The 55,032-nt window shown below is 70.5% G+C and carries 54 protein-coding genes and 1 tRNA gene (2 of these 55 running past the window's edge); 30 read left to right on the top strand and 25 right to left on the bottom strand.

Annotation, left to right across the window (positions count from 1 at the left end; genetic code table 11):
* On the top strand, positions 1-1,004 hold the 3' portion of the coding sequence (locus tag ABDZ89_RS09450; protein ID WP_343778542.1) for a CobW family GTP-binding protein. Its footprint begins 286 nt before the window's first position; the window shows 1,004 of its 1,290 coding nt (coding positions 287-1,290); its start codon lies beyond the left edge, outside the window; the stop codon is at positions 1,002-1,004.
* Positions 1,005-1,009: 5 nt separating this feature from the next.
* On the opposite strand, the gene ABDZ89_RS09445 is transcribed toward ABDZ89_RS09450, so the two are convergent.
* Together ABDZ89_RS09445 and ABDZ89_RS09440 are read right to left on the bottom strand one after the other, a co-directional pair.
* Positions 1,010-1,249 carry a hypothetical protein gene (locus ABDZ89_RS09445; protein WP_343778540.1) on the bottom strand — a complete coding sequence of 80 codons (240 nt, stop codon included), beginning with the start codon at positions 1,247-1,249 and terminating at the stop codon, positions 1,010-1,012.
* A 91-nt stretch (positions 1,250-1,340) separates the two neighbouring features.
* The gene (locus ABDZ89_RS09440; RefSeq protein ID WP_343778538.1) at positions 1,341-1,667 is read right to left on the bottom strand and encodes a hypothetical protein; all 327 of its coding nucleotides are present in this window, start codon (positions 1,665-1,667) and stop codon (positions 1,341-1,343) included.
* Positions 1,668-1,726: 59 nt separating this feature from the next.
* Here ABDZ89_RS09440 and ABDZ89_RS09435 point away from each other — a divergent pair, with 59 nt between their 5' ends.
* The 4 genes from ABDZ89_RS09435 (at position 1,727) to thrC (ending at position 4,386) form a co-directional block, all read left to right on the top strand.
* Positions 1,727-1,960: a DUF8107 family protein gene (locus tag ABDZ89_RS09435; protein WP_343778536.1), complete on the top strand. Its 234-nt coding sequence runs from the start codon at positions 1,727-1,729 to the stop codon at positions 1,958-1,960.
* A gap of 74 nt (positions 1,961-2,034) precedes the next feature.
* Positions 2,035-2,712: a uracil phosphoribosyltransferase gene (gene upp / locus ABDZ89_RS09430; protein WP_343778534.1), complete on the top strand. Its 678-nt coding sequence runs from the start codon at positions 2,035-2,037 to the stop codon at positions 2,710-2,712.
* 86 nt (positions 2,713-2,798) lie between these two features.
* Positions 2,799-3,014 (top strand): DUF7569 family protein, encoded by a 216-nt coding sequence (locus ABDZ89_RS09425; RefSeq protein ID WP_343778532.1) that lies wholly within the window; start codon positions 2,799-2,801, stop codon positions 3,012-3,014.
* Between the two features lie 88 nt (positions 3,015-3,102).
* A complete protein-coding gene (gene thrC / locus ABDZ89_RS09420; RefSeq protein ID WP_343778530.1) occupies positions 3,103-4,386 on the top strand; it encodes a threonine synthase in 1,284 nt (427 codons plus the stop codon).
* A 71-nt stretch (positions 4,387-4,457) separates the two neighbouring features.
* On the opposite strand, the gene serA is transcribed toward thrC, so the two are convergent.
* The gene (gene serA / locus ABDZ89_RS09415; protein WP_343778528.1) at positions 4,458-6,062 is read right to left on the bottom strand and encodes a phosphoglycerate dehydrogenase; all 1,605 of its coding nucleotides are present in this window, start codon (positions 6,060-6,062) and stop codon (positions 4,458-4,460) included.
* Positions 6,063-6,233: 171 nt separating this feature from the next.
* On the opposite strand from serA, the gene ABDZ89_RS09410 reads away from it, so the two are divergent.
* On the top strand, positions 6,234-7,502 hold the full coding sequence (locus ABDZ89_RS09410) for a hemolysin family protein (protein ID WP_343778526.1): 1,269 nt from the start codon (positions 6,234-6,236) through the stop codon (positions 7,500-7,502).
* Positions 7,503-7,663: 161 nt separating this feature from the next.
* A complete protein-coding gene (locus tag ABDZ89_RS09405) occupies positions 7,664-8,494 on the top strand; it encodes a DUF7504 family protein (RefSeq protein WP_343778524.1) in 831 nt (276 codons plus the stop codon).
* Between the two features lie 66 nt (positions 8,495-8,560).
* Here the strand turns inward: ABDZ89_RS09405 and ABDZ89_RS09400 are convergent, their stop codons facing one another.
* Entirely contained in the window at positions 8,561-9,970 is a 1,410-nt protein-coding gene (locus ABDZ89_RS09400; RefSeq protein WP_343778522.1) for a HEAT repeat domain-containing protein, read from the bottom strand.
* A 103-nt stretch (positions 9,971-10,073) separates the two neighbouring features.
* The gene (gene thpR / locus ABDZ89_RS09395; protein WP_343778520.1) at positions 10,074-10,706 is read right to left on the bottom strand and encodes an RNA 2',3'-cyclic phosphodiesterase; all 633 of its coding nucleotides are present in this window, start codon (positions 10,704-10,706) and stop codon (positions 10,074-10,076) included.
* Between the two features lie 125 nt (positions 10,707-10,831).
* On the opposite strand from thpR, the gene ABDZ89_RS09390 reads away from it, so the two are divergent.
* On the top strand, positions 10,832-11,743 hold the full coding sequence (locus ABDZ89_RS09390) for an alpha/beta fold hydrolase (protein ID WP_343778518.1): 912 nt from the start codon (positions 10,832-10,834) through the stop codon (positions 11,741-11,743).
* A gap of 156 nt (positions 11,744-11,899) precedes the next feature.
* Positions 11,900-12,544, top strand: coding sequence for a helix-turn-helix domain-containing protein (locus ABDZ89_RS09385; protein WP_343778517.1), 645 nt, complete (start codon positions 11,900-11,902; stop codon positions 12,542-12,544).
* Positions 12,545-12,575: 31 nt separating this feature from the next.
* Here the strand turns inward: ABDZ89_RS09385 and ABDZ89_RS09380 are convergent, their stop codons facing one another.
* Positions 12,576-14,375: an excinuclease ABC subunit C gene (locus ABDZ89_RS09380; RefSeq protein WP_343778515.1), complete on the bottom strand. Its 1,800-nt coding sequence runs from the start codon at positions 14,373-14,375 to the stop codon at positions 12,576-12,578.
* Between the two features lie 145 nt (positions 14,376-14,520).
* Here ABDZ89_RS09380 and ABDZ89_RS09375 point away from each other — a divergent pair, with 145 nt between their 5' ends.
* From ABDZ89_RS09375 to ABDZ89_RS09365, 3 genes are all read left to right on the top strand, one after another.
* Positions 14,521-16,137 carry a methyl-accepting chemotaxis protein gene (locus ABDZ89_RS09375; protein WP_343778514.1) on the top strand — a complete coding sequence of 539 codons (1,617 nt, stop codon included), beginning with the start codon at positions 14,521-14,523 and terminating at the stop codon, positions 16,135-16,137.
* A 126-nt stretch (positions 16,138-16,263) separates the two neighbouring features.
* A complete protein-coding gene (locus ABDZ89_RS09370; protein WP_343778512.1) occupies positions 16,264-17,658 on the top strand; it encodes a cytochrome P450 in 1,395 nt (464 codons plus the stop codon).
* A gap of 1 nt (position 17,659) precedes the next feature.
* A complete protein-coding gene (locus tag ABDZ89_RS09365; RefSeq protein WP_343778511.1) occupies positions 17,660-17,851 on the top strand; it encodes a hypothetical protein in 192 nt (63 codons plus the stop codon).
* A 19-nt stretch (positions 17,852-17,870) separates the two neighbouring features.
* Here ABDZ89_RS09365 and ABDZ89_RS09360 read toward each other — a convergent pair whose 3' ends face one another.
* The 3 genes from ABDZ89_RS09360 to mdh form a co-directional block, all read right to left on the bottom strand.
* Positions 17,871-18,431, bottom strand: coding sequence for a 2'-5' RNA ligase family protein (locus ABDZ89_RS09360; RefSeq protein WP_343778509.1), 561 nt, complete (start codon positions 18,429-18,431; stop codon positions 17,871-17,873).
* Positions 18,432-18,443: 12 nt separating this feature from the next.
* Positions 18,444-18,632: a DUF7554 family protein gene (locus tag ABDZ89_RS09355; protein ID WP_343778507.1), complete on the bottom strand. Its 189-nt coding sequence runs from the start codon at positions 18,630-18,632 to the stop codon at positions 18,444-18,446.
* An 84-nt stretch (positions 18,633-18,716) separates the two neighbouring features.
* Positions 18,717-19,631 carry a malate dehydrogenase gene (gene mdh, locus ABDZ89_RS09350; RefSeq protein ID WP_343778505.1) on the bottom strand — a complete coding sequence of 305 codons (915 nt, stop codon included), beginning with the start codon at positions 19,629-19,631 and terminating at the stop codon, positions 18,717-18,719.
* A 108-nt stretch (positions 19,632-19,739) separates the two neighbouring features.
* Between mdh and ABDZ89_RS09345 the strand changes: the two genes are divergently transcribed.
* The 3 genes from ABDZ89_RS09345 (at position 19,740) to ABDZ89_RS09335 (ending at position 23,715) form a co-directional block, all read left to right on the top strand.
* Positions 19,740-20,333, top strand: a complete 594-nt coding sequence (locus tag ABDZ89_RS09345) for a DUF7474 family protein (RefSeq protein ID WP_343778628.1) — start codon at positions 19,740-19,742, stop codon at positions 20,331-20,333.
* A gap of 77 nt (positions 20,334-20,410) precedes the next feature.
* Positions 20,411-21,811 carry an MFS transporter gene (locus tag ABDZ89_RS09340; RefSeq protein ID WP_343778503.1) on the top strand — a complete coding sequence of 467 codons (1,401 nt, stop codon included), beginning with the start codon at positions 20,411-20,413 and terminating at the stop codon, positions 21,809-21,811.
* A gap of 56 nt (positions 21,812-21,867) precedes the next feature.
* Complete coding sequence (locus ABDZ89_RS09335) at positions 21,868-23,715, top strand: histidine kinase N-terminal 7TM domain-containing protein (RefSeq protein ID WP_343778501.1); 1,848 nt, start codon at positions 21,868-21,870, stop codon at positions 23,713-23,715.
* A 76-nt stretch (positions 23,716-23,791) separates the two neighbouring features.
* On the opposite strand, the gene ABDZ89_RS09330 is transcribed toward ABDZ89_RS09335, so the two are convergent.
* The 3 genes from ABDZ89_RS09330 to ABDZ89_RS09320 all read right to left on the bottom strand — a co-directional run bounded on the left by ABDZ89_RS09330 (position 23,792) and on the right by ABDZ89_RS09320 (position 26,548).
* Entirely contained in the window at positions 23,792-24,535 is a 744-nt protein-coding gene (locus ABDZ89_RS09330) for a DNA polymerase sliding clamp (RefSeq protein WP_343778499.1), read from the bottom strand.
* A 61-nt stretch (positions 24,536-24,596) separates the two neighbouring features.
* Positions 24,597-24,956, bottom strand: coding sequence for a hypothetical protein (locus ABDZ89_RS09325; RefSeq protein ID WP_343778498.1), 360 nt, complete (start codon positions 24,954-24,956; stop codon positions 24,597-24,599).
* Positions 24,957-25,141: 185 nt separating this feature from the next.
* Positions 25,142-26,548, bottom strand: coding sequence for a phosphohexomutase domain-containing protein (locus tag ABDZ89_RS09320; RefSeq protein ID WP_343778496.1), 1,407 nt, complete (start codon positions 26,546-26,548; stop codon positions 25,142-25,144).
* 96 nt (positions 26,549-26,644) lie between these two features.
* Here ABDZ89_RS09320 and ABDZ89_RS09315 point away from each other — a divergent pair, with 96 nt between their 5' ends.
* The 4 genes from ABDZ89_RS09315 (at position 26,645) to rio1 (ending at position 29,397) form a co-directional block, all read left to right on the top strand.
* The gene (locus tag ABDZ89_RS09315; protein ID WP_343778494.1) at positions 26,645-27,199 is read left to right on the top strand and encodes an NADPH-dependent FMN reductase; all 555 of its coding nucleotides are present in this window, start codon (positions 26,645-26,647) and stop codon (positions 27,197-27,199) included.
* Between the two features lie 70 nt (positions 27,200-27,269).
* On the top strand, positions 27,270-27,641 hold the full coding sequence (locus ABDZ89_RS09310; protein ID WP_343778492.1) for a rhodanese-like domain-containing protein: 372 nt from the start codon (positions 27,270-27,272) through the stop codon (positions 27,639-27,641).
* A gap of 126 nt (positions 27,642-27,767) precedes the next feature.
* Positions 27,768-28,316, top strand: a complete 549-nt coding sequence (gene hjc / locus ABDZ89_RS09305; RefSeq protein ID WP_343778491.1) for a Holliday junction resolvase Hjc — start codon at positions 27,768-27,770, stop codon at positions 28,314-28,316.
* A 94-nt stretch (positions 28,317-28,410) separates the two neighbouring features.
* Positions 28,411-29,397 (top strand): serine/threonine-protein kinase Rio1, encoded by a 987-nt coding sequence (rio1, locus tag ABDZ89_RS09300; RefSeq protein ID WP_343778489.1) that lies wholly within the window; start codon positions 28,411-28,413, stop codon positions 29,395-29,397.
* Between the two features lie 120 nt (positions 29,398-29,517).
* Here the strand turns inward: rio1 and ABDZ89_RS09295 are convergent, their stop codons facing one another.
* Positions 29,518-29,949 carry a GNAT family N-acetyltransferase gene (locus tag ABDZ89_RS09295; protein WP_343778488.1) on the bottom strand — a complete coding sequence of 144 codons (432 nt, stop codon included), beginning with the start codon at positions 29,947-29,949 and terminating at the stop codon, positions 29,518-29,520.
* Positions 29,950-30,110: 161 nt separating this feature from the next.
* Here ABDZ89_RS09295 and ABDZ89_RS09290 point away from each other — a divergent pair, with 161 nt between their 5' ends.
* From ABDZ89_RS09290 to ABDZ89_RS09280, 3 genes are all read left to right on the top strand, one after another.
* Positions 30,111-30,653 carry a KH domain-containing protein gene (locus tag ABDZ89_RS09290; RefSeq protein ID WP_017343573.1) on the top strand — a complete coding sequence of 181 codons (543 nt, stop codon included), beginning with the start codon at positions 30,111-30,113 and terminating at the stop codon, positions 30,651-30,653.
* Between the two features lie 574 nt (positions 30,654-31,227).
* On the top strand, positions 31,228-32,880 hold the full coding sequence (gene thsA, locus ABDZ89_RS09285) for a thermosome subunit alpha (RefSeq protein ID WP_343778626.1): 1,653 nt from the start codon (positions 31,228-31,230) through the stop codon (positions 32,878-32,880).
* Between the two features lie 315 nt (positions 32,881-33,195).
* Positions 33,196-33,852: a lactate utilization protein gene (locus tag ABDZ89_RS09280; RefSeq protein ID WP_343778486.1), complete on the top strand. Its 657-nt coding sequence runs from the start codon at positions 33,196-33,198 to the stop codon at positions 33,850-33,852.
* 621 nt (positions 33,853-34,473) lie between these two features.
* Here ABDZ89_RS09280 and ABDZ89_RS09275 read toward each other — a convergent pair.
* Positions 34,474-34,547 (bottom strand) — tRNA-Lys (locus ABDZ89_RS09275).
* Positions 34,548-34,649: 102 nt separating this feature from the next.
* On the opposite strand from ABDZ89_RS09275, the gene ABDZ89_RS09270 reads away from it, so the two are divergent.
* On the top strand, positions 34,650-35,969 hold the full coding sequence (locus ABDZ89_RS09270; protein WP_343778484.1) for a M20/M25/M40 family metallo-hydrolase: 1,320 nt from the start codon (positions 34,650-34,652) through the stop codon (positions 35,967-35,969).
* Between the two features lie 11 nt (positions 35,970-35,980).
* Here ABDZ89_RS09270 and ABDZ89_RS09265 read toward each other — a convergent pair whose 3' ends face one another.
* Entirely contained in the window at positions 35,981-36,637 is a 657-nt protein-coding gene (locus ABDZ89_RS09265) for a DUF7119 family protein (protein WP_343778482.1), read from the bottom strand.
* Positions 36,638-36,731: 94 nt separating this feature from the next.
* A complete protein-coding gene (locus tag ABDZ89_RS09260; RefSeq protein WP_343778480.1) occupies positions 36,732-37,427 on the bottom strand; it encodes an SdpI family protein in 696 nt (231 codons plus the stop codon).
* Positions 37,428-37,799: 372 nt separating this feature from the next.
* Here ABDZ89_RS09260 and ABDZ89_RS09255 point away from each other — a divergent pair, with 372 nt between their 5' ends.
* The 4 genes from ABDZ89_RS09255 (at position 37,800) to ABDZ89_RS09240 (ending at position 40,131) form a co-directional block, all read left to right on the top strand.
* Positions 37,800-38,408 (top strand): DUF4397 domain-containing protein, encoded by a 609-nt coding sequence (locus tag ABDZ89_RS09255; RefSeq protein ID WP_343778478.1) that lies wholly within the window; start codon positions 37,800-37,802, stop codon positions 38,406-38,408.
* A gap of 195 nt (positions 38,409-38,603) precedes the next feature.
* Positions 38,604-39,485, top strand: a complete 882-nt coding sequence (locus tag ABDZ89_RS09250) for a tetratricopeptide repeat protein (protein WP_343778477.1) — start codon at positions 38,604-38,606, stop codon at positions 39,483-39,485.
* Entirely contained in the window at positions 39,486-39,785 is a 300-nt protein-coding gene (locus tag ABDZ89_RS09245) for a DUF424 domain-containing protein (protein ID WP_343778475.1), read from the top strand.
* 67 nt (positions 39,786-39,852) lie between these two features.
* A complete protein-coding gene (locus ABDZ89_RS09240; RefSeq protein ID WP_343778473.1) occupies positions 39,853-40,131 on the top strand; it encodes a hypothetical protein in 279 nt (92 codons plus the stop codon).
* 17 nt (positions 40,132-40,148) lie between these two features.
* On the opposite strand, the gene ABDZ89_RS09235 is transcribed toward ABDZ89_RS09240, so the two are convergent.
* Positions 40,149-41,258 (bottom strand): pyridoxal-phosphate-dependent aminotransferase family protein, encoded by a 1,110-nt coding sequence (locus ABDZ89_RS09235; RefSeq protein ID WP_343778471.1) that lies wholly within the window; start codon positions 41,256-41,258, stop codon positions 40,149-40,151.
* Between the two features lie 193 nt (positions 41,259-41,451).
* Here ABDZ89_RS09235 and ABDZ89_RS09230 point away from each other — a divergent pair, with 193 nt between their 5' ends.
* On the top strand, positions 41,452-43,833 hold the full coding sequence (locus ABDZ89_RS09230; protein WP_343778469.1) for an amino acid permease: 2,382 nt from the start codon (positions 41,452-41,454) through the stop codon (positions 43,831-43,833).
* A gap of 45 nt (positions 43,834-43,878) precedes the next feature.
* Here ABDZ89_RS09230 and ABDZ89_RS09225 read toward each other — a convergent pair whose 3' ends face one another.
* The 3 genes from ABDZ89_RS09225 to ABDZ89_RS09215 all read right to left on the bottom strand — a co-directional run bounded on the left by ABDZ89_RS09225 (position 43,879) and on the right by ABDZ89_RS09215 (position 46,681).
* Complete coding sequence (locus ABDZ89_RS09225) at positions 43,879-45,432, bottom strand: TrkH family potassium uptake protein (RefSeq protein WP_343778467.1); 1,554 nt, start codon at positions 45,430-45,432, stop codon at positions 43,879-43,881.
* Between the two features lie 46 nt (positions 45,433-45,478).
* Positions 45,479-46,186, bottom strand: coding sequence for a potassium channel family protein (locus ABDZ89_RS09220; protein ID WP_343778624.1), 708 nt, complete (start codon positions 46,184-46,186; stop codon positions 45,479-45,481).
* 135 nt (positions 46,187-46,321) lie between these two features.
* A complete protein-coding gene (locus tag ABDZ89_RS09215) occupies positions 46,322-46,681 on the bottom strand; it encodes a hypothetical protein (RefSeq protein ID WP_343778466.1) in 360 nt (119 codons plus the stop codon).
* A 235-nt stretch (positions 46,682-46,916) separates the two neighbouring features.
* Here ABDZ89_RS09215 and ABDZ89_RS09210 point away from each other — a divergent pair, with 235 nt between their 5' ends.
* Positions 46,917-47,666, top strand: coding sequence for an Lrp/AsnC family transcriptional regulator (locus ABDZ89_RS09210; RefSeq protein WP_343778464.1), 750 nt, complete (start codon positions 46,917-46,919; stop codon positions 47,664-47,666).
* Between the two features lie 28 nt (positions 47,667-47,694).
* Here the strand turns inward: ABDZ89_RS09210 and ABDZ89_RS09205 are convergent, their stop codons facing one another.
* From ABDZ89_RS09205 to ABDZ89_RS09185, 5 genes are all read right to left on the bottom strand, one after another.
* Positions 47,695-47,952, bottom strand: coding sequence for a DUF7561 family protein (locus ABDZ89_RS09205; protein ID WP_343778462.1), 258 nt, complete (start codon positions 47,950-47,952; stop codon positions 47,695-47,697).
* 459 nt (positions 47,953-48,411) lie between these two features.
* A complete protein-coding gene (locus ABDZ89_RS09200) occupies positions 48,412-49,581 on the bottom strand; it encodes an ABC transporter ATP-binding protein (RefSeq protein ID WP_343778461.1) in 1,170 nt (389 codons plus the stop codon).
* Positions 49,571-51,388 (bottom strand): ABC transporter permease, encoded by a 1,818-nt coding sequence (locus ABDZ89_RS09195; protein ID WP_343778459.1) that lies wholly within the window; start codon positions 51,386-51,388, stop codon positions 49,571-49,573. The genes ABDZ89_RS09200 and ABDZ89_RS09195 overlap by 11 nt, the downstream gene beginning before the upstream one ends.
* A 27-nt stretch (positions 51,389-51,415) precedes the next feature.
* A complete protein-coding gene (locus ABDZ89_RS09190) occupies positions 51,416-52,648 on the bottom strand; it encodes a thiamine ABC transporter substrate-binding protein (protein ID WP_343778457.1) in 1,233 nt (410 codons plus the stop codon).
* A 105-nt stretch (positions 52,649-52,753) separates the two neighbouring features.
* Positions 52,754-54,469: a pentapeptide repeat-containing protein gene (locus ABDZ89_RS09185; RefSeq protein WP_343778456.1), complete on the bottom strand. Its 1,716-nt coding sequence runs from the start codon at positions 54,467-54,469 to the stop codon at positions 52,754-52,756.
* 147 nt (positions 54,470-54,616) lie between these two features.
* Here ABDZ89_RS09185 and ABDZ89_RS09180 point away from each other — a divergent pair, with 147 nt between their 5' ends.
* Positions 54,617-55,032: the 5' portion of a DUF6517 family protein gene (locus ABDZ89_RS09180; RefSeq protein WP_343778455.1), read on the top strand. It continues 403 nt past the right edge of the window; the window shows 416 of its 819 coding nt (coding positions 1-416); it begins with the start codon at positions 54,617-54,619; the stop codon falls past the right edge of the window.

Below are 55,032 nucleotides of genomic sequence, written 5' to 3'. Positions count from 1 at the left end.
TCGAGTCCTCGGGGATCTCCGAGCCGGCGCCGGTCGCGCGCCTGTTCACCACCGAGTCGCGCGCCGCGGCCCGGTACCGCGTCGACGCGCTGGTGACCGTCGTCGACACGCGGCAGTTCCTCGACGCCTTCGGCGGCGACGACGCCCCCGAACGCCGGGTCGACCCGGCCGCGGGCGACGCCGACGGCGACGGCGAGCGCCCGCTCTCGGACCTCCTCGTCGAGCAGATCGAGGTGTCGAACCTCGTCGTCTGTAACAAGGCGGACCTGTGTACCGACGCCGAGATCGACGAGGCGATCGACCTCGTCGGGGCGCTTCAGCCCGGCGCGGAGACGATCGTCGCGGAGTTCTCCGCGGTCGACCCCGACCGCCTCCTCGACGTCGGGCTGTTCGACGAGCGCGAACTCGGCGACCTTCCCGGCTGGAAGCGCGCGCTGACCGATGACGAAGGAGACGGGGACGACGACCACGAAACGGCCCGCGACGGTCACGCTGACCACGACCACGACGACCACGACCACCGCCACCCGGACGAGGTGTACGGGGTCACCTCCTTCACCTACCGCCGGCGACGGCCGTTCCACCCCGACCGGATCGCCGCCGTCCTCCGCGATCTGCCCGAGGGCGTGGTCCGGTCGAAGGGAACGCTCTGGGTCGCGGGCACCGAGCAGCGCCAGCAGGTCGGACAGGCGGGGCGATCGGTCCGCGTCACCGCGCCGGGCCCGTGGATCGCGAGCCTCCCGTCGGTCGAGCGCGACATGCTCCGATCGAACCGGCCGAACCTCGACTGGGACGACGAGCGCGGCGACCGGCTGACCGAGTTCGTCGTCATCGGGACCGACGTCGACGCGGACTCGCTCGTCGCGCGGCTCGACGACGCCCTCCTCTCCGACGCGGAGCTATCGGAGTTCGGCGACGCCGGGATCGGCGACGACCCGGCCGCCGTCGACCCCGCGCCGTTCCCGGACGAGCAGGGCGCCGAGGCCGCGCTCCGCGAGCCCTAAACGGCTCAGCAGGCGCAGCCGCTGCCGGTCGCGCGCTCGAAGCGCATCGACTCGCCGCAGTCGGAACACACCGGGACGCCGTCCGCGTCGCGGTCGAACCCCTCCTCGTCGACCGCCACGTCGCGGACGCGGACGCCGCAGTCGTCACACCAGTACGCCCCCTCCGAGCCGTCGTCGCCCGCGGTTCCGGGCGCGCGCTGGGTCGAGCCCTCCAGCACGCTGGTCACGGTGTCGAAGATTCCCATACCAGAATTATCACCATCGATCGCCTTAGTCTCACGGTGTCGTGCGATTCATTCGCACAGTCGAATTCCGGTCCGCTCCCCCTCCGCGGACTCAAAGCAGCGGCACCGTGAGCCCGACGAAGAGCGCGCCGAGCCCGAGACCGACGTACAGCAGCCGCTCGAATCGCGGCCCGGCCGGCAGCGGTCCGGCGTCCTCGAACGGCGCCAGCCGGACGAGTTGGTGGTACGCGAGCACCGCCGCACCGGCGAACCCGACCGCGGAGAGACCGAGCGACGCGGCCAGCGACAGCCCGTACGCGAGCCCGTATATCGGGCCGAACGAGAAGACGAGCGTGAACGCCAGCCCCGTCGTCACGAGGAAGGGAACGGCGTCGACCCGCTCGCCGTGGCGGTTGCGGGCGCGCGGCACGTCGACCATGCGTCCCGCTACGAGCCGCACGGACAAGAGATAAGTGCCGCTCTCTCGCGGATAGGCGTATGAGCGACGAGAGCGGCGAACGCAGTGAGAGCCGTGGGATCGGCGACGCCGTCGAGCGGTCCTCCGGGGACCCGCGGGTGTTGCTCGCGATGAACGCCGTCCTCTCGACGTGGTTCGCTTGGATCGTCGTCTGGGGGCTCGACTTCGTCGGCAGCGCCGAGTTCGCGCTGCGCAGCGTCGCGACGCTCGCGCTGCTCATCTTCGCGCTGACGTACGTACTCGTTCTGCGGTGAGCGACGTACCGGTTCCGCGGGAGCGACGCGCGCTTCGCCACGTTTTAAGACGTTTCCGGGCCCGATTCCGGACAATGACGATCGAAGACCGCGACGACGCGTACCTCATCACGCACGCGCTGGCGACGGACACCCTCTCGCGGCTGCGCGACGTCGAGACCGAGCAGGTCGCGTTCCGGAAGGGGCTCGTGAAGCTCGGCCGCATCTGCGGCTACGAGATCATCGACGGCGCGATGGAGACCGAGTACGTCCCGGTCGAGACCCCCTTAGCGGAGACGACCGGCGAGCGCGTCAAGGGGCTCGACGACGTGGTGATAATCAACGTCCTCCGGGCCGCGACCCCGTTCGTCGAGGGACTCCTGAAGGCGTTCCCCCGGGCGAAACAGGGCGTCATCTCCGCCGGCCGCGACGAGGCGGCCGGGATGAACGAGGACGGGGAGTTCCCGATCACTATCGACTACGTGAAGCTCCCCGAGATCCGATCCGCCGACACCGTGATCGTCGCCGATCCGATGCTCGCGACCGGGTCGACGATGGCGGCCGTCCTCGACCACGTCCTCGACGAGGCCGACGACTTCGAGGACCTGTTCGTCCTCTCGGCCGTCTCCGCGCCCGCCGGTCTCCTCCGCGTGAGCGAGGCGGTCCCGGAGGCCGACCTCCTGACGGTCGCCATCGACGACCGCCTCGACGACGACGGGTTCATCGTTCCCGGACTCGGCGACGCCGGCGACCGCGCGTTCCGGACGGTCTAAGCCCCGCGTCGTTCCCCGCGCCCCCGATTCGAGGATACCGCGGCCGCCGACGTACATTTAAGAGCCGCGGCCGCGACCGACACGATATGAGCGACGCGCCGACGACTGCGCCCTGCGACGCCTGCGGCGAGGCGACGACGGACGCGCTCGCGCGCACCGTCCGACTGAGCGTCGACCGGGCGAACATCGACACCCAGCGGCTCTGTCCCGACTGTTTCGCCGACTGGATTCAGCGCTATCAAGACCGGCTCGGCTCCGGCACCGACGACGGCAACGACAGCTCCGAGATCATCGTCGACTGAGGACGGAACGGCCGAACACGTTCGATTCGGGCGGCAACGTCCGTTCCGACCGCCCGTCTTAAGCCCTGCCGGGACGGACCGTCACGTAATGGATCTCGCTATCGACGCCCCGGCCCCGGCGGCGCCCGACTGCGCCGCCGACGGGACGTGGCTCGCGTGTATCGAATGCGACGAGACGTTCGCGCCCTTCGAGGCGGTCCGGTACACCTGCGACGAGTGCGACGGCCTGCTCGAAGTGCGCTACAACGACCCCCCGACGTTCGCCGAGTTCGGCGCGGGCGCCCCCTCCGACGGCCCCGACCGCGGCGTCTGGCGCTACCGCGAGGCGCTCCCCTTCGACCTGGGCGTCACGCTCCCCGAGGGCGACACCCCGCTCCACCGCGTCCCCCGCATCGAGGAGGCGGTGGGCGTCGACGCGCTCCGGATCAAACACGAGGGGATGAACCCCACCGGTTCGTTCAAGGACCGCGGGATGACCGTCGGCGTCCGCGTCGCGAAGGAGCTCGGCGTCGGCGCGCTCGCCTGTGCGTCCACCGGGAACACCTCGGCCGCGCTCGCCGCCTACGGCGGCCGCGGCGACATGCAGACGCTCGTCTTGCTCCCGCAGGGCAAAGTGGCCGCCGGCAAGGTCGCGCAGGCGAGCCTCCACGGCGCCCGCATCCTGGAGGTCGACGGCAACTTCGACGCCTGTCTCGACATCGTCCAGGAGCTGGCCGCCCGCGGCGAGGCGTACCTGCTCAACTCCCTGAACCCGTTCCGTCTGGAGGGCCAGAAGACGATCGGCTTCGAGATCTTAGAGGAGTTCTACGCCGACTACGGCGCCTTCCCGGACCGGATCGTCCTGCCGGTCGGCAACGCGGGTAACACCTCGGCGCTGTACAAGGGCTTCCGCGAGCTCGTCCAGTCGGGCGCGCTCGACGTCGACGAGGTCCCCAAGCTGACGGGCGTCCAGGCCGAGGGCGCCGCGCCGATGGTCGAGGCGGTCGAGGAGGGCAACGACGAGATCCGGCGGTGGGAGCACGTCGAGACGCGCGCGACCGCGATCCGCATCGGCAACCCCGTCAACGCGCCGAAGGCGCTGCCGGGCATCCGGAACACCGGCGGCACCGCCGTCGCGGTGAGCGACAACGAGATCACCGCCGCGCAGCGTCACCTCGCCAGCGAGGGCGTCGGCGTCGAGCCCGCCTCCGCCGCGAGCCTCGCCGGGCTCAAGAAGCTCCGGCGCTCCGGGGTCGTCGACGACGACGAACAGGTCGTCTGCCTGACGACCGGTCACCTGCTCAAAGACCCCGAGGCGGCCTACGAGGCCGGCGGCGAGCCCGAACCGGTCCCGAACGACGTCGACGCGGTGCTCGATCACCTCCACGAGTGAGACGTCTCGCGGGCGAGTCGCTCGCTTCGGGAACCGACCTGCCGGCTGTTTAAAATGACTCCGCCGAACCGTTACTCCGCCGGCCGCTCGTCCGCGTCGTCCAGCGTGATCTCGGTGACCTCGACAATCCGACCGTCCTCGAGCAGCGCTTCGATGGCAGCGTCGGGGACGTCGTGGTCGAGGTTGTAGACGGTGAGCGCCTCCCCGCCCTGAGTCTCGCGGGCGTTGTACATCCCGGCGATGTTGACATCGTGGTCGCCGAGGACGGTGCCGATGAGACCGATGACGCCCGGCTCGTCCGTGTTGCGCGCGACCAGCATGTGGCCGTACGGGACCGCGTCGACCCGGAACCCGTCGATCCGGACGATTCGGGGGTCCTCGCCGGCGAACAGGGTGCCCTCGACGGCGATCGAATCGTCGCCGTTGTGGACGGTGACGCGCACGAGGCTCTGGAAGTCCTCCGTCTGGCGGGTCTTCGACTCGGTCACGTCGATGCCGCGCTCCTCGGCGAGCCGCGGCGCGTTCACCGCGTTCACCTGCCACTCCAGCGGTTCGAAGACGCCCTTCAGGGCGCTCGCGGTGACGAGCTCGACGTCCTCCTCGGCGATGTCGCCCTCGTAGGTCGCTTCGACCTCGGTGATCCGGCCGTCGAGCAGCTGTGCGGCCACCTTCCCGGCGGTCTCCGCGACGGCGATGTACGGCTTGATCCGGGGGAAGGCGGTCTCGTCGACGGAGGGCGCGTTGAGCGCCGTCAACACGGGCTCGTCGTCGAACGCGGCGAGCACCGCGTTCGCGGTGTCGACCGCGACGTTCTCCTGTGCCGCCTCCGTCGAGGCGCCGAGGTGCGGGGTCAAGACGATCTCCTCGACGTCGAGCAGCGGGGAGTCCTTCGGGAGCGGCTCCTCGGCGAACGAGTCGAGCGCGGCGCCCGCGAGGACGCCGTCCTCGACCGCCGCGGCGAGCGCCTCCTCGTCGACGATGCCGCCGCGGGCGCAGTTGATCAGGTAACCGCCCTCGAGCTGGGCCAGTTCGTCCTCGCCGATCATCCCCTCGGTCTCGGGGAGCAGCGGCGTGTGGATCGTCGCGAAGTCGCCGGCCGCGAGCGCCTCGTGGAGGTCCTCGACCAGCTCCGCGCCCATCCGGTCGGCGCGCTCCTCGGAGATGTACGGGTCGTAGACGACCAGGTCCATCCCGAGCGAGTCGAGCCGCTTGGCGACCTCCTGGCCGACGCGGCCGAGGCCGACGATGGTGAGCGTCTTGTTGTTCACTTCGGTGCCGAGGAACTCGCCTTTCGCCCACTCGCCGTCGACGAGGCGTCCGTGCGCCTGCGGGATCGACCGCGCGACCGCGAACGTCATCGCGACGGTGTGCTCGGCGGCGGCGCGGACGTTCCCCTCGGGCGCGTTCGCGACGATGACGCCGTGGTCGGTGGCGGCCTCGATGTCGATGTTGTCCACGCCGATGCCGGCGCGGCCGACGATGACGAGGTCGTCGGCAGCCTCGAAGACGGCCTCAGTGACCTCGGTTCCGGACCGGACGATGAGCGCGTTGGCGTCACTGACGGCGTCGAGCAGGGCGTCGCCCTCGGCCTCGTAGTCCGCTACGACCTCGTGGCCGGCGTCTCGGAGTCGGTCCAACCCCGCGTCCGCGATGGGGTCGGTCACGAGTACCTTCATGCTCGTAGGCACCCGCGGCGCGGGGTTAACGCTTTCCTCATCGCGCCGTTTTGCCGGCCGAACGAATCCGCGTTCGTGGATACCTAACCCCTCTGTTTCGACTGGAACGTCCGCGTTCGTGTACACACTCACCGCCGGTACTGCCTTTTATACGGGGTCGCATATCCGTATATGGACTTCACTATCGCGTTCGTCGGTGTCGGCGCCATCCTCGCGTTGACCGCCGTGAGCGCCTTCTTCTCCAGTTCGGAACTCGCGGTGTTCTCCGTCCCCACGCACCGGATCGACTCGCTCGTCGCGACCGACGTTCCGGGCGCGAGGGCGCTGTCGGCGCTGCGCGACGACTCGCACCGCTTCCTCGTCACGGCCCTGGTGAGCAACAACGTCGCCAACATCGCCGCCGCGTCCGTCGCGACCGCGGTGTTCGTCCGCTTCGGCTTCTCGGGCGGCGAGGCGGCGACCGGGTCGACGCTCGTCACCTCGGTGTTCGTCATCGTCTTCGGCGAGATCGCGCCGAAGTCGTACGCCGTCGCCAACGCGGAGAAACACGCGCTCCGCGTCTCGCGGATCGTCGTCGTCGTCCAGCGGGTCCTCCGTCCGATCCTGTTCGTCTTCGAGGCGCTCTCGGGCGTCGTCAACCGCTTCACCGGGGGCGAGTCGGACATCGAGTCGTATCTCACGCGCGAGGAGATAGCGACGCTCGTGCGCACCGGCGAGCTCGCCGGCGCGCTCGACGCCGACGAGGGCGCGATGATCCGGGGCGTCCTCGACCTCGAAGCGACGACGGTCGTCTCGGTGATGGTCCCCCGGACCGACGTGGTCGCGCTGCCGAACACGGCGACTCCGGCAGACGCGCTCTCGACGGCCGCCGAGGAGGGCGTCACGCGGATGCCCGTCTACGGCGAGAACCGCGACGACGTGATAGGCGTCGTCGACGTCCGCGACGCGATCCGCGCCGACGAGACGGGCGCCGACCTCGCGAGCGCGCTCCGCGAGCCGGTGTTCGTCCCCGAGACGAAGCCGCTCGACGAGCTGTTCGCGGAGATGCGCGCGAGCGAGACGCGGATGGTCGTCGTCGTCGACGAGCACGGCTCGGTCGTCGGCGTCGCGACGCTGGAGGACCTCTTCGAGGAGGTCGTCGGCGAGCTGGTCGGCCGGTGGGAGACGGACGCCGTCGACGTCGTCGCGCCGGACACCGCCGTCGTGCGCGGCTGGACGACGGTGACGCACCTCAACGAGACGCTCGGCCTCTCGCTGCCCGCCGACACGGGCGCGAACACCGTCGCGGGACTCGTCACCCGCCAACTCGGGCGACTCCCCGCCGAGGGAGACCGCGTCGCGGTCGGCGAGGTCACGTTCACGGTCACCGGGGCGACCGCGACCCGCGTCACCCGCGTCCGGGTCGAACACGCCGACGAGAACGGGTTCGCGTCGGCTTGACGCGGGTTCCCCGGACTCGATTCGGGTTTCCGGACTTCCCCGGACTCACCCCGGCGTGAGACGCACGGATCGGGTCGTCCGGGAAGCCGAACGGGCCGCCGATCACACATAACACAACATACATGTGTCTCCGACGGAACCGTCGAGACACGTTCTCGATCATGGTTGGCCGTTGGGCGTGTGACCGGTGTGGGTTCGTCGCGTGGACGCGGGACCGGTCCGGGATGCGCGAGGTGACGGGGTCGCACCTGCTCGCTCACCACTCGGACGCGCTCTCTCGGTCCGACTTCCGCGTCAGTTGGGACTGCCCGTACTGCGCCACCGCCAAGACCGCTTACGACACGGACGGCGCGGTCGCCGAGTTCAAGGATCACCTCCACGGTCACGTGACCGACCGCGTCGCCGACGGGGTCCACGTGGCCGACCGGGTGAGTTGGGACGGCGTCGTCCGCGTCGACGCGTCGCCGGTCGACGACGAGGCAGACGCGCTCCGGGCGCACTTCCACGGCGCGGCCGGCCTCGTCATCGCCGTGACGCCGTCTCCGGAGCGGCTGGTCCGCGCGCTCGACGAGCGCCTCGACGCGTGGCCCCGGCGGACGGTGATCGTCAGCACCGGCGAGTACGACTTCGAGGCGACGCCGGACGTCGACTTCGAGGGCGTCGGCATCGAGATGGTCGAACTCGACCCGCGCCTCTCGCCCGACGAGGTCGGCGAGACCGTCTCGCGCATCCTCGACGCCAACCACCGGCCCGGCGAGCGCGTGTCGCTGGAGGTGAGCGTCTTCCACCAGATCGTCGCCGCCTTCGACGTCGAGCGCGCGGTCTCGTTCGTCCGAATGCTCGCCGCGCGCCTCGCCGACACGGGCGGCGTGTTACAGCTGTACGTCGACGCCGACGCGGACCGGAACGTCGCCACGGTCCTCAACTTCTTCGACGAGACGATCGACCTGACGGTCGCCGTCGACGACGACCGGTTCGTCCGCCGTCCGTGAGCGACTCCCCGCCCGCGATCGACTTTCCGCCCGTGAGCGGCTCCCGCTCGTGAACGGCTCTCCGTCTCACTCCTCTCGACTCTCCGTGTAGTCCGCGGGCCAGCGGACGTAGACGTACTCCACGTGGCGGTCCGCGGCCGTCTCGACGACCGCGCGCTTGAGCCGCCGCAACACCGCTCTGGCGCGCTCCCGAGCGGCGTCGGAGGTCGCCTCGTCGCCCGCAAGCTCCCGGAGGGACCGCTCGACGTCGACGCCGAGCGGCGACTCCGGCGGATCCGCGTCGGCGCCTTCCGCCTCGGCCCCGGCGGCCGCGACGATCCGCGGCAGGTACGCGGCCGCGAGGTCCGCCACCAGCCGGTCGCGGTGGTCGAGCGATTCTATCAGCCACTCGATCGCCGCCGAACGGTCGGCCGCGGTCGGGTCCGCCGCTTCGAGGAGTTCGCAGTACAGCCACGCCGCGTACCGCCGCGTCTCGGCGTCGACGCGGGCCTCGGACCGATCCGCGTCGCCGCGCTCGGTTCCGCCTCGCGCGGCCGCGGTCCGCTCGGCCGCGACGGCGCGGAACACCGCGAGCACCCCGTCGGTCTCAAACGGCCGCTCGGTGAGGAGTCGGTCGCGCACGTCGCCGGCGGGGACCGCGCCCGCCTCGGCGATCACCGCGGCGACCGACGCCGCGGCGGCCCGCCGCACCGCCTCCGAGGGATCCGCTAACGACCCGAGGAGCACCCCGGCGGCGTCCCGCCGGTCCAGCCGACCGAGGCGGCGGACGACGGTGAGTCGAAGCCGCTCGTTGCCACGCCGCGCCGCGAGCGCGAGCAGTTCGGTCGCGTCGTCGCTGTCCATCGCGACGAGCGCGTCCACCGCGGCGCCGCGCACGAGGCCGTTCGGCGCGTTCACCAGCGGTCGCACCGCCTCGACCGCCTCGCCGCCGGACCGGGCGTATCCCTCGACGGCCCGGGCGCGGACGCGAGCGTCGTCGTCGTCGAACGCCTCGCGGAGCCGGGACGTCGCCGACTCGGCGCCGACGGCGGCCAGCCCGGTCGCGCCGACCATCCGGTAGGCGGCGCGGTCGCTCTCCAGCCACCGGACGAACGTCTCGGCGACGCCGGAGTCGGCCTTCGACACGTGACTCGCAGCCTCACCCGATTCGCGGCGGTCGGCGACGCGCGCCGCCAGCCGGTCGACGTGGGCGTCTCCGTGGAAGTACAGCGACTCGATCGCCGCCGCGCGCACCGACTCGTCCGGGTCGTCGAGGGCGGTCTCGAACAGCGCCTCGACGATCCGGCCTTCGTCGGCGCTCATCGATCCGGAGGGGTTGCCCAGCGCCTCGGCGGCCTCGCGCCGCGTCTCGGCCTCGAACCGCCGACCGAGACGAGTCAACGCCGGGGTTCGACCGCCGTCGCCGCGGCTGCCTCGGTCCGCGTCGCCGCCCGACCCGGACCTCGCGTCTCCCTCCGGTCGCGCCCCGTCGTCCATTTCGCGTACCTCTCACCGATCCGGTAGGTTAAACGTACGCCCGCGGCTATCACCGATGAGAACCTCCCCGCGGTGCGGGCCGAGCCGAGCTCCGCGAACCGCACTACTCCAGCCGGAACTCCCGGACTGCGTCGTACTCGGGCCCCGACGCGGTCAGCGTCGACGCCACCAGTCGGATCTCGCCGACTGAGAACGCACCTACCTCGGAGTCGCCCGCGTCGAGTGCGTCTCGGACCGCCTCGGCCCCGGTCGCGCTCTCGACGCGCGCCAGCGTGACGTGGGGGGTGAACGCGTGGTCGGCGGGGTCGACACCGAGCGCGGTCGTCTCCGCCTCGAGGGCGCGGTGGAGCGCGGCGAGGTCGTCGCCGCCGCGCTCGATCCCCGCCCAGACGACGGACACGTAGTCGCGGTTCGGGAAGACGCCGAGGCCGCCGACCGCGCAGTCGAACGGCGCGACGCCCGCGCGGTCGACCGCCCGCTCGCCGGCGGCGATCACGTCGTCGAGGGCGGGGGCGCCCTCGTCTCCGTCCCGGTCTCGACTTCGGTCCCCGTCTCCCTCGCGATCTCGGCCTCGGTCGCCGCCTCCGGCGCCGACCTCGCCGAGGAACTTCAGCGTCACGTGCGCCTGCTCGGGATCGACCGGACTCACGCCGGAGGCGTCCGCGAACGGGGTCTGTGCCGCCGCGACGCCGGCCGCGAGGGACTCCGGCAGGTCGACGGCGAAGAACGCGCGCATCTCGGTCGAGGGATCGGCCGAGCGACGGATACGGCTTGGGGTGGCCGAGCCAACGAGTCGCACGTAAATACTCCCGCATCAGTCCGGCATTAACCCCACCACGGGCGCGGTCGTAGTCGACATCGATGGGCACCACCGACTCCGCGCGGCCGCAATCGACCCCGGAGCGTCGGACTCCAGAGCGTCGGACTCCGGGGGCTCAAGCACCGAGCGTCGTCCGCCCGGACGACGGCCGCCGGATCGCGTACGCGACGTACGGCCCTCCCGCCGGCGATCCGGTCGTCTTCTTCCACGGGACGCCCGGGTCCCGCCGACTGGGGGCGCTCCTCGAACCGGCGGCGCAAGCGAACGACGTCCGGGTCATCGCGCCCGACAGGCCCGGCTACGGTCGGTCCTCGCCGCACCCGGACCGGACCGTCGCCGACGCCGCCGCGTCCGTGCGGCCCGTCCTGAACGACGCGGGCGTCGAGAGTGCGCCCCTCGTCGCGTTCTCCGGCGGGGCTCCCTACGCCCTCTCGACGGCGGCGACGCTTCGAGCGCGGGTCACCGGCGTCGACCTCGTCGCCGGGGCGACGCCGCCCGCGTTCACCGACGACACGCCCGCGGTACAGCGGTTGCTGACCGGACTCGCGGCCGCGACGCCCTCGGTCCTCGGTGCGCTGTTCCGCGGACAGGCGTGGGTCGCGGACCGGGCGGACCCGTCGTTCGTGGTCGGCCAGTACGCCGCGGACGCGGACGCCGTCCCCGACGACGCCGCGGCGACGGTGAAAGCGGACTTCCTCGCGGCGTTCGAGCGCCACCGGACCGGCGCGGTCACCGAGTTCCGCGACGCGGGAGCCGACTGGGGGATCGACCTCGACGCGGTCGACACCCCGGTGCGCCTGTGGCACGGGACCGCCGACGCCAACGTCCCGATAGCCGGGGCGGAACGACTGGCCGAGGCGCTCCCGAGCGCCGACCTCCGCACCCTCGACGGCGCGGACCACCTCGGGACGCTCCTCCGGGCCGCCCCCGAGGCGCTGGCGCGTCCCCGCTGACCGCTCCGGCCCTCCCCACGTCCCCGCTGACCGCTCCGGCCCTCCCCACGTCCCCGCTGACCGCTCCGAACCGCCCCACGTCCCGACCCCGTCCTGAACCCGCGCCGAACCATGCGGATTGATGTGTGGAACGGTCGAACGGCGAGCGACCGCCGAATGAAACGGATCAGGTTCTCGGCCGACTACCCGGAGCGGCTCCGCCACCCCCTCCACCGAGCCATCGTCGGCGAGTCGCCGATCTCGCGCGCGGAGCTGCTGATGTGGAGTCCGACGGCGGACGCGACGACGCTGCTCTGGTTCGACGGCGACCGCGACGCGACGACCGCCGCCGTCGGGGCGATCGACTCGCTGGTCGCGAGCAGCCTCGTGCGCGACGCGGGCGGGACCTACGCCTTCCTCCGACAGGACGACTACGAGTTCCCGGCGGCCCTCCTCGACACCGTCGCGGCGTCGCGGGTGATCTTCCTCCCGCCGGTCGTCTTCCGCGAGTCGGGCGACGTGCGGTTCGAGGCGGCGGGCGCGACCGCGGCGCTCAGCGCGTTCCACGACGACCTCGCGGCCCTCGCGGACCTCACCATCGAGCGGGTCCACGAGTTCGAGCGCCGGCGGACGCCGTCGCGGCTGACCGACCGACAGCGCGCGGCGCTGGAGACGGCGGTCTCGGTGGGGTACTACGAGGTGCCCCGCGAGGGGACCGTCGCGGACGTCGCGGCCGGGCTCGACTGCGCGACGAGCACGGCCGGCGAGCTGCTCCGGAAGGCCGAGGCGGCGGTCGTCGAGCGCGCCGTCGAGTCGGAGTGACGGCGGTCGCCGCCAGAGGAGAAGACCGCGGTTACAACCGCTCTCGGAGCGTGTCGGCGGTCGCGTCGCCCACGCCGTCCACGTCGGTGAGGTCGTCTCGGGAGGCCTCGCGGACGTTCTCGACCGACCCGAACCGCCGGAGGAGCCGGCGGCGGGTCTCGGGGCCGACGCCGGGCACGTCGTCGAGGACCGTCGCCACCTCGTCGCGGACGGTCTGGTGGTACGACACCGCGAAGCGGTGGGCCTCGTCACGGACGCGCTGGAGCAGGTGGAGCTCGGGGGCGTCGTCGTCCCAGCGGCGGGTGCCGGAGGGGGTCACCACCAGCTCCTCCGCCTTCGCGAGCGCGACGACGGGCACGTCCCAGCCCGTCTCCGCGAGGGCGTCGCGCGCGGCACCCAGCTGTCCGTCGCCGCCGTCGATGAGCAGCAGGTCCGGGTCGGGTCGGTCGTCTCGGCCCTCCACGGCGCGCTCCGCGCGCCAGCGGATCAGCTCGCGCATGTTGGCGTAGTCGTCGTTGCGCTCGGTGAGCTTCTTCCGGCGGTAGTCCGCGGTCTCGGCGCTCCCGTCGACGAAACAGACGTCGGAACCGACCACGGCGGTCCCCTGCGCGTGGCTCACGTCGAACCCCTCGATCCGGGCGGGCGGCGAGACGCCGAGTCGGTCGCCGAGCGCGCCCACGGGGTCGTCGCGGCCGCCGCGCTTCCGGGCGTTCTTCAGCGCGAGTTCGACGAGTTTCGCCTCGCGGCCGGCCCCCGGGACCCGCACGGCGACCCCTTCGCCCTCCAGCCAGTCGACCACGTCCGAGTCGGACGGGCGCTCCGCCAAGAGGACCGCGTCGGGGAACTCGCGCTCCGCGTAGTACTGCGCGAGGAACGCCGCGAGGACGGCGGCCGGGGTGTTGGCCGCCGACCCGTCGCTCGTGTCGTCGCTCGCGCCGTCGGTCTCCCCGCCGGCCCCGCGCTCGTCCTCCACCGCCGCCGCGTCCAGCCGGTGGCGGCTGCGGTCGACCAGCTGGCCGCGCTCGCTGTGGAGCCGGGCCACGCGGGCGGTGTCGCCCTCGACCGCGGCCGCGAGCACGTCGACGGTGCGGTCGTCGCTCCGGTCGCTCACGGCCTCGCCGCCCTCGCCGTGGAACGCCTCGACGGCCTCGAGCCGGTCGCGGAGGTTCGCGGCGCGCTCGAACTCGTTCGCCTCGGCGGCGGCCTCCATCCGCCGGCGTAGGGGGTCGGCGAGGACCCCCGTCTCGCCGTCGAAGAAGCGGCGCGCGGCCGCCACGTCCTCGGCGTAGCTCTCGGCGTCGATCTCGCCGGTACAGGGGGCCGAGCAGATCCCCATCTCGTAGTCGAGACAGGGGCGCTCGCGGCCCTCGTACTTGTGGTCCGAACAGCCCCGCAGGCGGTACTCGTCGCGGATCGCCTTCACCACCGTCTCGACGCGGCCCACGTCGGTGAACGGGCCGTACGCGACGGCGCCCTCCTCGGGGTCGCGGGTCACCTCGATCCGCGGCACCGCGTGGTCGGAGAAGGCGACGAGCGGGTAGGACTTGTCGTCTTTCAGCCGGACGTTGTACCGCGGCCGGAGCCGCTTGATCAGGTTCGCCTCGAGCAGGAGCGCCTGCGTCTCCGTGTCGGTGACCGCGAACTCGACGCGGTCGGCGCGCTCGACCATGCCCCGGATCCGGCCCGAGCGCGGGTCGGCGTACGACCGCACCCGGTCGCGGAGGTCGAGGGCCTTCCCGACGTACAGCGTCGTCTCGCCCGCGCGGAACTGGTAGACCCCCGGCTCGGTCGGGAGGTCGCGGGCCCGCTCTCGCACCGCTTCGGCGTCCATCGGTCTCGGATCGCCGTAGCCGCCCGACGCCATTGAACGCTGCGGGGCGGGGCGGTCTCCCCTCTTCGCCGTTTCACTCGAGTTATCAAACGTGAGTTCCGGGACGTGCGGTTTATGATGGCGGTTGGGAGACGGTGACGTAGACATGACGGGACTTCGCGAGCGCCTGCGGAACGTGTTCGGGCGGGGGAGCGACTCCCGGTCGGTCCCCGACGGGGGAGTCGTCGTCGACGGGCCGTCGGACGGCGCGGGACCGACTGAGAGCGGCACCGCCGAGGGAGACAACGAAACGTACGAGATAGCCGACGAGCAGGGCGTCGACCGCGCCGAGACGCTGGCGGGTGCGGGCTTCCAGCAGGTGTTCAACGCGACGAGCGTCCCGACCTTCATCCTCGACGCCGACGGCAACGTCGCCGAGTGGAACGAGTCCATCGTCTCGCTTACCGGGGCCGAGCGGGAGGACGCCATCGGCCACGGCCACGTCTCCGAGCTGTTCTACCCCGACGGCCGACGGGCCGACACGCTCGCCGACAAAGTGCTCGACGCGCCGGAGACCGCGGACGAGGTGTACGGCGTCGAGCGCTGCGACGCCGCGACGACCCGCTACCGCGACACGAGCACGATGGTCGACCGCCACGGCGACGAGAAGCACATCGAGTTCACCGCGACGCCAATGTACGGCGACGGCGGCGAGATCGTCGGCGTCAGCGAGGTCGTCATCGACCGCACCGAGAACGTCAACGAGCGCGACGCGACGGCCCGACTCGTCTCCGAGATCCGCGAGACTGCAGAGGCGATCGGCGAGGGGAACCTCGACGCTCGCGCGGTCTGTCACGACGAGTGTGAGGAGGTCCTCGGCGACGACCTGCTCCGGGTCGTCGGCGTCGTCAACCAGATGGCCGAGAACCTCGACCAGCTCTCCTCGGGCGTCCACGAGAAGGCGCGCGACCTCGACGGCACCGTCGAGGAGGCGAGCGCCGCGGCCGCCGACATCGCCGAGAACGTCGACGAGCAGAACGAGCTCTTAGAGGAGAGCGTCTCGGAGATGCAGTCCTTCTCCGCGGGGATGGAGGAGGTCGCCGCGACCGCAGACCAGGTCGACACCGCCGCGGTCGCGGCCGCCGACGCGGCCGACGAGGGGCTCGACGCCAGCGAGGACGCCCGCGAGGCGACCGAAGACGTCGTCGAGATCGGCGACGAACTCGTCGAGAGCGTCGGCGCGCTCTCCGACCGCATGGACGACATCGAGGAGGTCATCGAGGTCATCTCCGAAGTGGCCGAGCAGACGAACCTCCTCGCCCTGAACGCCAACATCGAGGCCGCCCGCGCCGGCGAGGGCGGCGACGGCTTCGCGGTCGTCGCGGAGGAGGTGAAGAAGCTCGCCGACGAGACCCGCGGCTACACCGAGGAGATCACGGAGAGCCTCGACAAGCTGCAGGCGCAGTCCGCGGAGACCACCACCGCCGTCGAGCGCTCGCACGACCGCATCGAGGACGCCGGCACCGAGATCGAGACGGTCCTCGACTCGCTCGAGGAGATCGCCGACGCCGTCGACGAGGCGGCCGCGGGCGTCGCCGAGGTCGCGCGGACCACCGACGACCAGGCCGCGACCGTCGAGGAGCTCACCTCGTCGCTGGAGGCGGTCCGCGAGCGCTCCGACCGCACCGAGGACGCGACCGAGCGCATCGTCGACGCCACCGACGACCAGGAGGCGGCCGTCGACGAGCTGATCGCCCGCGTCGAGCGGTTAGACGCCCGGTAGTCCCGCGTCCTAACGCTCACGTTCCCTCGACCGTTCCCGTCTCGACGCCCGCCCGTCGCCCGCCTCGTTCGATCGATTTTCTTCCTCCCGCCGAACGTTTAACCCCGCTCAACCCCCAGAAACAGCATGTCCGTTACGCCGCCCGGACCGCTCGGCGACCCCCTCTTCGGGAACGGTCGCCAGTTCGCTGACGACCCGTTCGGATTCCTGCGCGCCTGCGCCGACAGCTACGGGGACGTGGTGCGCCTCAACCTCGGTCCCCGCGAGACGTACCTGCTGACGAACCCCGCCGACGTCGAGCGCGCGCTCGTCTCCGACGCCGAGCGCTACCGGAAGCCCCAGTTCGGCGACGACGCCATGGACACGCTGCTCGGCGACGGCCTCCTCCTGAGCGAGGGGGAGACGTGGCAGCGCCAGCGAAAACTGGCCAACCCCGCCTTCCACAACCGCCGGATCGGCGCGCTCGCCGGCGTGATGGCCGACCACGCCGAATCGCACGTCGCCGAGTGGGAGGACGGCGACGTCGTCGACCTCCAGTTAGAGCTGGCGCGGCTCACCGTGAAGATCATCGTCACGGCGATGTTCGGCGCCGACATCAGCGACGAGGAGGTCAAGACGGTCCAGGAGAACCTCGAACCGCTCGGCGCCCGGTTCGAGCCCGACCCCCGCCGCTACCTGATCCCGAACTGGATGCCGACGCGCGAGAACCGGGAGTTCGATCGGGCGATCGAGACGCTCGAATCGGTGATCGACGGCATCGTCGACCGCCGCCGCGGCACGGAGCGCGACCCGAGCGTCGACCCCGCCGGTCCGGACGGGGCCGCGGTGCGCGGCCCGCCCGGCGACCCCGACGGCGACCTCCCGATGGACCTCCTCTCCGTCCTGCTCCGCGCCCGCGACCGCGGCGAGCAGACCGACGCGAACCTCCGGGACGAGCTGGTCACGATGCTTCTGGCCGGCCACGACACCACCGCCTTGGCGCTCACCTACGCCTTCTACCTCCTCTCTGACCACCCGGCGGCCCGGGAGCGGGTCGCAGACGAGGCCGGCGCGGCCGTGAGCAACGGCCCCCTGACCGCGGCCGGCGTCCGCGACATGGACTACACCGAGCGCGTGCTCAACGAGTCGATGCGGCTCTACCCGCCCGTCTACACGCTGTTCCGCGAGCCGAAGCTCGACGTGAAACTGGGGGGGTACCGGATCCCGGAGGGGTCCGCGCTGATGATCTCGCAGTGGGTCGTCCACCGCTCCGAGCGGTGGTACGACGACCCGGATACGTTCGACCCCGGTCGCTGGACGCCCGAGCGTCGGAGCCAGCGCCCCCGGTTCGCCTACTTTCCGTTCGGCGGCGGCCCGCGCCACTGCATCGGGAAGGCGTTCTCCCTGCTGGAGGCGAAGATAATCCTCGCGACGGTCTGCTCGCGGTTCGACCTCGACTACGAGGGGCCCGACCTCTCCCTGCGCGGCTCGCTGACGATGCATCCGGACCACCCGGTACCGATGCGGCTCCGCGAGCGCTGAGATGGCGGACGCCGGCGAGGAAGCCGAACCCTACTGCGCGCGGTGCGGCGAGCCCCTCAGCCGCGGTCTCGTCGCCGGGAAACGGCGCGCCTGCTGTCTCAACGCCACCCCCATCGCCGGCGTCTGCCCGACGCACGGGCCCGTCGGAGAGCACGACGCGGTCGACGCTCGCAGCGATGTCGACGACGGCTGAGGAGACCGACGACGCCGGCTCAGAGGTCGACCGTCGCCGCGACCTCGCGGAACTCGGGGTCCCACACGTCGAGCGCGTGGACTCGCCACCGGACCGGGTCGAACTCGGCGTCCACCAACCCCGCGACCGCTCCCGGTTCGGGGTTCCCGCCGCGCGCGAGCGTGACGTGTGGCACGTACTCGTCGCCCTCGATCCCCTCCACGGCTCCGAACGCGTCACAGAGCCGACCGTGAAGCCGCAGGAGGCCCTCGCTCTCGACGGTCAGATAGACGACTGGCGCCGACCCGGACGCCGGCGCGTCGAAGACGTCGACTCCGGTCACGGCGACCTCGAACGGTGCGGTTCTCCCGAGCGGGCGACCGAGCCGCCCGCGCAGACGGTCGAGCGCGTTCGCTCGCCGCGGCGGCTCGGCGTCTCCGTCCTCGCTCCCCTCTCCCCGCTCGCCGACGTCCGCGACGCCGAACCGCTTACAGACGAGCGTGTAGCGCTCGCGGACCGTCTCGAACCCCTCCAGTTTCGGGTGGAGATCGGCCGCGAGACGCTCGACTGCGGGGGCGAGCGGAACGTTGAGGCTGAACACGCTGACGCCGGTTCAGATCCGATCGGTGAGGTGTAAGGCGATCACGACGACGAGCGCGACCCCGATCAGCGTCGGGAGGGCGTCGAGCAGCCAGAACGCGAGGCCGAGGACGGCCTCTACTATCTCCAGCAGAAGCCACGCCACGACGAGCAGCAGGACGAGCTTCAACAGGTCGTCGGTGTCGATCTCGGCGCGGTTCATGACGCAACGACGGCGCGGCAGCGATAAAAGTCCGGTGGGTAGCGGTCGCCGCAGCGGTCCGAACCGATCGGGGCGATCGGTTCGCTACGCGATCTTCTCGTACTGCTCGGAGAGCTTCTCGGCGGCCTCGTCGAGCAGGTCGGCCTCGTACTCGTCGAGGTCCCACTCGACGACCTCTTCGACGCCGTTCGAGCCGAGCTTCGCGGGCACGCCGAGCGCGGTGTCCTCGTAGCCGAACTCGCCGTCGAGGACGACCGAGCAGGGCAGCACCTCGCCGGTGTCGTTGAGGATGGCCTCGACGGTGTGGGCGACGCCGGTGGCGGGCCCCCACTGCGTGGCGCCCTTCCGGCTGATCACGTCCATCGCCGACTCCTGGAGGTCCGCGAGGATCTGCTCTTTCTCGTCGGCGTCGAACTCGGGGTCGCGGCCGTCGACGCGCACCTTCGAGAAGACGGGCGCCTGCGCGTCGCCGTGCTCGCCGAGGATCGTCGCCTCGACGTTCTTGACGGGCGCGTCGAATCGCTCGGAGAGGACGTAGCGGAAGCGCGCGGAGTCGAGCCGGCCGCCGAAGCCGACCACCTTGCCGCGGTCGCGGTCGCCCGCCTCGTAGAGGTGGCGATTGAGCAGGTCCACCGGGTTCGAGGTGGTGACGGTGACGAAGTCGTCGTTGTGCTCGGCGATGGAGGCGCCGATGTCCTCCATGATCGGCGCGTTGTCGCCGGCCAGGTCGATCCGGGTCTGGCCCTCCTTGCGCGGGATGCCGGCCGTGATGACGACGACGTCCGAGCCGGCGGTGTCCGCGTAGTCGCCCTGCCGGACGGTCGTGTTCGAGTCGTAGGCGACGCCGTGGTTCGCGTCGGCCGCCTGCCCGATGGTCGTCTCGCGCTGGTCCGGAATGTCGACGAAGACGAGCTCGTCGACCACGTCGCGCAGCGCGAGGTTGTAGCCCGCCGCGGCTCCGACGGTCCCCGCCGCACCGATAACGCTGACCTTTGTCATACCGTCTTGATCCGCGACCGGGCGGTGAGTAAACGTTTCGGAACCCCCGCAACGCTCGCGAGCGTCGTCGCGAAACCCCTAACTCCCGGCGCGTCGAACCGACGCGTCGTGCCGACGTTCCGCTACCCGTGTCCCGGCTGTCGGACGACGAACAGCCTTCACGACGCCGACTGCGAGTTCGAGGGCGTGAGCTGGCCGACCGTCGAGAAGGCGTACACGGACCTGCTGTCGGTGCTCTCCGCCGAGCGAGACGGCCTCTCGGAGGCGGCGCTGCGCGACGCGGTCCCGGCCGACTGGGGCGGGCTCCACAAGGCGGCGCTCGGGGCGCTCCGGCGCGACCAGCGCGTCGTCGAGGACGGCGACGACCTCCGGCTGCTCACCGCCGCCGAGTTCAAGGAGCTTGTCTCCGAGCCGACCCGCGAGCCGATGCGGACGGTGTACGAACACGGCTCCGTCCCGGGCTGTCACGACAACGCGGTCTTCGCGATGGTGGCGTGGTACGAGATGGTGGGGCTCTCGTGGCCCGAGACCCGCGAGAACGTGGTGGCGTGGCTCCGCGAGTCGGGCGCGTGGGACCGCGGCGGCTTCGAGGAGTCCACCCCCGAAGAGCTCGTCGACGGCAAGCGCCACGTGTACGACGAGGGGTACGGCTGGAAGGAGAAGGGACAGGCGGCCAAACGCGTCATCGAACGACACCTGTAGCGCGGCGCCGGGCGGGCCCGGAACGCTCGCCGCCGCCTCGGACGCCCTTTTAAGTTCGAGCGGGGCGTCTCACCACCGTGACACATCCGGAGGCGGGCGCGGCGTCGACCGAGGCCGACGTCGCCGACGCGGTCGACGACGATCGGACCGGCTCGGGCGACGACGCTTCCCGACCCCCCGCCGTCGCCAACCCGCGGCGCGCGCTCGCGGTCGTGATCGGCGTCGTGTTCATCGATCTGGTCGGCTTCGGAATCGTGATCCCGATCTTGCCCTTCTACGTGCGCTCGTTCGGCGTCAGCGACGCCTTCATCGGGCTGCTCGCGGCGTCGTACTCGCTCGCGCAGTTCCTCGCGGCGCCGACGCTCGGTCGGCTCTCCGACCGCATCGGACGCCGGCCCGTCCTGCTCGCGTCGCTCGCGACTGCCGGCGTCGCGTGGGTGACGTTCGGCTACGCCGGCTCGGCGGGGGCGCGCTTCGGCCCCGCCGCGGCGCTGGCGACGCTGTTCGCCTCTCGGACGCTCGCGGGCGCGATGGGCGGGAACATCGCCGCCGCGCAGGCGTACGTCGCCGACATCACGCCCCGGGACCGGCGGGCCGGGGCGCTCGGGCTCGTCGGCGCGTCGTTCGCGCTCGGGTTCGTCTTCGGGCCGGCGATCGGCGGCCTGCTCGCCGCCGACGCCGTGGTCGCCCGGGCGGACGCGCTCTTCCCGGCGTTCATCCCGGCGACGGCGTACTCCCTCCCGAGCTTCGCCGCCGCCGGAATGAGCTTCCTCGCGGTCGGCTTCGGCGCCCGCTTCCTGGAGGAACCGAAGCGGACGCGACCCGCCGCGGAGACGGGGCGACGCACGACAGCGATCGGCCAGTTTCGAGACGCGCTCGCGTCCGCGTCGCTCCGCCCGCTGACGGTCGCGTACTTCGTCGTGGCCGTCGCGTTCGCCGGCGTCCAGGTCATGTTCATCCCGTACGTCGCGGACGCGTTCGGCTACGACGCGACCGCCGCGGCGTTCCTGCTCACCTACATCGGCGTCCTCGGGGCGGTGAACCAGGGCGTCCTCGTCGGGCGGCTCTCCCGGCTCGTCTCGTCGCGGACCCTCGTCGCGGCGGGGTCCGTCGTGCTCGCGGCCGCGCTCGTCGCGATCCCGACGACCGGACTGATCGATCGGGTCGCCGGCGACGTGGCCCTCGGCGGCCCGGAGTGGCTCACGCTCCCCCTCGTCGCGCTGCTCGTCGCGCTCGCCGCGCTCTCGCTCGGGAACGCCCTCGTGAACGTCTCGCTCGCCACGCTCGTCTCGGGGTCGGCCGACGACGCGGACCAGGGCGCCGCCTTCGGCGTGACGCAGGGCGCGTCGAGCCTCGGGCGGAGCGTCGGCCCGCCCGTCATGGCCCTCCTCTACACCGCCTCCGTCGCGTCGCCGTTCCTCGCGGGTGCGCTCCTCCTCGTCCCGGTCGCCGTGGCGTTCCGCCGGTCCGCGGACTGACCTCCGGCGAGCGAGCGCGATACTTTTACCCCGCGGCTCGCCCTCCTGACCGACACATGTTCGACGCCGTTCCCGCGTGGCCCGCCCTCGGCTCGTTCGCGGGCGGCGCGGGCGCGGTCTGGCTCGCGTGGGCGATCCGGGAACGCCGCGGTCGCCCCGGCGTCGACTGGTTCCTCGGGGTGTTCGCCGCGCAGGCGACGTGGTGTTTCTCCTACGCCGCGGGACTCCTCGTGGCCGACCCCGCCCTCCGCGTCCTGTTGGAGACGGCGACGTGGCTCGGGATCGTCTGGACCGGCGTGACGTTCCTCGGCTTCGCGCTGGAGTACACGGGCCGGAGCGACGTCGTCCGGAGTCGCCTGTTCGCGACGATCGCCGGCTTCGGACTCCTCTCGACCGCGCTGCTCGTCACGAACCCGGTCCACGGCGCCTTCTGGACCGACTTCGCTCGCGACCCCGTCTTCGGCGTCGAGACCGTCTCGTACGCGCTCGGCCCGTGGGGGTATCTGGTGGTCGCCGCGGAGACGGTCCTCGTCGCCAGCGCCGTCTTCCTCCTCGTCGACACCCTGCTCAGCTACGGGCCGCTGTACCGTCGGGAGAGCGCCGCCGTCGCGTTGAGCCCGATCCCGCCGGGGTTCGCCTTGGTCGCGTGGGCGCTCGCGCTCGGCCCGGTGCCGCAGCTCCAACTCGCGCCGATCATGTTCGTCCCGCACGTCCTGTTGGACGCGTACGCGTTCGACCGCGCCGAGATGTTCGACCGGAACCCGACGACCAGCCGCGCCGCCGAGCGCACCGCGCTCGACGACCTCGCGGACCCGATCGTCGCGCTCGCGCTCGACCGCCGCGTCGTCCGACTCAACCCCGCGGCCGAGACCCTCCTCGGCGTCGACGCCGCGACCGCCCGCGACCGCCCGCTCGCCGAGTTCCTCGACCTGCCGGTTCAGATCGGCGACGACGCCCCCGACGATCCGGACGCGACGACCGCGGATGCCGCGGACGGCGCAGGCGATGGGACCGCAGACGAGGAGGCCGGTCCCGGCGGCTCCAGGGAGACGGTCGAAATCGACTCGGCGACCGGCGCCGGACGGCGCACGTACGCGGTGTCGGTCTCCCGGTTGACCGACCCGAACGGCACGCACGTCGGGTACACGGTCGTCCTCTCGGACATCACCGAGCGCGAGCGCCGCCGGCAACAGCTCGAAGTCCTCAACCGCATCCTGCGCCACAACCTCCGGAACGACGCCGGCCTCGTCCACGGCTACGGGGAGATCCTCCGAGACCGGCTCGACGACCCCGACCTGGTCGACATGGCGGACGCCATCGAGCGGCGGGCCGGCGCGCTGGCCGCGCTCGGCGAGAAGGCCGGTACCGTCGACCGACTCCTCGCCGAGACCGACCCCGAGCCGACCGACGTTCGCGATTTCGTCGAGGCCGTCGTCGCCGACGCCCGCGAGCGCGACGGCGACGCGACCGTCGAACTCGACCTCGGCGACGCCGCCGCCGACTGGACCACGCGCGTCAGACCCGACGCGCTTCGAGCCGTCGTCGAGAACACCGTCGAGAACGCGATCGACCACCACGACGGCGAGGGGACCGAGCGCGAGGACGGGGGGCCGTGGGTCCGGGCGTCGCTCCGCCGGGACGGGGGCGACGCGGCGGCCGAGACGGGCGGCCGCCGCGACGGCGCGCGGTTCGTCCTCACCGTCGAGGACGACGGCCCCGGCATCCCGGACCACGAGGTCGAGGCCGTCGAGTCCGGCCGGGAGACCGCGCTCGAACACGGCTCCGGGCTGGGGCTGTGGGTCGTCGCGTGGGGCGCCGCCGCGATCGGCGCGGACGTGACCTACGAAGGGCGAGAGCCGCGCGGGACGCGCGTGACGGTGTCGATCCCGATCGTGGACGAGTGAGCCGATCGCAGCTCGTTACCGAGTCGGAGCGCCCGCCGTCTCCGTAGGCTCTGCGAAAAAACAGATATCGGCCGGTTCAGTCGCTCTGGATGCGCGGAGCGAGCATGAAGGTCACGTTACCGAGTCCCTCGGCGAAGCCGTAGTGAAGCTTGACGGGGAACTCCTCGCCGAGTTCGACGGTGACCTCGGCGTCGGAGGGGATCGCCTTGTTCATGTCCTTGAGGTAATCGAGGCTGAACAGCGAGTCGGCGGGACCGGCGGTGAGCGCGATGAGGTCCTCGCGGGCGAGCTCCAAGTCGACGTCGTCGGTGTCGCCCTCGGCCTCGATGAAGAACGCCTCCTCGGCCTCGTCGACGCGGAGGCGGATGTGGTCGGACACCATGTCGGCGGCCTTGATACCGCGGTCGAGCTGGGCGCCCTCGACGACGATCTCGGAGGCGAGGTCGAGGTCGGGGATGTCCGGCTCCTGGCGGATCGAGTCGGGGTCGATGAGCGCGAGGGTGTACGACAGCCCGTCGATCTCGATGTGGAGCTTGCGGGTCTCCTCGTTGAGTTCGAGGTGGATCAGGTCGCCCGAGTTGGCCATGCCGGCGATGTCCTCTAAGCGGGCGAGGTTGACGCCGATGACGCCGCCGTCGGCCTCGTAGGACTCGAACGCCGCGGCCTCCAGCGTGAGGTCGACCATGCCGACGTTGGCGGGGTCGACGGCGCGGATCGAGAGCTCCTCCTCGTTCAGGCGGATCTTACACTCGTCGACCAACACGCTCACCGAATCGAGCGCGTCCTGAAACGTCGACGCGCCCACGATGGCCTTGAACATATACGTTCGGCTAGGGCGGTATCACCTAAAAAGGCACCCGATCGGACCGGCAGTGAAAGGCTCAAAGCGACCGGACGAGACGGGCGACGACGACCGCGAGCGTCACCACGGTTCGCCACAGCCGGATGCGTTCGAGTCGGTGTTCGAGCGGTTCAGACTCGTCCGCGTCCCCGTCGCCGGCCAGCGGCTCCGGCTCGCGGTCATCGGCCTCTCCGCCCGCGCCCGAATCGGGCGGCGGATCGGTGGTTCGATCCGGACCGGTCGCCGGCCCGCGGACCGGGCGCGGCGCGTCCGGCTGTGCTTCGTTCGACTGCTCCGCGTTCTGCTGCTCGTCGCCCGTCTGCTCATCGCTCGGTCGCTCGTCGCTCGACTCTGATTCGGCGTCGTTGCCACTCGGCGTCGGTAGCGGTTCGTCGATCATGGGTCGCTCTCGGCCGGACCTCCGGCCGTACGCGACGGTACGAGGTTAATTCATAAATAAACGAGCCGAACGCAAGGCGGAACTGAAACTCTCGCGCCGTCGGCCCGCAGGTCTGTCGGCGGCGGTCCGGTCGGCCGTCGTCTGCGCGTCGCTCGCTCGCGACCCGGCCGGTCGCCGCTCCGGCGTCAGATCAGCGGTTCGACGAGGTCGCGCCCCGCGGCGAGCAGGTCGTCGACGGCCGCCTCGGAGTCGGCCTCCGCGTACACCCGCAGCTTCGGCTCCGTGCCAGACGGCCGGACGAGCAGCCACGAGCCGTTCTCCAAGAGGAGTTTGAACCCGTCGAGCGTGACGACCTTCGCCACCGCGTGGCCGTCGACGGTCTCCGGGATGTGGTCGTCGAGGTCGTCGAGGACGCCCGCCTTCCGGTCGTCGGGGCAGTCGAGCGACACCTTCCCCGCCGCGATGCGGCCGTGCTCGTCGAGCAGGCGGTTCACCCGCTCGTCGAACGGCTCCGCGGCGTGGGTCGCGGCCGCGAGCAGCGCCATCAACACCCCGTCCTTCTCGCGGACGTGCCCGCGGACGGTGAACCCGCCCGACTCCTCGCCGCCAAACAGCGCGTCGTGGTCGCCCATCGCCTCGGCGACCCACTTGAACCCGACCGGCGTCTCGTACACCGCCTCGCCGTGCGCCTCCGCGATGCGGTCGACGAGGAACGTCGTCGAGACGGTGCGGACCGCCGGCCCGGAGTCGGCTTCGAGGAGCCGGTCGTAGCAGGCGGCGTAGAAGAGGTTGGCGTCGAGGACGCCGCGTTCGGGCGTGACGACCGCGATCCGGTCGGCGTCGCCGTCGTTGGCGATCCCGAGGTCGACCTCGCTTTCCGGGTCGGTGACGCGGTCGGCCAGATCGCCGAGGTGTTCGGCCGAGGGCTCGGGGGAGTCCCCGCCGAAGGTCACGTCGCGGTCACAGCGCAGGCGGACGACCTCCGCGCCGGCCGACTCGAGGAGCGCGTCCGTGACGCCGCGCCCGCTCCCGTGCATCGCGTCGTACGCGACCGTCACCCCGTCGAGGTCGACGTCGTTCCCGTCGACCCCGGCGATCCGGCCGACGATCTGGCGGGCGGCGTCGGCGTGGGCGCTCACGAGGTCGACTCGCGACACGTCGCCGCGCTCGGCCTCGGGGAGCAGGTCAGGCTCCGCGAGTCGGCTCTCGATGTCCTCCGTGACCTCGGGCAGCGCCGGCGCACCGTCGTCGGGGATGAACTTCACGCCGTTGTACTCGGGCGGGTTGTGCGACGCCGTGACCATGCACGCGCCGGCGAGGCCCCGCTCGACGATGGCGTGGGCGATCACCGGCGTCGGCGCGTCGCGCTCCGGGAGGATCACGTCGAAGCCGTTGCCGGCGAGGACCTCCGCGAGGCTCTCGGCGAACCCCTCCGAGGTCTCGCGGGCGTCGTAGCCGACCGCGACCGGTTCGTCGTGGCCCGCCGCCGCGAGGTGATCGGCGACCGCCTGTCCGACGATCCGCACCCGGTCGTCGGTGAACGTGTCGAGGGTGGCCCGCCAGCCGTCCGTGCCGAAGGCAATCTCGTCCATGCGTGCCTCGTCACCGGCCGAGATAATAAGGCCCGGTGCCGCCCGGTCGCCGCTTCGACTCGCCGCGCTTTTGCTACCGGCCCGCGAAGCGGGGCCATGACTCGAATCGTCGCGGTGTCCGGAAGCCGCCGGGCGGCGAGCACGACGCGGGCCGCGCTCCGCGTCGCGCTCTCGGCCGCGGCCGACGTCGGCGCCGAGACCGACCTGATCGACCTCGGGGCGGTCGACCTCCCGCTGTACCACCCGGACGAGGACGCGCAGGGCGACAGCGAGGCGCTGAAACGCCGCGTTCGCGAGGCGGACGGCGTCCTCGCCGGCACGCCCGTCTACCGCGGCTCCTACTCGTCGACGTTCAAGAACTTCCACGACTTCTGCGGCTCCGACGAGTACGCGAACACCGCGGTCGGCCTGCTCGCGACCGCGGGCGGCGGCTCCTACGGCGGCACGCTCGAACACCTCCGGTCGACGTTCCGCAACGTCCACGCGTGGACGGTCCCCCACGAGGTCGGGATCCAGGGCGCCTCCTCGAAGATCGAGACGGGCGCGACAGATCCGAACGCCGGTCCCCGGATCACCGACGAGGACCTCCGCCGCCGCACCGAGCGACTCGGTCGGGTCGTCCTCGAACACGCCGAGCGAATGCGGGAGTGAGGGTGGTGCTGGTCGCCGAGTACCGGCCGCGGTCGGCAGGAATTTCCCTCGTGAGACCGACCCTCCGCCGATGAGTCGCATCCGCCCGGACGAACTGGACGAGCGCCTCGGCACCGACGACGAGCCGTTCCTGCTGGACATCCGCCCCGAGGCGGACTTCGAGGCCGGCGCGATCGACGGGAGCCGGAACGTGCCGGTGTACGACGACCTCCGCGGCGGCGACGACGCCGCGCTCCGCCGCCGGCTCGACGAGGTCCCCGACGACCGCGAGGTCGTCACCGTCTGTAAGATGGGGATCGTCGCCAAGCGCGCGACGCGGATGCTCGACGACGCGGGCTACGAGGCGTCGACGCTCGCCGGCGGGATGAGCGGCTGGAACGGGTACGAGCGCGGGTCGCTCGGCTACCGGATCCGGTCGCTGTGGTGCCGGCTCCGAGGGTGATGCGAGGCGCGAGGGTGACGCGAGAACGCGACTGCGCCGCGCGCATGGAATCGCTCTGCGACCGCGCCCCGCCGACCCGCCGGGCTTTTGCCCGGCTCGCGTCTACGACGCCCATGATCGAACCGGGTGACGACGACCGTGTCCGCTAACCGGAAGGGAGACCGCCGCGAGCGCGAGCTGGTGAACGCCTTGGACGAGGCCGGGTTCGCCGTGATGCGCGCCCCGGCGAGCGGCTCGGCGACGGAGCGGGAGCTCCCCGACGTGCTCGCGGGCGACGGCGAGACGTTCTACGCGATCGAGGCGAAATCGAGCGCGGGCGACCCGATCTACCTCACCGGCGAGGAGGTCGAGGCGCTCCTCTTTTTCGCGCGGAACTTCGGCGCGAAAGCGCGGATCGCGGTGCGGTTCGACCGCGAGGACTGGTACTTCTTCCACCCCGGCGACCTCTACACCACCGACGCCGGCTCGTATCGCGTCAAGAAGGAGAAAGCCCTCGCGGACGGCACCGACTTCCCCGAGTTCGTCGGCGAGACGGAGAAGGTGACGCTCGGGGAGGTCGGCGACGAGGGGGACGACGCGGACTCGACCGACCCGGAAACCGAGGAGCGCCGGACGATACTGGAGGCGGTCCGCGACGGCCACATGCCGGTCGAGGACGCGATGGACGTGCTGTGACGGGCGTTTCGATCGCGCTCGGTCGCCGTCGTCGGGGGGGGGGGGGGGCACGGACCCCCTCGCTTATCCCTCGTGCCGCCGAACCCGGTGACGAATGAGCGAGGACTTCGGTCTGCTCGAACCCGCGGACCAGCCCGGCGACGAGTGGGAACAGCTGGACGTCTCCGACACGGAGGCGGACCGGATCGCCCTCCGACAGGACCGCGAGTTCGACGAGTTCCGCAAGCGGATCAAGGACACGGAGCAGTTCAAGCTGCAGGAGTCGGTGTTCGACGACGCCACGCTTGCGGCGGTGTACAAGCTGGTCCAGGACGGCTACGTCGACGCCTTCGGCGGGCCGGTGTCGACGGGCAAGGAGGCGAGCGTCTTCGAGGCGCTCGGCGGGCAGGCCGGCGAGCGCCCCGAGCCGGGATCGGAGGCCGCGGGGGGCGGTCCCGAGGGCGTCACGCCCGAGCGCGAGGTCGCGGTGAAGGTGTATCGGATCAACTCCTCGAACTTCCGGCAGATGCGCGACTACCTCGAGGGCGACCCGCGCTTCGACGGGATCGCGAGCGACAAGAAGGCGGTCGTGCTGGCGTGGACCCGCAAGGAGTTCGCGAACCTCGAACGAGCGCGGAAGGCCGGCGTCCGGGTGCCCGAACCGATCGCGGTCCAGCGGAACGTCCTCGTGATGGAGCTGGTGGGACACGCCGAAGAGCGCGCCCGGCGGCTCTCGGAGGTCGACGTGGAGAACCCGGAGACCGCCTACGAGGTCGTCCGCGAGTACATGCGCCGGCTCTACGGCGCCGGGCTGATCCACGGCGACCTCTCGGAGTACAACATGATCATCCACGAGGGCGAACTGGTGATAATCGACATGGGGCAGGCGGTGACGGTCCATCATCCCAACGCCGGAGAGTTCCTGAAGCGGGACTGCGAGAACGTGGCGACCTTCTTCACGCGACAGGGGATCGACGTCGACCCCGACGACCTCCGCGCGTACGTGACCGAGCCGGAGCCGGAGCCGGGCGGCGAGCCGGGAGCGGACGGGGAGTCGAGCGCGGGGGCGGACGAGGTGCCGGAAGCGGACGAGCGGGAGTGACTCGGCCGCGGCCCCGACCGCGGGTTCGGGTCAGACCTCGCGGGCGTAAATAGCGGTCGGGTACGTCCCGCCGCCGATCTCGGCCTCGCCCGCGTCCACCCGCTCGAAGCCGCGGGCCTCTTAAAACCGGGCACCGACGTCGTTCTCGGCGAACGCTTCGAGTCGGACGGCCTCCACCCGGTCCGGAACCGCGTCGATCGCGCGGTCGAGCAGCGCCGAACCGATCCCTTCGCCCCACCGATCGGGACGGACGTAGATCGCCTTCACGCCCGCCTCGTCTGCCCCGACGAACGGCTTCGTGTTCTCCGCACCCCAGCGTACGTCGACGAACCCGCAGACGACGCCGTCGTCGACGGCGACGAAGACGACGCCGCGGTCGCCGTCGTCGAGCCGGTCCGTCCAGCTCCGAACGTCCTCAGGGGTCGGATCGACCGTCGTCTCGTCGAGGACCGCCTCGGGGAGGATCTCGTCGTAGGCCGCCCGCCACGCCAGCCCGTGGACCCGGATCGACTCCTCGATGTCCGTCTCGTCGGTCGGTCGACGAACTTCCATGGTCCGAGTCGGACGCTTTCCGGTAAATACGCTCGGCAGGTGTGAGAAACGTTGTCTCGCGTCGTGTTCGACCGCGTCCACCGCGCTACGGGCGCGTTACCGCCTCCCGCGGTCGTCGTCACCGGAACACGCTTAAAAGGCTCCGCCGGGTACTCCGTCGTATGCAACACGTGACGGTTCCGCAGGACCGGATCGGCGTCGTCATCGGCGCCGGCGGCGAGACGATGCGGGAGATCGAAGAGCGGGCGAACGTGCGGCTCGACATCGACTCGGAGTCGGGGAGCGTCGCCATCGAGGAGCGCGACGACCCCGTCGCGGCGATGGTCGCACCGGACATCATCAAAGCGATAGGCCGCGGCTTCAAGCCGGAGACGGCGCTGTCGATCCTCGACCACGACCTCCGGACGCTCGACCTGATCGACCTCTCGGAGCACACCCGCAACGACAACGACCTCCAGCGCAAGAAGGGCCGGATCATCGGTGAGAACGGTCGCACGCGCGAACTGATCGAGGAACTGTCGGGCGCGAACGTCGTCGTCTACGGCTCGACCGTGGGCGCCGTCGGCCAGCCCGAGGAGCTCGAAGTGGTCCGCCGAGCGGTCGGGATGCTGCTCGACGGCGCCCCGCACGGCGCGGTGTACTCCTACTTAGAGCGGATGTCGAACGAGCTCGACGACGACGTGAGCTTCAACGCGCCGCAGTAATCGGTATCCGGTGTCAGCGTCGCCGATCGGTTCTGTTTCCTTCCGACTGATTTCGCTGCGACGGTTTCCGGCGGCCCGGTCGATCGCGTATAAACTGCTGACAGCGGATCGACAGCGACCACCGCCAAAGCCCCAGTCGTGAGGCGGGCGCACGCTCGCCGCGCTCCTCGCTCGCGCTGCTCGCTGCGGTGCTCGCGTCGCCTGCGCCCGCCTCACGACTGCCCCTTTGAATCCCGCCCCACACCGCACAGCACCGCAGCCTCACGCCTCCCCAACCTCGTTGCTCGCTTCGTCGCCGGCGCGTAGCGCCGGCTGCCGGAGGGACCTCCGGTCCCTCGCGACTCGCGGCCTAGCGGCCGCTCGCAGGCACGCGCCACCGCGGTCTGTTTATAAGCGACCAACGGCCGATAGTTGATCTGGAGTTCTATATAAAGGGCTGTGTGAACGCACCGCACACCAGCCGTTACTCCCCCACCGTGTTGCGGTTCCGCACGACCCGAGCGGAAGGTTTATATAGAATCACAAACAATCAATGGTTGTAATGTCACAGCGCCAGCGGATGGGCAATCAGCCCATGATCGTACTTTCCGAGGAGTCGCAGCGAACATCCGGAAAGGACGCTCAGAACATGAATATCACGGCCGGCAAGGCGGTCGCGGAGTCCGTCCGCACCACGCTCGGCCCGAAAGGGATGGACAAGATGCTCGTCGACTCCGGCGGGTCCGTCGTCGTCACGAACGACGGCGTCACCATCCTGAAGGAGATGGACATCGACCACCCGGCGGCCAACATGATCGTCGAGGTCTCCGAGACGCAGGAGGAGGAGGTCGGCGACGGCACCACCTCCGCGGTCGTGGTCGCCGGTGAGCTCCTCGATCAGGCCGAGGAGCTCCTCGATCAGGACATCCACGCGACGACCCTCGCGCAGGGGTACCGTCAGGCCGCCGAGAAGGCCAAGGAGATCCTCGACGAGGAGGCCATCGACGTCTCCGCGGACGACCGCGACACGCTCGTCGAGATCGCCGAGACGGCGATGACGGGCAAGGGCGCCGAGAACTCCAAGGACCTCCTCGCCGAGCTCGTCGTCGACGCCGTCCTCGCGGTCCGGGACGACGACGGCATCGACACGGAGAACGTCTCCGTCGAGAAGGTCGTCGGCAGCTCCATCGACGAGTCGGAGCTCGTCGAGGGCGTCATCGTCGACAAGGAGCGCGTCGACGAGAACATGCCCTTCGCGGTCGAGGACGCCGACGTCGCGCTGTTCGACGGCGCCATCGAGGTGAAGGAGACGGAGATCGACGCCGAGGTCAACGTCACGGACCCCGACCAGCTCCAGCAGTTCCTCGACCAGGAGGAGGAGCAGCTCCGCGAGATGGTCGACCACCTCACCGACATCGGCGCCGACGTCGTCTTCGTCGGTGACGGCATCGACGACATGGCGCAGCACTACCTCGCGCAGGAGGGCATCCTCGCCGTCCGCCGCGCGAAGTCCGGCGACCTCAAACGCCTCGCCCGCGCGACCGGCGGCCGCGTCGTCTCCAACCTCGACGACATCGAGTCCGACGACCTCGGCTTCGCCGGCTCCGTCGCCCAGAAGGACATCGGCGGCGACGAGCGCATCTTCGTCGAGGACGTCGAGGAGGCGAAGTCCGTCACGCTCATCCTCCGCGGCGGCACCGAACACGTCGTCGACGAGGTCGAGCGCGCCATCGACGACTCGCTCGGCGTCGTCCGCACGACGCTGCTCGACGGGAAGGTGCTGCCCGGCGGCGGCGCCCCCGAGGCCGAGCTGGCGCTGCAGCTCCGCGACTTCGCCGACTCCGTCGGCGGCCGCGAGCAGCTCGCCGTCGAGGCGTTCGCCGACGCCTTAGAAGTCGTCCCGCGCACCCTCGCCGAGAACGCGGGTCTCGACCCCATCGACTCGCTGGTCGACCTCCGCTCCCGCCACGACGGCGGCGAGTTCGGCGCCGGTCTCGACGCCTACACGGGCGACGTGATCGACATGGAGGCCGAGGGCGTCGTGGAGCCGCTCCGCGTCAAGACCCAGGCCATCGAGTCCGCCACCGAGGCGGCCGTCATGATCCTCCGCATCGACGACGTCATTGCGGCCGGCGACCTCAAAGGCGGCGGCACCGACGACGGCGGCGACGACGGCGGCCCCGGCGGCGCGCCCGGCGGCATGGGCGGCGGCATGGGCGGCATGGGCGGCATGGGCGGCGCGATGTAAGCGTCCGATAGGACAACTACACCACCCACGCCGACCGCAGTCGCCTCACCGCACCGTCCGCAGACCGACCGTCGTGCGCCCGCCTTCGGGCCCCGACGACATGCGACTTTTATCGACGACTCAGTCGCCGAGCGTTCCGCTCGTCGTTCGACCCGAGCGTCCCGGCCGCCTCCGACCACGTGCCGCGTCACTGTTCCCCACATTCGCCTCGTACGACAGGAGGGTAACACCGGCGTAACCACTGGACGGCGGTGTCCGCGAGCGATTAAGTGACTCCCGACCCTCCTATCCTTCGACGAGGTTCTCACGTTCACCATGCCACAGCAGAAAGCCGACTACGCGGACGACGCCGAGATCGACGCGGAACTGGACGAACTTCCCGACGACGAGACCGTCGAGGAGACGGTCGCGAAGCTAGAGGAGCGCGGCTTCGACGTGATCGTCGTCGACGACGCCGAGGAGGCGTTAGAGACCGTGAAAGCCCAGATCCCCGCGAGCGTCTCCGTGATGAACGGTCATTCGACCACGCTCGAAGAGATCGGCTTCGACGAGTTCCTCAGTGAGGGCGACCACGAGTGGGAGAGCCTGCCGGACCAGATATGGGGCATCGACGACGACGCGGAGCGACAGACCGCGCGGCGGGAGTCGCAGACGGCGGACTACTTCCTCGGCGGCATCAACGCGGTCGCGCAGACCGGCGAGCTCGTCGCCGCCGACCTCTCCGGGAGCCGGATCGGCGCGTACCCGTTCGCCGCGGGCAACGTCGTCATCGTCACCGGGATCAACAAGATCGTTCCGACGCTCTCGGACGCCTTCGACCGCCTGGAGTCGGTCGCGTATCCGCTGGAGAACGAGCGCGCACAGGAGGCGTACGGCGTCGAATCCGCCATCGCCAAACAGCTCGTCTACCGCCGCGAGACCGAGGAGGGCCGGACGACGATCGTCCTCGTGCGCGAGCAGCTCGGCTACTGAAGCCGGCTCACCGCGGCGACGCGGCACGTTTCTCCCGGTTTCGACGCTCGTGAGCCGCCGCTCGCGGGTTTGCTCGCGGCGGTACAGCGGGCCGGGAGGGATCCGCGCGAGCGGAGCGAGCGTGGGCCAGTCGCGCCCGTTCGCCTCACTTCGCTCGCTCACCTCCCGCTCCCTGATTCGAATCCCGCCTTTCGCACAGCACCGCCGCTCGCGGTTTTGCTCGCGGCGGTACAGCGGGCCGGGAGGGATTCGAACCGTGTGGAGACGTGCTCGCTCACTCCGTTCGCTGCGCGCGACTCCTCGGGTTCGAATCCCTCTCTTTTCGACGGCCTCGCGGCTCGCGGAGTGCTCGCCGCGAGGGGTACGGGCCGGGAGGGATTCGAACCACGGTCGCCTTCGTTCGCTCGCTGCGCTCGCTCACTTCCCGCTCCCTGATTCGAATCCCGCCCTTCGCACAGCACCGCCGCTCGCGGTTTTGCTCGCGGCGGTACAGCGGGCCGGGAGGGATTCGAACCACGCCCAGACGTGCTCGTTCGCTTCGCTCACTCCGCGCGACTGGCCTCTCCGAATCCCTCCCGACCGGTTCACTCGACGGTTCGCGTTGCTCACCGTCTCACTGTACGGGCCGGGAGGGATTCGAACCCCCGACCGTCCGGTTAAAAGCCGGACGCTCTCCCTAACTGAGCTACCGGCCCAGACGAATCGCTGTACGGCCAGCCGACGGATAAACGTTTAGAACCGCGATAGCCGCCGGCCCGACCCGAAAGGGTTTCCGACCCCCCGTCGTCGCCGCGAGCATGGTGTTCGACATGCGCGCCTTCGCCGCCGATCTCTGCCGGTATCGCTCGACCGCCGGCGAGGAGGCGGCCGCGGCCGCGTTCGTCGCGGACCGACTCGACGACCTCGGCTTCGAGACGTACGCCTGGGACGCCGACGCCTCTGTCCTCGCCGACCACCCCTCCTTCCCCGACGACCTCGACGCCGCGGCCGTCGAGGGGCGGCGGAGCGTCGCGGGCGTCCTCGAACTGGGCGTCGGAGACGCCGCCGATTCCCGCGGAGTCGACGGGGACGGCGACCCGACGCCGACGCTGGTCTTGAACGGCCACCTCGACGTGGTTCCCGCCGAGCCGACCGAGTGGTCGAGCGATCCCTTCGAGCCGGTCTGGGGGGCGGACGCGGCCGGCGAGACGCTCACCGCCCGCGGCGCGGCCGACATGAAGTCCGGGATCGCGGCCTGTATCGGCGCCGCCGTCGACCTCCGAGCGCGGGTCGTTGACGGCTCCGTCGCGCTTCCCGCGTCGGGGCTTCGCCTGGTGGTCGAGGCCGTCGCCGGCGAGGAGGACGGGGGCTACGGCGCGGCGACCGCCGCGCTCGCGAACCCGTACCCCTTCGAGCGCGACGCGGCGATCGTCGCGGAGCCGACCGAGTTGCGTCCCGTCGTCGCCTCCGAGGGGTCGTTCATGGCCCGACTGGAGATCGAAGGCCGGAGCGCGCACGCGGCCACGCGGTGGCGGGGCGAGGACGTCCTCCCGCGGTTCGAGGCCGTGCGGGAGGCGTTCGCCGACCTAGAGCGAGAGCGCACCGAATCGGTCGCCCACCCGCTCTACGACGAGTTTCCGGTCCCGTGGCCCGTCGTCTGCGGGCGCGTCGAGGCGGGGTCGTGGGCGTCGACGGTCCCGGCGACGCTCACCGCCGAGTTCCGGATCGGCGTGGCCCCAGGCGAGACCGTCGCCGAGGTCGAGTCGACGTTCCGCGAGCGGCTGGGGTCGGTGGTCGCCGACGACCCGTGGCTGTGCGACCACCCGCCGCGGTTCGAGCGGTTCTCCGTCCAGTTCGAGCCCGCGGAGATCGCCGTCGACGAGCCGGTCGTCGAGGCGGTGCGGGCGGGGATCGTCAAGGCCGGCATCCCGGACGCCGAGCCGCGCGGCGCGACGTACGGTGCCGACTCGCGCCACTACGTCGGAGCCGGAATCCCGGCGGTGCTGTTCGGTCCCGGCACCATCGACGAGGCGCACTACCCGGACGAGACGATCGCGTGGGAAGAAGTCGAGCGGGCGAGAGAAGCGATCGCCGCCGCCGCGGTGCGGTTCGCGAGCGACCGCGCGGACGACTCGTAGCCGACCCCGGGTTACTCGTCGAGGTACGCGTCGACCGCGTCGGCGACGAGCGTCCCCGGATCGACGTTCTCCATCGACGCGCGGCGGCGCAGTTCGACGTACGTCTCCGGCGGGAGCCGAAGTTGGAGCCGGCCGAGTTCGACGCCCGCGTCGCGGACGGCGGTCTCGATGTCGGCCCCGTCGTTGACCGCTGAGGCGACCGCGCGCACCTCTCTGACCGTGAGGTCGCCGTCGATCGCCGCCCACGCGAGCAGGTATCGGTCTCTCCCGCCCAGCCGCGCGACGTGCTTCGCGGCGCTCGGTGCGATCCGGCCGTTGGCGACCTGTCGACGGATCGCCTGCGGGAGGTCGTGGACCCGCGCCCACTTCCGGATGAACGCGACGGAGACGCCGTCGCCCGCCCGTTCCGCCGCGTCCTTGTACGACCCCACGCCGCGGACGAGCGCCGCGCAGGCGGCGGCGCCGCGTAACATTAAGACGTTGTCGTCGTCGCCCACGCCGCCGGCCGCGAACCGGGCCACCGTCTCGGCCGCCTCCGCGACGCTCTCGGGGTCGTTCGGGTCGAAGCCCACCGCCTCCGCGGCCCGGTCGCCGGTCACCGCCGGGTCCGACCGGACGACGGGCTCGCCGACGGGAGACCGTCGGTCCGCGCGTGACTCCTCGGTCATACCAACACCTTCGGGGCCGCGGATATAAACGCCGGGCACCGGGGCCGTACTCGCCCGAACGCCGGACGACCGTCGCCGGTCGCTCTCGCTCCGTTCACTTCGCAGTCCGACCGACCTCGTCGCCCGCGTCGGTCTCCCGTTCGCCTCGCGCGTACAGGACGTACGAGTAGGCCACCGTGATCGCGGCGGTCGCGAGCGCCGGGCCGACGAGGAAGTACACCGCGTACTCGCCGGAAAAGAGGCCGACGACGGCGATCAGCGCCGACAGCTTGAACAGTCGGGCGCCGAGCGCGTGGGTGCGGTCCCAGACCGCGTCGTCGCTGAGCGTCCACGGCGTCCGAACCCCGAGGAACCAGTTCGGCTCGACGTGCGGGAGCACCGTTCCGACGTAGTAGAACAGCGCGGCCGACCCCGCCACCGCGAGCGTCGTCACGTCGACCGGGTACCCGAGGTTGAACGCGAGGACGGCGAGATGGACGGCGGTGAGAAACGCCGTGAACACGACGACGAACCGGTCGTAGTGGACCCGGAACGCGGCGACGTTCTCGCCGAGTGGGTCGATCCGCGGAAGCACCGCGAACAGGCCGAGCAGCGCCGCGCCGAGTCCCGGCACGAGCCACATGCCGACCGTCCGGGAGAGCGTTCCAGTCGGCTCGCCGGCGCCGTTCCACGTCGTCACCATTCGCTCCGGAAGGTCCGGTGCGGTCGCGAGACTGGCGGCGGCGCCGACGGCGACGAGGAGGGCCGCGACGCCGAACCGGAGTCGCGTCGAGAGTCGGAGACCTGTCATCGACCGAACGTCTGCGCCCCGAACTGATAAAACTACGGCACCGATCTGACGTTCTGGGCTCTGAGAACCGCGTTCGTCCGTGATAGAGTCGTTCCGCCCGCGATAGGTCGCAGAAGTTTCTTGATTCAGATAGGAATCGCGACCGAACGACCGTTCGTCGAACGTGCGTCCCGTGACACACGCGCGGAATCGCGAAGGAATGTCGAGACCGAGAACGCAGTATTCGACGTTATATGGGCCCCTAAGTCCCTTCTACGCGTTCGCTCTCGTCGAAACGGCGCGGCCGACGGCGGCGTTCGCCCCGCTATCGCGCAGTGCTATCTAACATCTCACTATCCTTATATACTCAGCTGTCCTACTGTACTGTACATCATGATCACTCAGCTTCGTATCGGCCACTTCTCCCCTGACGCACCCGCGGTAGACATCCGTATCGACGGCGACTCGCTCCTCGAGGGCGTCTCCTTCGGCACACTCGGCGAGTACATGGACGTCGACGCCGGCTCCTACGACGTCGACATCGTTCCCGCCACGGGCGGCGACGCGGTCCTCTCCGCCACGCTCGACGTCGCCGACGGCGAGAGCTACACCGTCCTGGCGATCAACGCCCTCGCCGACATCGAGGCGCTCGTCATGACCGACGACCGCTCCACCGTCGACGCCGGCGACGCACGCATTCGGTTCGTCCACACGGTCCCGGACGCCCCCGCGGTCGACGTCATGGCCGGCGGATCGACCCTCTTCGAGCACGTCGCGTTCGGCGACAGTTCGTTCGCGACGGTCGGTGCCGACGCCTACGACATCGACGTCCGCCCGACCGGCTCGGAGGACAGCGTCCTCCGCCTCTCGGACGTCGACTTCGACGGCGCGACGTCTTACACCGTGTTCGCGACCGGGATGCTCGGCGACGACAGCCTCGACGCCACGCTCGTGGCCGACCCCGTCACCCCCGACTCCGACGACCGCACCATCGCGGCCTGATACGCCGCGCGGCGGCCGTCCGACCTAGAACGTGCGACGCGTGCCCGTCTCGGGCACGCCGATACGCTCCGATTTTCCCGCTCACCACGCGCTCCCGGCGACGGCGACCCCGACCTGCCGCCCCGCCGTGAGAACCGTCCACGATGCGTGCGGTGCGACGCAACCCTTACGCGTCGTGGCCGCTAAATCGATGGTATGACCGACGAACGCGACGACGACGGCCACGAGTTCTCCTCGGGGCAGGGCGTCGACGCCGACTACGACGCGTTCACGCTGGAGCCGCCGGAGCTCGGCGAGGACCCGAGCCGCGTCGACCCCGTCGACTCGCGCGCGCTGACCGACGAGCTGGACCGACGGAACATCGGCAGCGAGGACGTCGACGTCGAGCAGCTCGTCGACGTCGGCCTCTCGTACATGGGAATCAACCGCTTCGAGGAGGCCACTGAGACCTTCGAACGCGCCGCCCGCTTCGCCGACGAGGACTCGCTGGAGGCACAGGAGGCGTGGGTGAACAAGGGCGCCGCCCACGCCCAGTTAGAGGAGTTCGATCAGGCAATCGGCGCCTACAAGGAGGCGCTGCGCATCGACGAGGACTCCGAACATGCCGCGACCGCCGAGACCAACCTCGCGTACGCGCTCTGGGAGTCCGGTCAGGGCGAGCAGGCGCTCGAACACGCCGAGCGCGCGGTGGAGACGGACCCGCGCTTCGCCGAAGCCTGGTACAACCGCGGCTTCCTCCTCGTCGAGCGCGGCCTCGCGGAGGACGCCGTCACCTGCTTCGACAACGCGATCCGCCTCGGCTACCGCGACGCGGGCGTGTTAGAGGAGAAGGCGCGGGCCCTCGAGGAGGCCGGCGAACACGAGCAGGCCGAGGAGGTCGCCGACCGCGCCGAGGAGATCCGGCGCGAGACCGAAGGCGAGATGATCGAAGAGCAGACCGGGCAGGCGCCCGGTCGAGGCGGTCGACCGCAGGGCGGGCAACCCGGAGCGGGCGGCCGCGGTGCGGGCGGTCGCGACGGGGGCGACGCCGCGGGCCCCGAACGCGAGCTGCAAGGCGAGGGTCCCGAGGGCTTTTAGATGCTGTTGCGCGAGCGCGAGACCGCCGAGGGTCGGCTCGTCTCCGTCTGTGACCCCGACTGCCTCGGCGAGACCTACGAGGACGGCCCCGTGACGCTCACCGTGAGCGAGGAGTTCTACGGCGGGGACGACGCCGTCGAGGCGACCCGCGATGAGGTCATCGACGGGCTCCAGCGCGCGCAGGTGGCGAACATCGTCGGCACCGAATCTGTCGGCGTCGCCGTCGAGGCCGGGCTCGTCGACGAGGAGACGGTCCTGGAGTTCGAGGAGACGCGACACGCGCAACTGCTCTGGCTGTGAGCGTTCTCCGGGAGTCGACTCGGCCGGATCCGAACCGGCTAAGGGCGCCCGCGACGAGGCAAATCCGATGAGACGACTCACACGGAGCGAACTGGCGTCGCGGGTGGGGCCGCGGCCGCCGTCAGACGCCTTCTGGCGTCGCGCGATCGATCGGGGCGAAGCGGCCCTGAGCGTCGGTGCGGACGCCGTCGCCGGAGACGCGGACGAAGACGCGACGGCGCCGCTCGACACGGGAGACATCGTCGACGTCGCGGACCACGCCTTCGTCGTCGTCGGCGTCGACCGGACGGACGCGGGCGGACGCATCTACCGGATCGAACTGGTCGGCGACCGCGACGAGGACTGACTCGCCTTTCGGTCCCGTCAGAGGTCGGCGACGTCCTCGATGGCGTCGGTGAGCGCCTTCACGCTCTCGACGGTGTGTTCGCCCATGTGGCCGATCCGGAACGTCTCCTCGCCGATGTCGCCGTACCCGTTCGAGAAGGCCATGTCGTACTCCTCGCTCACCTCCTCGATGGTCGCGGCCACGTCGATCCCCTGCGTGTTCTCGATGCAGGCGACCGTCTGCGACTCGTACCCCTCCTCGGGGAACATCGCGAAGTGCTCGCCGGCCCAGTCGTGGACGTACTCGGTCATCTCGCGGTGGCGCTCGTCGCGGGCGCGGTGCCCCTCGTCGAGCATGTGTTTCATCTGCTGGCGGTACGCCAACATGATCGGGATGGCGGGCGTCGAGTGGGTCTGTCCCTTCCGGTCGTAGTAGTCGATCGTCCGGCGGAAGCCGCCGTACCACGAGGAGTCCCCCTTCTCGGTCTCGCGGTCGTAGGCGTCGTCGCTCACGACGCAGACCGCGAGCCCCGGCGGCATCGCGAACGCCTTCTGGGTCGACGCGAAGATCACGTCGATGTCGTGGTCGTCGATGTCGACGTAGTCGCCGCCGAGCGACGAGACGGCGTCGACGGCGAAGTAGGTGTCCGGGTACTCGCTTATCACGTCGCCCATCTCCTCGACGGGGTTGCGGACGCCGGTCGACGACTCGTTCATCACGCCCGCGACCATGTCGTACCCCTCGTCGCTGGACTCCAGCGCCTCCCGGACGTCCTCGGGTTTGACGGCTTCTCCCCACTCGTACTCCAGCCGGGTGACGTCCTTCCCGAGCCGCTCGGCGACGTTCGCGTAGCGCTCGCTGAAGGCGCCGCAGGTCGGGACGAGGACGCGCTCGTCGACGAGGTTCAGCGTCGTCGCCTCCCAGAACTCCGTGCCGGACCCGGTGAGGATGACGACCTCGTTGTCGGTGCCGAGGAATTCCTTCGTGTCCTCGACGATGGTCGTGTAGAGGTCTGTCATCCGGTCCATTCGGTGGCCGAACATCGGCTGAGCCATCGCCTCGATGACATCGTCGCGGACCTCCGTCGGGCCGGGGATGTACAGCGTCTTCTCGTCGTAGTCGTCGCGGTATTCGCGTTTCTTCGTCACGGGATCCACCTTGGATCGTACCGCGTCGCGCGCGGGTATGTTCCTTGTGTTCCGTTCAAAAGGCGCGACCCGCGATCGACTCCGTCGACGCAAACGGCGTTATCGCCGGGATCAAACGGCTTTATACGAACGGAGAAAAGAAAGGGCGTATGATATACGCCCGAAGAGTTACAACCGTCCGAGGTGGCCCGCCGTGAGCGGCGACGAGGAGCTCGCGAAGGACCTCGGACTCGTCTCGGCGATGACGATCGGCATCGGGACGATGATCGGCGCCGGGATTTTCGTGCTGCCCGGCCTCGCGGCCCGGGAGGCCGGCCCCATCGTCGTCGTCTCGTTCGTCGTCGGCGGGATCATCGCGATGGTGAACGCCTTCTCCGTCTCGGAGCTGGGCACCGCCATGCCGCGGGCCGGCGGCGGGTACTACTACGTTAACCGCGCGCTCGGTCCGCTTTTCGGGTCGATCGCCGGGATGGGCGACTGGATGGGGCTCGCGTTCGCCTCGGCGTTCTACTCCATCGGGTTCGGCCAGTACCTGGCGACGCTCGCGCCGATACCGGGGTTCTTGTTCCTCACGGACATCCAGATCGGTGCGCTGATCGCGGGCAGCCTCTTCGTCCTCGTTAATTACGTCGGGGCGAAGGAGACGGGCGGCGTCCAGACGGTCATCGTCACGGGGCTGTTGGTGATCCTCGGGCTGTTCGCGATACAGGGCTGGCTCTCGTTCGACTACGCGACGCTCGCCGGGACCGACGGGCTCGCGCCGAAGGGATACGGCGCGATCCTCCCCGGCACGGCGCTGGTGTTCGTCTCTTTCCTCGGGTACGCGAAGATCGCGACCGTCGCCGAGGAGCTGAAGAACCCCGGCAAGAACCTCCCGCGGGCGGTCATCGGGAGCGTCGCGATCGTCACGGTGATCTACGCGATCCTCGTGTCGATCATGCTCGGCGTCGTTCCGTGGCCGGAGCTGAGTACGGACGCGCCGCTGACGCAGGCGACGGACGTCGCCTTCTCGGGTGCCTACTCCCCCGCGATCACCGCGGCCGCGGTGACGATCGTGACCGGCGGGGCGCTGCTCGCGACCGCCTCCAGCGCGAACGCATCGATCCTCGCCTCCGCGCGGATCAACTTCGCGATGGGCCGCGACAAGATCGTCACGAACTGGCTCAACCAGATCCACCCGCAGTTCGCGACGCCGTACCGCTCGATCGTCGTGACGGGGATCATGATCATCGTCTTCATCGCGGCGCTCGGCCAGGACGTCGAGATCCTCTCCAAGGCGGCGAGCGTGCTCCACCTCGTCGTGTACGCGCTGATGAACGCCGCGCTCATCGTCTTCCGCGAGGCGGACATCGCCGAGTACGACCCCGACTTCACCGTCCCGTTCTACCCGCTGACCCCCATCGCGGGGATCGTCTTCTCGCTCGGGCTCCTCCCGTTCGTCGGCGCCGTCGAGGTCGCCCTCGCCGGGGCGTTCATCGTCGCCGCGGTGCTGTGGTACTTCCTGTACGCCCGCCGGAAGGTCGAGCGCACCGGCCTCCTCGGCCGGTGGATCCTCGACCGCTCCGAGGACCTGCCCGAGCAGGCCGTCTCGGCCGCGACGTCGGTCCAACCGAGCGGCGACGACTACCGGGTGATGGTGCCGCTCGCGAACCCCAAGACCGAAGAGCACCTGATCACGCTCGCGTCGGCCATCGCGAAGCAGCGGAACGGGACGGTCGTCGCGGTCAACATCGCGAACGTGCCCGACCAGACCTCTCTGGAGGCGGCCCGCGACCGCGGCGCCCACGAGGCGGCCCACGGCCTCCTCGATCAGGCCCGCGCGGACGCGGAGACGTTCGGCGTCGACGTGGAGACGCACGTCGTCTTATCGCACCGCGTGTTCGAGGAGGTGTTCGACGCCGCGCGCACCTACGGCGCCGACATGACCGTGATGGGCTGGGGCGAGGACTCCCACGGGGCGCCGGGGCGCGCCGAGTCCGCCGTCGACGAGCTGGCGTACTCGCTGCCCTCGGACTTCCTCGTGTTCCGCGACCGCGGGTTCGACGCCTCGCGCATCCTCGTGCCGACCGCGGGCGGTCCGGCCTCGGACCTCTCCGGCGCCGTCGCGAAGATGCTCCAGTCCGAGTTCGGCGGCGAGGTGACCCTGCTCCACGTCTCCGAGGACGGCGAGGAGGAGGCGGGGCGCGCCTTCCTCTCCGAGTGGGCCGACGCGCACGACCTCGCGGACGCGACGCTGCGGATCGAGACCGGCGACGTCGAGGCCAGCATCGAGCGCGCCGCCCGCGATGCGACGATGCTCATCGTCGGCGCGACGGAGAAGGGGCTGCTCTCGCGGCTGGTCAGCGGCTCGCTCGTGTTGAGCGTGCTCGAAGACGTCGAGTGCTCCGTGCTGCTCGCCGAGCGCCGGAGCGACCGCGGCATCCTCGCCCGGCTCTTCGGCGGCGGTGCGCGGTCGAAAGACGTGACCGACGCGACCCCGACGCCCGCCGAGACGGGCGTCGAGCCGGAGCCGTCGACGCCCGAGATCGACGGCTCGGAGAACGACCCGACGGTCGATCCGAAGGACGACGACTGACCGACGAGGCCGGGGTCCGAATCCGCCGGGCGACTGACGCCTCCGTCAGGCGGAGCGGTCGAGCCGGCGGACGATCGTTCCGAGCAACACCGCCACCGGGATTATTTCGAGTCGACCGACCCACATGTTGACGATCAGCATCGCCTTCGCCGTCTCGGGCATGGTCGCCCCGGTGACCCCCGAGTCGAGGCCGACGTTGCTCTGGGCGCTCATCACGTCGAAGATCACGTACTCCAGCGGGTACGTCGGGGGAAGGACCCGAAGCAGGACGGCGACGCCGATCACGAGGAACGCGATCCACAGCAGGAACACGACCGTCGCCTCGGTGTACTCCCGTTGCGCCTGCGCCTCGCTGAGGCGCCGGTCGCCGATCTGGAGGTAGCGGATCGCGGCCTGCGGCCGGAACACGTCCTGAATCTGCCAGATCGTCCCCTTGACCAGCGTCACGACGCGAATGAGCTTGATCCCGCTCACCGTCGAGCCGGCCGCCGCGCCGGTTAACATCCCGAGGCACGCGAACAGTGTCGGGCCCGCGGTCCAGACGCGTTCGGTGCCGCCGCCGATCGACGCGCTCCCGAAGCCGGTGTTCGACGTCGCGGAGACGAACTGGAACAGGCTCACCCGGAACGTCTCCTCCAGCGTGGCGTACTGGCCGTTCGCGTAGAGGATCGCGGTCAACACGAGCGACCCCACGGTGAACCAGATGAACACCCACCGCGTCTGGAGGTCGGTGTAGAAGTTCCGGATCTCCCCTTTGAAGATCAGGTAGTGGACGGGGAACGCGATGCTCCCCGCGACCATGACCGGGACCGTGGCGTACTCGATCAGCGGGCTGCCGTAGTGGCCGATCGAGTCCGCGTGGACGGAGAACCCGCCGGTCGAGATGCCGGTCATCCCGTGGTTGATCGCGTCCCACAGGGGCATCCCGGCGAGGAGGAACAGGGCGATCGAACCGAGCGTGAGGCCGACGAAGATCTTCCAGATCTCGCGGACGGTCGTCACGATGCTGGGGTGGATCTTCTCGGAGCGCGCCTCGCTCTCGTACAGCGTGTACGAGCCGCTGCTCCCGCCGGAGCGGCGCAGGATCGCGACCGTCAAGACGATCACGCCGACGCCGCCGACCCACTCGATGAACGACCGCCACCAGTGGATCGCCCGGGGGAGCTCCTCCTCGACGGCCGCCATCGTGAGCCCGGTCCCGGTGAAGCCGCTCATGCTCTCGAACACCGCGTCGAGCGGGTCGAGGAACACCGCGGTCGTCGAGTCCATCGGCGGCGTGTTCATCCAGACGGGGAACGGGTTCAGCTGGATCGTCCACGCGATCAGGACGAAGGGGAGTCCGCCGAGGATCCCCACGAGCGCCCACGCCGTGGCCGCGGTGACCATCGCCTCGCGCTTCTCCGGCGGGTCGGCGCCGCGGTACCGCCGGACCAGCCCGGTTCCGATCCCCGCCATGACGACCGCGGAGACCACGAACGCCGGGACGGTGTAGAACTCGCCGTTGACCGCCGCCACGACGAGCGAGATCAGCATCATGAGCGAGACGGCCTGGACGATGCGGCCGACGTCGCGGCCGACGGTGTCGGTCTTGACTCTCATGAGTCGCCGTCGTCGGAGCGGTCGCCCCGCGATACCGGGCGGACGGTCACAGTCGCACCCCGTTCGAGCCGTTCTCCTGATCCTCGTAGTGGCCGAAGATGTCCGTCACGTCCGGCGTCGCGCCGGTTCCGGAGTAGACGGTCAACAGGTCGCCCGTCTCGATGCGGGTCTGTCCGCGGGGCGTGACCGGGGAGTCCGTGTCCTCCCGCTCGATCGCCACGATGAGCGTCTCGTCGCCGAGGAGCCCGTCCTCGTCGGCCTCGATGAGGGTCTTTTCTGCGATCGGCGCCTCCTCTGCGACCGTGATCTCGAACACCTCGGCGACGTCGCCGACCCGCATGTAGTCGACGATCGACGGCCGGTCGACCGAGCGGAACAGCGACTCGGCGATGAGCCGCTGCGGGTTCTGCATGGTGTTCACCCCGATCTGGCGGAAGAGGTTCATGTGTTCGGGGTTGTGGACGACCGAGACGACGTTGGGAACGTCGAGTTCCTGTGCGAGCAGCGAGACCATCACGTTGGTCGCGTCCTGGTCGGTCGTCGTGATGATCGCGTCCGCGCGGTCGCTTCCGGCGTCGACGAGGGTCTCCTTGACGGTCGCGTCGGCGTTGAGGACCATACAGTCGTAGTCGCTCGCGACCTCGTCCGCCTTCTCGGGGTCCGTCTCGATGACGACGACCTCGTATCCGGCGCCCGTTGCGATTTCGATGAGCGGCGTTCCGATGTCGCCGGCTCCGACGATGATGACGTACATGAGTTGGTAGGTGTAGCCGATCAGTTCGTCAGCCGATTCTCGATCCGAGTCGCGCGTCCGCGGTTCGGCCGCGCGGCCGCCGGTGTCGTCCCGCGCCCGCGGCCCGTCTCCGAGCCGTCGCACTGACGGAACGGGTCACGCACCGCCGTCCCCTCCGGGGCCACCGCTCGCTCTCCCGAGGTAGTGCCACCGGTAGTGACCGTCTCCGCCGTCCGTCGCGGGCTCCCATTCGACCCTGTACGCGAAGGGTCCGCGGGCGACGCCCGTCTCGTCCGGCCGCTCCACGACGGCGACGGTGTACGCGCCGTGGTCTTCGGCGCGCACGAGCTCTTCTCCCTCCCGCGACTCGATCGCGTCCGTCAGCGTCGGCTTCTCACGAAGGAGCCGCTGCGCGTAGTGGATCGTCTCCTTCAGCTGCGCGTCGCCGGCCTCGTCGAGCGCAGTGATCACGTCGTCCGAGACGCCGTCCGGGGGGTCGATTTCGGGTGAAGTCATGGATATTGTGTAGGTTCCGGCTGGTTCGGCTCCGGCCGAGGCCAGTTCGGATCCGACCGCGGACTGCGTTTTTGTTTCGGAACCTATCACAGGCTGTATTTTTTCTTAGTTATAACTGTTGGGTTCTCTATTTCGCTAGAAAAATATTAGGCCATTATATTTTGGTAGACAAAAGACAGCGCGATGTAAAACGGGGCATGAGAAAATCTATGTGCCGCCTGATCGTAGTTCGGGTATGGGACACCGCATCGACGAGATAGACAAGCGCATCCTCTACTACTTCGCGGTGGACGCGCGGAACACGGCGACGTCGGACATCGCCGAGGAGATGGGGGTGACGCCGGCGACGATCCGAAACCGGATCGACCAGCTCGAAGAGCGGGGGATCCTCCGGGGGTACCTCGCCGACATCGACTACAAGTCGATCGGCGGTTACATCACCTACCTGTTCAGGTGTACGGCGCCGATCCCGAAGCGGACGCGGCTCGCGCAGTCGGCGCTGGATGTCTCCGGGGTCGTCGGCGTCCAGGAGCTGATGTCCGGCTCGGCGAACCTCCTCGTGACCGTGGTCGGCGCGGACACCGACGACATCAACCACATCGCCGAGACGATCGCCGACCTCGGCCTGACGATCGAAGACGAGAGCGTGGTCCAGGGCGAGTACTACCGCCCCTACGACCCGTTCGGCCCCGAGACCGTCCCGAAGGGCCCGTCGCTCACCGACTTCATGAGCCTCACGGGCGACGCCGAGGTCGCCGAGTTCACCGTCTCGGAGGGCGCCGAGATCGCCGGCAAGACCATCGAGCGAGCGGTCGCCGACGGACAGATCTCGCGGGAGGCCCACGTCGTCGGCGTCGAGCGGGACGGCGACGTGCTCACCCCGAAGGGCGAAACGACGTTCCAGGCCGGCGACGTCGTCTCGCTGCTCTCGACGGCCCCGTTCGAGAAGGACTCGCTGGAGGCGTTCGGCACGCCGGCGGAGTGACCGCGCGGGGCCGAGCCGTCGGCGTCTCCTACCCCCAGTGCCAGAAGCTGTTGCCGTCCTCCTCGATCGGCTCGGTGCGCTCGCGGAGGGCGGCGACGTCCTCGGCGGTCGGCTCGTGGTCGTCCGGGAGCCGCTCCATACACTCGAAACAGAGGAAGAACTCCGAGCCGTCGGTGAGTTCGAGGGTCAACCCCTGTGTCGACTCGAACGCGAAGTTCCACAGGTCGCCGATACCGCCGGCGATCCGCACAGACCGCTCGCAGACGTCGCACGCCTCGGAGGCCATATGTGTGCCTTACTGGGCCCGCGGGGTAAGGCGTGTCGCCTCGATACGATTACGATACGAGACGTTTCGGCGGGATTGTTCGGTAGACTGCCGTTAGCGAGTCGACGGACGACAACGCCGAAGCGCCGACTGCTCCTTTATAAGTAGCTGCTACAAAATAGACGGACAACACCTCCAAAGCCCCAGCCGCGAGGCCGGCGTACGCTCGCTGCGCGCTTCACTCGGTCGCTCACTGCGTTCGCTCCCTCGTTCCAGTGCTTGCGTCGCATACGCCGGCCTCGCGGCTGCCCCTTTGAGTCCCGCCCGACCGCGACCGCACAGCGCCTCACACCTCCCCAGCCTCGTCGGCGGTCCTTCGCTTCGCTCCGGACCGCCGACTCCCTCGCGCGTGCGACTCGCGCCCTATCAGGCGCTCGTCGGCACGCGCCACCGCACGCATTTATAAATAGTCGTTGCCGTTCACCGCGTTTCGACCTCGATCACGTGCGCGTCGCCCGGGTCGAATCCGACTGTGACCGCGCCGTCGAGGGGGTCCACGGCCCGGACGAGCAGTTCGCGGTCGCCCCAGTCGAGGGTGACGCGCGTCGTCTCCCCGAGGAACTCCGAGTTGGCGACGGTCGCTCGAAGGGCGTTCTCGCCCGTCGGAGCGCCGGGCTCGTCGTCTGCCGCTTCGTCCACGCTCGCGACGCGGAGGTGCTCCGGGCGGACGCAGAAGGCGATCCGGTCGCCGACCTCGGGGAGTCGCGTCGCGGTCGGCTCCTCCTCGTCGCTCCCGACCGCGACCCGGAGCGTCTCGTCGCCGCCGTCGACGTCGACGGCGAGTTCCCCGTCGGCGGGCGCGTCGACCACTTTTCCGGCGAACACGTTGTTGTCGCCGACGAACTCCGCGACGAACCGGGTGGCTGGCTCGCGGTAGACGGTCCGGGGCACGGCCACCTGCTCGGGGGTCCCGCCGTTCATCACCGCGACGCGGTCGGAGACGGCCAGCGCCTCCTCCTGGTCGTGCGTGACGTATATCGTGGTGATGCCCAGCTCGGACTGAATCTCTTTCACCTGCGCGCGGAGCCGCTCGCGGAGCCGCGCGTCGAGCGCGCTCATCGGCTCGTCTAAGAGGAGGACGTCGGGACCGGGCGCGAGCGCCCGCGCCATCGCGATCCGCTGCTGTTGCCCGCCCGAGAGGCTCTCGGGGTCGCGGTCGGCCGCGTCCGGCAGGTCGACCAGTTCGAGCAGCTCCGCGACGCGCTCCTCGCGCGTGACGCCCTCGGGCGGCTCGGCGAAGTTGAGCCCGTAGGCGACGTTCTCGCCGACGGTCATGTGCGGGAACAGCGCGTAGCTCTGGAAGACGACTCCCACGTCGCGGTCCTCGGGCGGGACGCCCGCGACCGACTCGCCTCCGAACCTGACCGTCCCGCTCGTCGGCTCCTCGAACCCGGCGACCAGGCGGAGCGTCGTCGTCTTCCCGCACCCGGAGGGGCCGACGAGCGTGAAGAACTCCCCCTCGCGCACCCGGAGGCTCACGTCGTCGACGGCGTCGGCGTCGCCGTAGCGTTTGCTCACGCCGTCGAGCTCGACGGCGACGGGCGCACGGTCGCCGTCGTCTCCCGCCGCCCCCTCCCGCTCAGAGCCCACGCGTCTCACCTCCGAGCCGCTCGATGACGACGAAGCTGAGGCCGGTGACGACCAGCAGCACGACGCCCATGGCGGTCGCGGGTCCGAGCCGCCGCCCGATGAAGCGTTCGATCGCGACGGGCATCGTGTACGCGTCGGCGCCGGTCGCCAACACGACGGTCGAGGTGAACTCCCCGACCGAGATCGCGAACGCGAACGCGGCGCCCGCGACGACCGCGGGCCAAACCAATGGGAGCTCCACGTCCCGGATCACCCGCGCCCGCGAGGCGCCGAGCGCCCGCGCCGACTCGATCAGCGAGCGGTCCAACCCGGAGAGCCCCGGCGAGACGGTCCGGACGACGAACGGGTAGCCCGCGACCGCGTGCGCGACGACGATGGCGACGGCCCCGCTCGCGGCGATCCGCCACCCCGCTATCTCGACCCCGAAGACGAGCCCCCGCAACAGGCCGAGTCCCACGATGATCCCGGAGACCGCAAGCGGCGCCATCGCGGCCGCGTCGACGAGCGTCCGGCCGCGGTACCGCCGCGTGGTCAACACCGCGACGACGACGCCCATCGGGAGCGCGAGCAGGGTCGCGGCGGCCGCGAACGCGAGCGAGTTACGGATCGCGGGCCACGGCCGCACCTGAAACGCCGCCCCCGTCTGCTGGCGCTCGATCAGGAACCGGTAGTGGTCGAGCGTGAGCGCGCCGTCGCCGCCCGTCACCGACGCGAGCACCATCGAGGCTATCGGCGCGAGGAAGATCACGCCCGCAAAGATCGAATAGACGCCGAGCCCGACCCGCGGCAACAACTCGCTGAGCGTGGGCGTCGACGGGACGAGCGGACGCCGCGGCAGGGGGCGAGCCCCGCGCGTGGTCGTCGAGCGTCGGGCCTCGTACCGGAGGTACGCCAGCAGGACCCCGAGCGAGATCACGAGCTCGACGATCGCTAACGCGGCGGCCTCCGCGTAGCTCAGATCGCGGACGAGCCGGTAGACGAACACCTCCACCGTCGCCAGCTGGAACCCGCCGAGCGCGAGGACGATGGGGAAGGTTCCGAACGTGAACACGAACGTGAGCGCCGCGCCCGTGAGCACGGCGGGGTACACCTGCGGCGCGACCACGTCGTAGAACGCTCGGACCGGCCCGGCTCCGAGGCTTCGGGCGGTCTCGACCGCGCTCGCGTCGACCGACTCCCACGCCGCGGTCGTCACGCGCGCGACGAGCGGCGCGTTGTAGAAGGCGTGGGCGATCACCACCGCTTCGAGGGTGAAGAGGAGGTTCACCGGCGGGAGCCCGAGACTCGTCAGCACGGCGTTCAGCGTACCGTTTTCGCCGAACGTGGCGACGAACCCGACGGCGACCATGATCGACGGGAGGACGAACGGGACGATGGTCAGCGAGCGCAGCGTCTTCCGGCCGGGAAACTCGAAGCGCGCGAGCAGGTAGGCGGCGGGGAGGCCCAAGGCGACGCTCGCGACCGTCGAGAGGAGCGCCTGATAGGCGGTGAAGCCGACGATCCCCAGCCGTCGGTCCGGCGAGAGCAGCGCCCGCGCGACGACCCCCGGCGACTCGCCGGACAGCAGCCGCGCGAGCTCGCCGAAGTAGAACGGGTCTGTGAGGATCTCGGCGAAGACGGCGAGGGTGACGGCGCCGTCGACGACGACCGCCTCGACGAGGACGGTCGCGGTCGGGTAGTAGAAGGCGACGACGAGCGCGGCGCTGGTGAGGACCGCGAGCGCGGTCAGCGAGCGCGTCTCGATCGCGTCCCGGACTCGGGTGAGCGGCCCCTCTCGGCCTCCCGTGCGGCCGCCGTCGTCAGTCACGTGCCCGGCCCCTCGTCGCACACGCGGTTAGTTCCCGGCGAACTGCCGCTCCCAGGCCTCGACCCACGCGTCGGCCGAGCCGCGGAGCTCGTCGTAGGTGAACGTCACCGGGTCGGCCGGCTCCTGTGCCAGCTCGGCGTAGTCGCTCGGCAGCTCCGCGTCCCCGACGGCCGGGAACGCGACGTTGCGCTGGGCGATCTCGCCTTGCACGTCGGGCTCCAGCATGAACGACATGAACTGCCGGGCGAGGGCGGGCTCGTCCGCGTCGTCGAAGACGGCCATCCCCTCCGGGTTCGCGTACGCCTGGTCGTTCAGGAACCGGATCTGGTGTTTCTCCAAGTCCGCTCCCTCCATGTCGGCGAACACCTGGTCGGTCGAGTAGGAGACGACAATCGGCGCCTCCCCGTTGCTCCAGGCGGTGTACGCCTCGTCCCAGTCGCCCAGGACGCGCACGTCGTTCTCCTGGAGGTCCGCCCAGTAGTCGAGGTAGTCGTACTCGGGGTCGCCGTCCGCGCCCGCGATCGCCTCCCCCTCGCCGTCGCTCGCGACCCCGCCGTCCCCGAAGCGCTTGATCGTGTGAAGGAGGAACGCCCGACCCGTGGAGGAGGCGCCGGGGTTCTGCGCGATGAGCGCGCCGGCGTGCTCGTCGTCGAGCAGTCCCTCGAACGTCGCCGGCGCCTCGGTGGCGGTCCCGTCGTACACGAGGCTGATGTAGCCCGTGTCGAACGGGACCGCTCGGTCGAAGGGGTCGAACAAGAGCCCCTCTCGGACGTCCTCGAAGCCGTCGACATCGCCCCGCTCGGCGAAGAGGTCGCCGTCGAGCTGCCCGTCGACGCGGACGAGGTCCTCGGTGGTGAGGCCGACGTAGAGGTCGGCGTCGACGCCCGCGCCCGAGGCGGCGCGCTCGATGTAGTAGTTCACGCCGTTGTCCGGCGTCGCCCACTCCAACTCGGCGTCGTACCGGCTCTCGAACTCATCTTTGAGCCACTCGCCCGGGCTCACCGAGGGCGCGTCGATGAAGTTGGTGTACGTCGCCACCGTCAGCGTCGGCGTCTCGCCGTCTCCCGTCCCGTCGCCGCCGTCGCCGTCGGTCTCGTTCCCGCTCCCGTCTCCCCCGTCGTCGCCGCTCCCGTCGCCGGTCGGCGTCGCGCTACAGCCGGCGAGCGCGACGGCTCCCGCCGCGCCGGTCGCGGTCAAGAAGCGTCGTCGGGTGTGCGACCGGGCGCGTCGCCGCCGCGTCTCGCTCTCGTCGGTAGTCATCACTCGGTTGTTGTACTCGGTGGTTACATAAGGGATCCGTCCTCGTTCCGCACCTCGACGCGCCGCGGTGTGGCTGGAACGGTCTACGCCGACTCGTTCGCCGTCTCACCTGTTGATTCGACGGGTGAACGTGAACACGAACAGCGCGATGAAGAACGCGCCGACGAAGCCCTCGACCGCGCTCAGGACTTCGACGGACCGAGCCGTGCCGGCCGGCGGCGTCCCGAGAATGAACGTGATGAAACTCTGGAAGCTGAACACGACGTAGTCCACGGGGGCGTACTCGACGTCCGAGAGGAACCGGGCGTACAGCAGCGCAAAGAAGACGATGATCGTCACCGACGAGTAGACGACCCGGTCGGGGCGCTCACCGTAGCCGGTGGACAACATGAGCGCGAGGTTTCGTCCCCACTTCGTCGCGTCGGCCGCTCGGTCTCGCCACCGGCGCGTTCCGTCCCGAGCGAGCTCGGCGTACCGACGCCGACGGTACGTCAGTTCCCGATAGAAGAACGCGCTCGCGGCCGTGTTGTTCCCGGTCTCGTCCGCGCCGTTCTTCGCGTTCAGGAAGGTCTGACGCAGCGTTTCCGTGTCCGGCGCACCCCGACTCGCTTCTGGGAGCGCCCCCGGATCGGCCACCTCGGACAGTCGCCAGCCGGCCGCGGCCGGATCGAGGTCGTCGTTCTCGAACACGAAGTCCTCGAACCGAGTGCGCGCGAACCGAACCCGGTCACAGACCGGGCCGCCGTCGGGGTCAGTGAACGACACGTCGCCGAGCGTGGCGTCCGTACAGTCGTACAGAACGCTCCCGGACGCGGGTTGGCCGAGCGTCCCGGAACCGACGGTCGCCTCCCTGAGGTTCACGCACTGCGTCTCCGCGCTGCCTTCGTCAGTGTGCGCGTCCTCGCGGCGGTCGCCGGCCTCGGCAGACGGGGTCAACTCCAGCGTGGCGACCTCGGCCGTCGACAGGTCGAGCGGTCCCTCGACGAGGGCGTCGGAGAAGTCCGTGATGCGGTCGAACGACGCTCGCCGGAACCCGTGATCCCCGCGGAAGCGCGCGCCGTCGAAGTCGGCGTCGTCGTCGAACTCGGCGAGTTTGAACGTGGTCTCGCCGTCGAACGTCGCACGGGTGAACCTGGCGTAGTCGGTGAAGTCGACCGCCTCGAAGTACGCTACGTCTCGAAACCGCGCCCGTCGGAAGTTCGCGTGCGCCTCGAACTGCGTGTACCAGAGGCGGGCGTCGCCCCGGAAGTCAGCGTGTTTGAACACCGCGGGTCCGGCGAACACCCCTCCCCGGAGCTGTACGTCGCCCTCGAACGTCGCGTTTCTGAACCCTCCACTCCGCTCGAAGCGCGCGTCACGAAGGGTGAGCGGTCCGGTGAACGTCGCGTGCGAACACCGTATCGGCTGACGGAACGTCGCGTCAGTCCAGTCGGACTCGCCGATCTCCGCGTGAGCGAGGTTGATCGCGTGGTTCACCTCGCCGCCGACGGTCGTCCCCCGAAAGGCGAGCTCCTCGAACGTCGCGTCGATGAACTGACAGAGTCGCCGGCTTCGGCGCTGGTCGTCGGCGGTCGCCGCCCGTGCGAGACAGCTGCGAAACGCGTCCGTCTCATCGAGGTCCGGCGGGCGCTCGTCGGGCGGGCAGTGAAACGGACAGACGTCTCTCTCGGGCAGCGCGTCGTGCGCACACGACCAGACCCGGTCCGTCACGCCGGGAACGTCTTCGGTGAGCATCCAGCGCCGCCCTTCTGACCGGTCGTCGCCCGGCAAGTCGTAGGACGGGACCGAAAACGTGTGACTACACCGAGATGGGTCTTCCATCGGGCGGTGGAGACGTGGTAGCGGAATGAGTGTTGGGGTCGGGTCGCGCCCGGCTGCGCCACCGACAGACCGCCCCGCCTCGTTCCCCCGGCGTCCGAGCGCTGCCCCCGGCGACACCCACTTACTCCGCGACCGCCACCCACACGCATGGGAAACGACTCCGCGTCGGGCGCGTCGCGGACCACCCGACGGCGGCTGCTCGCCGGCGGCGCGACGGTCGCTCTCGGTGGGCTCGCAGGCTGTCTCGGCGGTCGCGACGGTCCGGTGCCGTCGCCTACGGTGACCAGCGACCGCATCGACGACTGGCGGCTCACCGACGACTCACAGGGGACGGCCTTCGAGGAGTCGTACGGCCCCGTCAGCGCCCGGGCGCTCGAACGGACGCGGACCTACGAGTACGCGCCCGTCGCCGACGCGCTCGACGAGACGGTCGGCGCGTCGGCGTCGCCGGTCACCTTCTCCGCGACGCGCATCGACCTCCGGCCCGCGGTCGACCGGCTCCCGGGCGAGGTCGGTCGGGACCGAGTGATGGACCGCGTGGAGGCGGCGGCGACCGAGGTGTT

Origin of the sequence: Halorubrum ejinorense (assembly GCF_039522565.1) — an archaeon.
Classification (GTDB): domain Archaea; phylum Halobacteriota; class Halobacteria; order Halobacteriales; family Haloferacaceae; genus Halorubrum; species Halorubrum ejinorense.
The sequence above is the reverse complement of the archived record's forward strand: the minus strand, read 5'-3'. Positions and strand labels throughout refer to the sequence as shown.

Coding starts and splice junctions, on each gene's coding strand:
- ABDZ89_RS09445 (WP_343778540.1), bottom strand. CDS start 1,249: ATGGGAATCTTCGACACCGTGACCAGCGTGCTGGAGGGCTCGACCCAG.
- ABDZ89_RS09440 (WP_343778538.1), bottom strand. CDS start 1,667: ATGGTCGACGTGCCGCGCGCCCGCAACCGCCACGGCGAGCGGGTCGAC.
- ABDZ89_RS09435 (WP_343778536.1), top strand. CDS start 1,727: ATGAGCGACGAGAGCGGCGAACGCAGTGAGAGCCGTGGGATCGGCGAC.
- upp (WP_343778534.1), top strand. CDS start 2,035: ATGACGATCGAAGACCGCGACGACGCGTACCTCATCACGCACGCGCTG.
- ABDZ89_RS09425 (WP_343778532.1), top strand. CDS start 2,799: ATGAGCGACGCGCCGACGACTGCGCCCTGCGACGCCTGCGGCGAGGCG.
- thrC (WP_343778530.1), top strand. CDS start 3,103: ATGGATCTCGCTATCGACGCCCCGGCCCCGGCGGCGCCCGACTGCGCC.
- serA (WP_343778528.1), bottom strand. CDS start 6,062: ATGAAGGTACTCGTGACCGACCCCATCGCGGACGCGGGGTTGGACCGA.
- ABDZ89_RS09410 (WP_343778526.1), top strand. CDS start 6,234: ATGGACTTCACTATCGCGTTCGTCGGTGTCGGCGCCATCCTCGCGTTG.
- ABDZ89_RS09405 (WP_343778524.1), top strand. CDS start 7,664: ATGGTTGGCCGTTGGGCGTGTGACCGGTGTGGGTTCGTCGCGTGGACG.
- ABDZ89_RS09400 (WP_343778522.1), bottom strand. CDS start 9,970: ATGGACGACGGGGCGCGACCGGAGGGAGACGCGAGGTCCGGGTCGGGC.
- thpR (WP_343778520.1), bottom strand. CDS start 10,706: ATGCGCGCGTTCTTCGCCGTCGACCTGCCGGAGTCCCTCGCGGCCGGC.
- ABDZ89_RS09390 (WP_343778518.1), top strand. CDS start 10,832: ATGGGCACCACCGACTCCGCGCGGCCGCAATCGACCCCGGAGCGTCGG.
- ABDZ89_RS09385 (WP_343778517.1), top strand. CDS start 11,900: ATGAAACGGATCAGGTTCTCGGCCGACTACCCGGAGCGGCTCCGCCAC.
- ABDZ89_RS09380 (WP_343778515.1), bottom strand. CDS start 14,375: ATGGACGCCGAAGCGGTGCGAGAGCGGGCCCGCGACCTCCCGACCGAG.
- ABDZ89_RS09375 (WP_343778514.1), top strand. CDS start 14,521: ATGACGGGACTTCGCGAGCGCCTGCGGAACGTGTTCGGGCGGGGGAGC.
- ABDZ89_RS09370 (WP_343778512.1), top strand. CDS start 16,264: ATGTCCGTTACGCCGCCCGGACCGCTCGGCGACCCCCTCTTCGGGAAC.
- ABDZ89_RS09365 (WP_343778511.1), top strand. CDS start 17,660: ATGGCGGACGCCGGCGAGGAAGCCGAACCCTACTGCGCGCGGTGCGGC.
- ABDZ89_RS09355 (WP_343778507.1), bottom strand. CDS start 18,632: ATGAACCGCGCCGAGATCGACACCGACGACCTGTTGAAGCTCGTCCTG.
- mdh (WP_343778505.1), bottom strand. CDS start 19,631: ATGACAAAGGTCAGCGTTATCGGTGCGGCGGGGACCGTCGGAGCCGCG.
- ABDZ89_RS09335 (WP_343778501.1), top strand. CDS start 21,868: ATGTTCGACGCCGTTCCCGCGTGGCCCGCCCTCGGCTCGTTCGCGGGC.
- ABDZ89_RS09330 (WP_343778499.1), bottom strand. CDS start 24,535: ATGTTCAAGGCCATCGTGGGCGCGTCGACGTTTCAGGACGCGCTCGAT.
- ABDZ89_RS09325 (WP_343778498.1), bottom strand. CDS start 24,956: ATGATCGACGAACCGCTACCGACGCCGAGTGGCAACGACGCCGAATCA.
- ABDZ89_RS09320 (WP_343778496.1), bottom strand. CDS start 26,548: ATGGACGAGATTGCCTTCGGCACGGACGGCTGGCGGGCCACCCTCGAC.
- ABDZ89_RS09315 (WP_343778494.1), top strand. CDS start 26,645: ATGACTCGAATCGTCGCGGTGTCCGGAAGCCGCCGGGCGGCGAGCACG.
- ABDZ89_RS09310 (WP_343778492.1), top strand. CDS start 27,270: ATGAGTCGCATCCGCCCGGACGAACTGGACGAGCGCCTCGGCACCGAC.
- rio1 (WP_343778489.1), top strand. CDS start 28,411: ATGAGCGAGGACTTCGGTCTGCTCGAACCCGCGGACCAGCCCGGCGAC.
- ABDZ89_RS09295 (WP_343778488.1), bottom strand. CDS start 29,949: ATGGAAGTTCGTCGACCGACCGACGAGACGGACATCGAGGAGTCGATC.
- ABDZ89_RS09290 (WP_017343573.1), top strand. CDS start 30,111: ATGCAACACGTGACGGTTCCGCAGGACCGGATCGGCGTCGTCATCGGC.
- thsA (WP_343778626.1), top strand. CDS start 31,228: ATGATCGTACTTTCCGAGGAGTCGCAGCGAACATCCGGAAAGGACGCT.
- ABDZ89_RS09280 (WP_343778486.1), top strand. CDS start 33,196: ATGCCACAGCAGAAAGCCGACTACGCGGACGACGCCGAGATCGACGCG.
- ABDZ89_RS09270 (WP_343778484.1), top strand. CDS start 34,650: ATGGTGTTCGACATGCGCGCCTTCGCCGCCGATCTCTGCCGGTATCGC.
- ABDZ89_RS09265 (WP_343778482.1), bottom strand. CDS start 36,637: ATGACCGAGGAGTCACGCGCGGACCGACGGTCTCCCGTCGGCGAGCCC.
- ABDZ89_RS09260 (WP_343778480.1), bottom strand. CDS start 37,427: ATGACAGGTCTCCGACTCTCGACGCGACTCCGGTTCGGCGTCGCGGCC.
- ABDZ89_RS09255 (WP_343778478.1), top strand. CDS start 37,800: ATGATCACTCAGCTTCGTATCGGCCACTTCTCCCCTGACGCACCCGCG.
- ABDZ89_RS09250 (WP_343778477.1), top strand. CDS start 38,604: ATGACCGACGAACGCGACGACGACGGCCACGAGTTCTCCTCGGGGCAG.
- ABDZ89_RS09245 (WP_343778475.1), top strand. CDS start 39,486: ATGCTGTTGCGCGAGCGCGAGACCGCCGAGGGTCGGCTCGTCTCCGTC.
- ABDZ89_RS09240 (WP_343778473.1), top strand. CDS start 39,853: ATGAGACGACTCACACGGAGCGAACTGGCGTCGCGGGTGGGGCCGCGG.
- ABDZ89_RS09225 (WP_343778467.1), bottom strand. CDS start 45,432: ATGAGAGTCAAGACCGACACCGTCGGCCGCGACGTCGGCCGCATCGTC.
- ABDZ89_RS09220 (WP_343778624.1), bottom strand. CDS start 46,186: ATGTACGTCATCATCGTCGGAGCCGGCGACATCGGAACGCCGCTCATC.
- ABDZ89_RS09215 (WP_343778466.1), bottom strand. CDS start 46,681: ATGACTTCACCCGAAATCGACCCCCCGGACGGCGTCTCGGACGACGTG.
- ABDZ89_RS09210 (WP_343778464.1), top strand. CDS start 46,917: ATGGGACACCGCATCGACGAGATAGACAAGCGCATCCTCTACTACTTC.
- ABDZ89_RS09205 (WP_343778462.1), bottom strand. CDS start 47,952: ATGGCCTCCGAGGCGTGCGACGTCTGCGAGCGGTCTGTGCGGATCGCC.
- ABDZ89_RS09190 (WP_343778457.1), bottom strand. CDS start 52,648: ATGACTACCGACGAGAGCGAGACGCGGCGGCGACGCGCCCGGTCGCAC.
- ABDZ89_RS09185 (WP_343778456.1), bottom strand. CDS start 54,469: ATGGAAGACCCATCTCGGTGTAGTCACACGTTTTCGGTCCCGTCCTAC.